General features: G+C 60.0%; 54 protein-coding genes and 2 pseudogenes (2 of these 56 running past the window's edge). 35 read left to right on the forward strand and 21 right to left on the reverse strand.

Going from position 1 to position 57,094, the window contains the following annotated elements; genetic code table 11:
* The 6 genes and pseudogenes from CQ009_RS01125 to CQ009_RS01150 all read left to right on the forward strand — a co-directional run.
* A pseudogene (locus tag CQ009_RS01125) lies at positions 1-18 on the forward strand (ABC transporter ATP-binding protein); its annotated part reaches 624 nt to the left of the window's first position; the annotation flags it as partial.
* Positions 2-1,225: an ABC transporter permease gene (locus CQ009_RS01130; protein WP_105704663.1), complete on the forward strand. Its 1,224-nt coding sequence runs from the start codon at positions 2-4 to the stop codon at positions 1,223-1,225. The pseudogene CQ009_RS01125 and the gene CQ009_RS01130, both read left to right, overlap by 17 nt.
* A complete protein-coding gene (locus CQ009_RS01135) occupies positions 1,215-2,759 on the forward strand; it encodes an SUMF1/EgtB/PvdO family nonheme iron enzyme (RefSeq protein WP_105704664.1) in 1,545 nt (514 codons plus the stop codon). Before CQ009_RS01130 ends, CQ009_RS01135 begins: the two co-directional genes overlap by 11 nt.
* A gap of 36 nt (positions 2,760-2,795) precedes the next feature.
* Complete coding sequence (locus CQ009_RS01140; RefSeq protein WP_064389538.1) at positions 2,796-3,527, forward strand: hypothetical protein; 732 nt, start codon at positions 2,796-2,798, stop codon at positions 3,525-3,527.
* 4 nt (positions 3,528-3,531) lie between these two features.
* Positions 3,532-4,038, forward strand: coding sequence for a hypothetical protein (locus CQ009_RS01145; RefSeq protein WP_064389539.1), 507 nt, complete (start codon positions 3,532-3,534; stop codon positions 4,036-4,038).
* 57 nt (positions 4,039-4,095) lie between these two features.
* Positions 4,096-5,508 (forward strand): VWA domain-containing protein, encoded by a 1,413-nt coding sequence (locus CQ009_RS01150; protein ID WP_105704665.1) that lies wholly within the window; start codon positions 4,096-4,098, stop codon positions 5,506-5,508.
* A gap of 106 nt (positions 5,509-5,614) precedes the next feature.
* Here CQ009_RS01150 and CQ009_RS01155 read toward each other — a convergent pair whose 3' ends face one another.
* Both CQ009_RS01155 and CQ009_RS01160 read right to left on the reverse strand, forming a co-directional pair.
* Positions 5,615-7,591 carry a methyl-accepting chemotaxis protein gene (locus tag CQ009_RS01155; protein WP_064389541.1) on the reverse strand — a complete coding sequence of 659 codons (1,977 nt, stop codon included), beginning with the start codon at positions 7,589-7,591 and terminating at the stop codon, positions 5,615-5,617.
* Between the two features lie 189 nt (positions 7,592-7,780).
* A complete protein-coding gene (locus CQ009_RS01160) occupies positions 7,781-8,701 on the reverse strand; it encodes a LysR substrate-binding domain-containing protein (RefSeq protein ID WP_064389542.1) in 921 nt (306 codons plus the stop codon).
* 158 nt (positions 8,702-8,859) lie between these two features.
* Between CQ009_RS01160 and CQ009_RS01165 the strand changes: the two genes are divergently transcribed.
* Positions 8,860-10,257: a NorM family multidrug efflux MATE transporter gene (locus CQ009_RS01165; RefSeq protein WP_105704666.1), complete on the forward strand. Its 1,398-nt coding sequence runs from the start codon at positions 8,860-8,862 to the stop codon at positions 10,255-10,257.
* Positions 10,258-10,364: 107 nt separating this feature from the next.
* On the opposite strand, the gene CQ009_RS01175 is transcribed toward CQ009_RS01165, so the two are convergent.
* On the reverse strand, positions 10,365-12,038 hold the full coding sequence (locus CQ009_RS01175) for a bifunctional diguanylate cyclase/phosphodiesterase (RefSeq protein WP_064389544.1): 1,674 nt from the start codon (positions 12,036-12,038) through the stop codon (positions 10,365-10,367).
* A 263-nt stretch (positions 12,039-12,301) separates the two neighbouring features.
* On the opposite strand from CQ009_RS01175, the gene rep reads away from it, so the two are divergent.
* Together rep and CQ009_RS01185 are read left to right on the forward strand one after the other, a co-directional pair.
* A complete protein-coding gene (gene rep, locus CQ009_RS01180) occupies positions 12,302-14,311 on the forward strand; it encodes a DNA helicase Rep (RefSeq protein ID WP_064116415.1) in 2,010 nt (669 codons plus the stop codon).
* Positions 14,312-14,369: 58 nt separating this feature from the next.
* Positions 14,370-14,942, forward strand: coding sequence for a xanthine phosphoribosyltransferase (locus tag CQ009_RS01185; protein WP_034152041.1), 573 nt, complete (start codon positions 14,370-14,372; stop codon positions 14,940-14,942).
* 129 nt (positions 14,943-15,071) lie between these two features.
* Here CQ009_RS01185 and CQ009_RS01190 read toward each other — a convergent pair whose 3' ends face one another.
* The 6 genes from CQ009_RS01190 to dadA form a co-directional block, all read right to left on the reverse strand.
* Positions 15,072-16,994 carry an acetyl-CoA hydrolase/transferase C-terminal domain-containing protein gene (locus CQ009_RS01190; protein ID WP_105704667.1) on the reverse strand — a complete coding sequence of 641 codons (1,923 nt, stop codon included), beginning with the start codon at positions 16,992-16,994 and terminating at the stop codon, positions 15,072-15,074.
* Between the two features lie 330 nt (positions 16,995-17,324).
* Positions 17,325-17,738: a cytochrome c5 family protein gene (locus CQ009_RS01195; protein WP_064389547.1), complete on the reverse strand. Its 414-nt coding sequence runs from the start codon at positions 17,736-17,738 to the stop codon at positions 17,325-17,327.
* A gap of 181 nt (positions 17,739-17,919) precedes the next feature.
* The gene (locus CQ009_RS01200) at positions 17,920-18,468 is read right to left on the reverse strand and encodes a cupin domain-containing protein (protein ID WP_007920393.1); all 549 of its coding nucleotides are present in this window, start codon (positions 18,466-18,468) and stop codon (positions 17,920-17,922) included.
* A gap of 88 nt (positions 18,469-18,556) precedes the next feature.
* The gene (alr, locus tag CQ009_RS01205; RefSeq protein WP_105704668.1) at positions 18,557-19,630 is read right to left on the reverse strand and encodes an alanine racemase; all 1,074 of its coding nucleotides are present in this window, start codon (positions 19,628-19,630) and stop codon (positions 18,557-18,559) included.
* A 94-nt stretch (positions 19,631-19,724) separates the two neighbouring features.
* Positions 19,725-20,078, reverse strand: a complete 354-nt coding sequence (locus tag CQ009_RS01210; protein ID WP_008086784.1) for a RidA family protein — start codon at positions 20,076-20,078, stop codon at positions 19,725-19,727.
* A complete protein-coding gene (gene dadA, locus CQ009_RS01215) occupies positions 20,050-21,354 on the reverse strand; it encodes a D-amino acid dehydrogenase (RefSeq protein WP_064389549.1) in 1,305 nt (434 codons plus the stop codon). Before dadA ends, CQ009_RS01210 begins: the two co-directional genes overlap by 29 nt.
* Positions 21,355-21,510: 156 nt before the next feature.
* On the opposite strand from dadA, the gene CQ009_RS01220 reads away from it, so the two are divergent.
* The gene (locus CQ009_RS01220) at positions 21,511-21,999 is read left to right on the forward strand and encodes an Lrp/AsnC ligand binding domain-containing protein (RefSeq protein ID WP_003177284.1); all 489 of its coding nucleotides are present in this window, start codon (positions 21,511-21,513) and stop codon (positions 21,997-21,999) included.
* Positions 22,000-22,119: 120 nt separating this feature from the next.
* Here the strand turns inward: CQ009_RS01220 and CQ009_RS01225 are convergent, their stop codons facing one another.
* On the reverse strand, positions 22,120-22,473 hold the full coding sequence (locus CQ009_RS01225) for a YkgJ family cysteine cluster protein (protein ID WP_064389779.1): 354 nt from the start codon (positions 22,471-22,473) through the stop codon (positions 22,120-22,122).
* Between the two features lie 148 nt (positions 22,474-22,621).
* Here CQ009_RS01225 and CQ009_RS01230 point away from each other — a divergent pair, with 148 nt between their 5' ends.
* Positions 22,622-23,932, forward strand: coding sequence for an FAD-binding oxidoreductase (locus tag CQ009_RS01230; protein ID WP_105704669.1), 1,311 nt, complete (start codon positions 22,622-22,624; stop codon positions 23,930-23,932).
* Between the two features lie 116 nt (positions 23,933-24,048).
* Here the strand turns inward: CQ009_RS01230 and CQ009_RS01235 are convergent, their stop codons facing one another.
* Complete coding sequence (locus CQ009_RS01235; protein WP_064389551.1) at positions 24,049-24,294, reverse strand: DUF1127 domain-containing protein; 246 nt, start codon at positions 24,292-24,294, stop codon at positions 24,049-24,051.
* Between the two features lie 179 nt (positions 24,295-24,473).
* Here CQ009_RS01235 and CQ009_RS01240 point away from each other — a divergent pair, with 179 nt between their 5' ends.
* Positions 24,474-25,895, forward strand: a complete 1,422-nt coding sequence (locus tag CQ009_RS01240) for a PLP-dependent aminotransferase family protein (RefSeq protein WP_064389552.1) — start codon at positions 24,474-24,476, stop codon at positions 25,893-25,895.
* Positions 25,896-25,955: 60 nt separating this feature from the next.
* Positions 25,956-27,524, forward strand: coding sequence for a phospholipase D family protein (locus CQ009_RS01245; protein WP_064389553.1), 1,569 nt, complete (start codon positions 25,956-25,958; stop codon positions 27,522-27,524).
* Between the two features lie 86 nt (positions 27,525-27,610).
* On the opposite strand, the gene CQ009_RS01250 is transcribed toward CQ009_RS01245, so the two are convergent.
* Complete coding sequence (locus tag CQ009_RS01250; RefSeq protein WP_105704670.1) at positions 27,611-28,756, reverse strand: MFS transporter; 1,146 nt, start codon at positions 28,754-28,756, stop codon at positions 27,611-27,613.
* Positions 28,757-28,947: 191 nt separating this feature from the next.
* Positions 28,948-30,441, reverse strand: coding sequence for an aldehyde dehydrogenase (locus CQ009_RS01255; protein WP_016985821.1), 1,494 nt, complete (start codon positions 30,439-30,441; stop codon positions 28,948-28,950).
* A gap of 239 nt (positions 30,442-30,680) precedes the next feature.
* On the opposite strand from CQ009_RS01255, the gene CQ009_RS01260 reads away from it, so the two are divergent.
* The gene (locus tag CQ009_RS01260; protein WP_064389555.1) at positions 30,681-31,043 is read left to right on the forward strand and encodes a cupin domain-containing protein; all 363 of its coding nucleotides are present in this window, start codon (positions 30,681-30,683) and stop codon (positions 31,041-31,043) included.
* A gap of 180 nt (positions 31,044-31,223) precedes the next feature.
* Here the strand turns inward: CQ009_RS01260 and rpmG are convergent, their stop codons facing one another.
* Both rpmG and rpmB read right to left on the reverse strand, forming a co-directional pair.
* Positions 31,224-31,379, reverse strand: a complete 156-nt coding sequence (rpmG, locus tag CQ009_RS01265; RefSeq protein ID WP_003177274.1) for a 50S ribosomal protein L33 — start codon at positions 31,377-31,379, stop codon at positions 31,224-31,226.
* Between the two features lie 11 nt (positions 31,380-31,390).
* A complete protein-coding gene (rpmB, locus tag CQ009_RS01270) occupies positions 31,391-31,624 on the reverse strand; it encodes a 50S ribosomal protein L28 (RefSeq protein ID WP_007920377.1) in 234 nt (77 codons plus the stop codon).
* A gap of 448 nt (positions 31,625-32,072) precedes the next feature.
* Here rpmB and CQ009_RS01275 point away from each other — a divergent pair, with 448 nt between their 5' ends.
* Positions 32,073-33,659, forward strand: a complete 1,587-nt coding sequence (locus CQ009_RS01275) for an ABC transporter substrate-binding protein (RefSeq protein WP_064389556.1) — start codon at positions 32,073-32,075, stop codon at positions 33,657-33,659.
* Between the two features lie 133 nt (positions 33,660-33,792).
* Here CQ009_RS01275 and radC read toward each other — a convergent pair whose 3' ends face one another.
* Entirely contained in the window at positions 33,793-34,467 is a 675-nt protein-coding gene (gene radC, locus CQ009_RS01285) for a DNA repair protein RadC (protein WP_105704671.1), read from the reverse strand.
* Between the two features lie 134 nt (positions 34,468-34,601).
* Here radC and coaBC point away from each other — a divergent pair, with 134 nt between their 5' ends.
* The 7 genes and pseudogenes from coaBC to CQ009_RS01320 all read left to right on the forward strand — a co-directional run bounded on the left by coaBC (position 34,602) and on the right by CQ009_RS01320 (position 40,270).
* Positions 34,602-35,810 carry a bifunctional phosphopantothenoylcysteine decarboxylase/phosphopantothenate--cysteine ligase CoaBC gene (gene coaBC / locus CQ009_RS01290; RefSeq protein ID WP_105704672.1) on the forward strand — a complete coding sequence of 403 codons (1,209 nt, stop codon included), beginning with the start codon at positions 34,602-34,604 and terminating at the stop codon, positions 35,808-35,810.
* 5 nt (positions 35,811-35,815) lie between these two features.
* Positions 35,816-36,271 carry a dUTP diphosphatase gene (gene dut / locus CQ009_RS01295; protein ID WP_016772550.1) on the forward strand — a complete coding sequence of 152 codons (456 nt, stop codon included), beginning with the start codon at positions 35,816-35,818 and terminating at the stop codon, positions 36,269-36,271.
* A gap of 324 nt (positions 36,272-36,595) precedes the next feature.
* Positions 36,596-37,972 (forward strand): annotated as a pseudogene (locus tag CQ009_RS01300) (phosphomannomutase/phosphoglucomutase); the annotation flags it as partial.
* 17 nt (positions 37,973-37,989) lie between these two features.
* Positions 37,990-38,895 carry an acetylglutamate kinase gene (gene argB / locus CQ009_RS01305; RefSeq protein ID WP_053125034.1) on the forward strand — a complete coding sequence of 302 codons (906 nt, stop codon included), beginning with the start codon at positions 37,990-37,992 and terminating at the stop codon, positions 38,893-38,895.
* 202 nt (positions 38,896-39,097) lie between these two features.
* Positions 39,098-39,310: a hypothetical protein gene (locus CQ009_RS01310; protein WP_064389561.1), complete on the forward strand. Its 213-nt coding sequence runs from the start codon at positions 39,098-39,100 to the stop codon at positions 39,308-39,310.
* A 17-nt stretch (positions 39,311-39,327) separates the two neighbouring features.
* Positions 39,328-39,900, forward strand: a complete 573-nt coding sequence (locus tag CQ009_RS01315; protein ID WP_064389562.1) for a hypothetical protein — start codon at positions 39,328-39,330, stop codon at positions 39,898-39,900.
* Positions 39,887-40,270 (forward strand): hypothetical protein, encoded by a 384-nt coding sequence (locus CQ009_RS01320; protein ID WP_064389563.1) that lies wholly within the window; start codon positions 39,887-39,889, stop codon positions 40,268-40,270. Before CQ009_RS01315 ends, CQ009_RS01320 begins: the two co-directional genes overlap by 14 nt.
* 103 nt (positions 40,271-40,373) lie before the next feature.
* Here CQ009_RS01320 and pyrE read toward each other — a convergent pair whose 3' ends face one another.
* Positions 40,374-41,018, reverse strand: a complete 645-nt coding sequence (pyrE, locus tag CQ009_RS01330) for an orotate phosphoribosyltransferase (RefSeq protein ID WP_008078597.1) — start codon at positions 41,016-41,018, stop codon at positions 40,374-40,376.
* Between the two features lie 82 nt (positions 41,019-41,100).
* Between pyrE and CQ009_RS01335 the strand changes: the two genes are divergently transcribed.
* Positions 41,101-41,880, forward strand: coding sequence for an exodeoxyribonuclease III (locus CQ009_RS01335; protein ID WP_016772543.1), 780 nt, complete (start codon positions 41,101-41,103; stop codon positions 41,878-41,880).
* A gap of 80 nt (positions 41,881-41,960) precedes the next feature.
* On the opposite strand, the gene gltS is transcribed toward CQ009_RS01335, so the two are convergent.
* The 3 genes from gltS to rph all read right to left on the reverse strand — a co-directional run bounded on the left by gltS (position 41,961) and on the right by rph (position 44,666).
* Positions 41,961-43,169, reverse strand: coding sequence for a sodium/glutamate symporter (gene gltS / locus CQ009_RS01340; protein ID WP_105704673.1), 1,209 nt, complete (start codon positions 43,167-43,169; stop codon positions 41,961-41,963).
* 377 nt (positions 43,170-43,546) lie between these two features.
* Complete coding sequence (locus tag CQ009_RS01345; RefSeq protein ID WP_064389565.1) at positions 43,547-43,915, reverse strand: DUF4870 domain-containing protein; 369 nt, start codon at positions 43,913-43,915, stop codon at positions 43,547-43,549.
* 28 nt (positions 43,916-43,943) lie between these two features.
* The gene (rph, locus tag CQ009_RS01350) at positions 43,944-44,666 is read right to left on the reverse strand and encodes a ribonuclease PH (protein WP_064389566.1); all 723 of its coding nucleotides are present in this window, start codon (positions 44,664-44,666) and stop codon (positions 43,944-43,946) included.
* Between the two features lie 270 nt (positions 44,667-44,936).
* Here rph and CQ009_RS01355 point away from each other — a divergent pair, with 270 nt between their 5' ends.
* From CQ009_RS01355 to CQ009_RS01380, 6 genes are all read left to right on the forward strand, one after another.
* Entirely contained in the window at positions 44,937-45,800 is an 864-nt protein-coding gene (locus CQ009_RS01355) for a YicC/YloC family endoribonuclease (RefSeq protein WP_105704674.1), read from the forward strand.
* Positions 45,801-45,812: 12 nt separating this feature from the next.
* Positions 45,813-46,433: a guanylate kinase gene (gene gmk / locus CQ009_RS01360; RefSeq protein WP_053125052.1), complete on the forward strand. Its 621-nt coding sequence runs from the start codon at positions 45,813-45,815 to the stop codon at positions 46,431-46,433.
* Between the two features lie 167 nt (positions 46,434-46,600).
* A complete protein-coding gene (gene rpoZ / locus CQ009_RS01365; RefSeq protein ID WP_016985812.1) occupies positions 46,601-46,864 on the forward strand; it encodes a DNA-directed RNA polymerase subunit omega in 264 nt (87 codons plus the stop codon).
* A gap of 57 nt (positions 46,865-46,921) precedes the next feature.
* Positions 46,922-49,027: a bifunctional GTP diphosphokinase/guanosine-3',5'-bis pyrophosphate 3'-pyrophosphohydrolase gene (gene spoT / locus CQ009_RS01370; protein ID WP_007920338.1), complete on the forward strand. Its 2,106-nt coding sequence runs from the start codon at positions 46,922-46,924 to the stop codon at positions 49,025-49,027.
* Positions 49,028-49,051: 24 nt separating this feature from the next.
* On the forward strand, positions 49,052-49,432 hold the full coding sequence (locus tag CQ009_RS01375; protein ID WP_003229509.1) for a RidA family protein: 381 nt from the start codon (positions 49,052-49,054) through the stop codon (positions 49,430-49,432).
* Between the two features lie 66 nt (positions 49,433-49,498).
* Complete coding sequence (locus CQ009_RS01380; RefSeq protein WP_105704675.1) at positions 49,499-50,239, forward strand: hypothetical protein; 741 nt, start codon at positions 49,499-49,501, stop codon at positions 50,237-50,239.
* Between the two features lie 139 nt (positions 50,240-50,378).
* On the opposite strand, the gene CQ009_RS01385 is transcribed toward CQ009_RS01380, so the two are convergent.
* The gene (locus CQ009_RS01385; RefSeq protein WP_064389570.1) at positions 50,379-51,236 is read right to left on the reverse strand and encodes an SDR family oxidoreductase; all 858 of its coding nucleotides are present in this window, start codon (positions 51,234-51,236) and stop codon (positions 50,379-50,381) included.
* Between the two features lie 189 nt (positions 51,237-51,425).
* Here CQ009_RS01385 and exbB point away from each other — a divergent pair, with 189 nt between their 5' ends.
* The 6 genes from exbB to CQ009_RS01415 all read left to right on the forward strand — a co-directional run.
* On the forward strand, positions 51,426-52,412 hold the full coding sequence (exbB, locus tag CQ009_RS01390) for a tonB-system energizer ExbB (RefSeq protein ID WP_064389571.1): 987 nt from the start codon (positions 51,426-51,428) through the stop codon (positions 52,410-52,412).
* Between the two features lie 6 nt (positions 52,413-52,418).
* Positions 52,419-52,847 carry a TonB system transport protein ExbD gene (gene exbD / locus CQ009_RS01395; RefSeq protein ID WP_064389572.1) on the forward strand — a complete coding sequence of 143 codons (429 nt, stop codon included), beginning with the start codon at positions 52,419-52,421 and terminating at the stop codon, positions 52,845-52,847.
* On the forward strand, positions 52,844-53,590 hold the full coding sequence (locus tag CQ009_RS01400) for an energy transducer TonB (RefSeq protein WP_064389573.1): 747 nt from the start codon (positions 52,844-52,846) through the stop codon (positions 53,588-53,590). The genes exbD and CQ009_RS01400 overlap by 4 nt, the downstream gene beginning before the upstream one ends.
* 183 nt (positions 53,591-53,773) lie before the next feature.
* On the forward strand, positions 53,774-54,703 hold the full coding sequence (locus CQ009_RS01405) for a hydrogen peroxide-inducible genes activator (RefSeq protein WP_007920331.1): 930 nt from the start codon (positions 53,774-53,776) through the stop codon (positions 54,701-54,703).
* A 9-nt stretch (positions 54,704-54,712) separates the two neighbouring features.
* Positions 54,713-56,788, forward strand: coding sequence for an ATP-dependent DNA helicase RecG (gene recG, locus CQ009_RS01410; RefSeq protein ID WP_016985805.1), 2,076 nt, complete (start codon positions 54,713-54,715; stop codon positions 56,786-56,788).
* Between the two features lie 79 nt (positions 56,789-56,867).
* Positions 56,868-57,094, forward strand: partial view of an aminoacyl-tRNA deacylase and HDOD domain-containing protein gene (locus CQ009_RS01415; protein WP_016985804.1) — the 5' end (the start) only. 1,174 nt of this gene lie beyond the right edge of the window; only the first 227 of its 1,401 coding nucleotides appear in the window; the start codon lies at positions 56,868-56,870; its stop codon lies off the right edge, out of view.

Here is a 57,094-nt window from a genome sequence, read left to right on the forward strand (position 1 = left end):
TTTGAACCGATGGACTGAGCGCCTGCGCCTGCTGACCACGCTGGCCCTGCAAGACCTCTGGCACGACCGCAAGGTGTCGCTGTGCATCGCCGCCTCGCTGGTGGCGGTGATCGCGCCGCTGCTGCTGTTGTTCGGGCTCAAGCACGGCGTGGTCAGCCAGTTGCAGGATGAATTACTGCGTGACCCGCGCAATCTTGAAGTGAAGATGCTCAGCAACGGCAACTACGACAGCGCCTGGATCGAACGCCTGCGCCAGCGCCCGGAAACCGGATTTGCCCTCGGCCAGACGCGCTCGCTGAATACTCAGGCGGACTTGTTTGTCGGCCTGCAAAAGTTTGTCGAAGGCGCGGAAATCATCGCCACCGAACCCGGCGACCCGCAACTGAACCTGCCGCAATTCAACCCGCTCGGCAATCAAGTGATTCTCAGCGCCCGCGCCGCACAACGCTTGCAGGCCAAGGCTGGTGACCGTGTGCAACTGCGGGTGCTGCGTCGGCTGGAAGGCGTCAACGAGCGCGGCGAAATCAGCTTGAGCGTCCTCGCCGTGCTGGATGGCGCACGCTTCGGTCGCGCCGCCGGTTTTGTCGCGCCGCCGCTGCTGCTGGATCTCGAACGCTTTCGCGACGGCTATCAGGTCGCGGCGTTCGGCATCGCCACCGGCAAGCCGCAAGGCAATCTGCAACCGCTGTATGCCCGGGCCCGCGTGTATGCGCGTGACATCGATCAGGTCGCACCGCTGGAGCGCTGGCTCAACGAACAGCACATCGAAACCTCGAGCCGACTGGCCGATATCGACAACGTCAAAGCGATCAACCATGTACTGGGTTTGATCTTCGGCGTGATTGCTTTGGCGGCGCTGATCGGCTGCGTCGCGTCGATGGTCGGGGCCTTTCTCGCCAACATCGACCGCAAGCGCAAAAGCCTCGCGGTACTGCGCCTGCTGGGTTTCAACCGGGCGGCAGTCGGCGGCTTCGTGATCACCCAGGCGCTGCTGCTGAGCCTCGCCGGTTATCTCGGCGGGTTGGGGTTTTACGTCATCGGCAGCCATTTGTTCGACTACTTGCTCGGCAGCAGTCAGGCCACCGGCACGTTCGTTTGCCACATCACTTTCTGGCATGGCCTCGCTGCCCTGCTTCTGACCTTTCTGGTCGCTGCACTGGTGGCCGTGATCGGCGCCGTGCGAGCCATCAGCATCCAACCTGCGGAGAGTCTGCGTGAGCTATAAACGTTTTGGCTTGCTGTTGCCCCTGAGCCTGGGCTACCTGCTCGACGCCTCGGCGGCGGGCTGGGAAGAGAAGTATTACAACCCGATGCCCGAGGCCAGCGACGTCGTCCTGCCGATGCCGTGCGAGGGCTCGATGGTGTTTCGCAAGGTGTTCATTCCGGTCGCCGGGCCGCTCGATGACTACCCGATCAACATCGGTCAGGACGGCGCCGAGTACGGCTATGTCGAACAGACTCGGCCGACCTTCATCGCCGGCAGTTTTACCGGCGGCAAGAGCGATAAATCCCGTTACTACCTGATGGCCAAGTACGAGATGAGTCAGCTGCAATACGCCGCACTGACCGAAGAAACCTGCCCCACCGCCGCGACCAAATTGCGCCTGCCGCAAGTCGCCGTGAGCTGGGTGCAAGCCATCGATGCCGCCGACAAGTACAACCTGTGGCTGCGCAAGAACGCCGCCGACAAGTTGCCGAAAGAAGACGGCGCCCTGGGCTTTCTGCGCTTGCCGACCGAGGTCGAGTGGGAGTTCGCCGCCCGTGGCGGACTGGAAGTCGGCGCCGCGGAATTCCGCGACACGCACTATCCGATGCCCGAAGGCATCAACGCCTATGAGTGGTTCGCCGGCGCGCAGTCGTCCAACGGCAAACTGCAACTGACCGGCCTGCAAAAACCCAACCCTCTGGGCTTGCACGACATGCTCGGCAACGTCGACGAGATGATGTTCGAGCCGTTTCGTCTGAACAAACTCGACCGCCAGCACGGCCAGGCTGGCGGTTATGTGGTGCGCGGCGGTAACTACCTGACCGCGCAGGCCGACCTGCGCACTGCGCTGCGCAAGGAACAGCCGTACTACAACGCCGAGGGCCAGGTGAAGAACAAAACCTCCGGTCTGCGTCTGGTGATGGTCTCACCGACCCTCACATCGCGTGAACGCGTCGCCAGTATCGAAAGCAGCTGGAAGAAGCTCGGCACCGGCAGCAAGGAAACCGAATCGGCCGATAAAGGCACGGTGCAATCTCTGAATAATCTGGCCTCGGGCGTCGAAGACAAGGCGCTCAAGGAAAAACTCCAGGCCCTGGAAAACCAGTTGCGTGCGAGCAATCAGCAGCAGGAAGAAACCCGCGATCAGGCAATTCGCGCCAGCCTCAACCTCGGCGCGTTCCTCTGCACCAAGATGCTCGATGACGGCCAGTACGTGGATTTCCTGCAGAAAAACTACAAGCTCAACTGCGAGTCCGCCGACAAGGACGCCAGTTGCGACATGCGCAAGGGCAAGCTCGACGAGCAGAAGGATCGCCTGCACAAACTCAGCCGTTACTACGCCAGCAGCCTGGTGGAATCGGCGACGTTGTATGGCCAGCCGCTGCTTGAAGCACAGGTGCCGGTGATGGAAGAAATCATCACCCGCAATAAACAGCTGCAAGACCTTAAACCTTATTTGCGCACGCATTGGGCCAATCAGAAGACCTTCCTGCAAAAGCAGAAGATCGACACCGACGCCTGGCTCAGCAGCTGCAAAACCGTATCCCAATAACAACGCACCACAACACTGTCATCAAGGAGCTTCACCATGTCGCGCAGCCTCTGGACTCGCTTCAAGCTACAAATCGCTTTCGTTGTCACCGGCAGCCTGCTGCTGACCGGTTGCGCCAATACTGGCAGCTCGATGCTCGGCGGCAGCGACGGTGCTGACCCACGTCTGACCCAAGGCAGTGACGCGCAGTTCTTCAGCAAGTCCGGTTACCAGGCCTGTGCCGTGGGTGCTGGCGTCGGTATCCTCGGTTGCGCGCTGTCCAACAGCAGCAACAAGGCTGTTTGCGCCATCGCCGCCGGTATCACCGCGTGTGGCGTGGCCATGGGCGCCAACTACTATCTGGATCAGCGTCGCAGCGAATACTCCGACACCACGACTCGTCTGGCGAAGATGAACAGCGATGTCGAGCAGGACACGCAAAATGTGGTTGCCCGTACCGCGACCGCGCAACAGGTGATCAACGACGATCAGGCACGCATCGCCCAGATCAAGAAAGACATCGCCAGCAAGAAGGTCGACAAGACCAAGGCCCAGGCGCAAATCGCCGAGATCGATCAGAACATCGCGCGTCTGCGCAAAGACCTCGGCAACATGCGCACCAAGGTCACCGAGTACACCAAAGTGGCTGACGCCGAACGTGCTCAGGGTGCCAGCGCCGAGATGAAGCAGGTGGACGTGAACATCCTGAAAATGAACGAGAAAGTCGCGGCCCTGCAGAAGGAAGTCGACGGTCTCTACAGCCAGCGCTCCGCGATCACTCTGGGCTAAGCACATGACGCTAAAACAGCTGGCGGTCCTGACCGCCATCCTGGCGTTGGGCGGTTGCGCCACCAAGCCGGGCGAATGCGATGCGACCAATCGCGATAGCAGCATGCTGACCAAGATGAACTGTGACTACTCCGGTGGTTACAGCGATCAGGTCAAGCAGAAGGAGCAGGCGCTGACCGAGTCGCGTCAGCAGAACGCGATGTTCCGACAGGTCTACCAGAACATCCAGGCCCAGCAACTGAACACCAAACTCGATCTGGCCAGCCAGCAGAAATCCCAGGCTGAGCTCAACCAGTCACTGGGCAAGTTGCTGACTTCGCTCAAGGGCCGACGCGGTAATGAAGGCTCGGTGCAGAAGCAGATTGCCGATCTCGAGCAGCAGCTAAAGGCTTCGCAGGCAGCGCCAACCGCCAAGGCTTCACCGGCGGCGCTGGCAGCCAAGCAGGAACAGCTGAAAACGCTGCAGAAAAAGGTCAATCAGTTGCAGTTCAGTCTCGGTTACGAAGAGTAACTGTTCACCCCGCAGGCCTGCCGTCGCAGGCCTGCAGCTTTTTCAGGAATCGTCGTCATGCAGCGGGTCATCAGGGATGCGCACGCCACACCGGAGGGGATGAGTGCGCTGCAGGCCAAAGTCGCCCTCATTCAGAAACACTTTCCACCCACCACCGCGAGCCTGTTCGCCATCCCCCGGATGGGCAGTGGCGAGGTGCTGGAATGGTGGACCGAACTGGGTGGCCAGCCCACGCCCTATGCCGAGCTCAATGAGGACGCGCAGCGACGCTTGCTGCAAACCTATGAGGTGCGCCAGACCGCCCTCGAACAACTGGCCGACGAATTGCAAAAACGCGGGCAGCCCGGGGTCGCGGATGATCTGCGCAGCCTGCTCGGCAGCCCGGAGCTGGACAAGCTCTACAGCCTCAACGGTGAGCCGCTGGTGGTGCGCTGGAACCAGCGACCGCCGCGTCCGATCGTGCCGCCGGTGGTGCCGCCCGTGCCGTTGGCGCCGGTAGTGCCACCTTCGCGCCGTGGCTGGTGGATCGCCGCTGCCTTACTGGCGCTGTTGTTGCTGCTACTGGCGTTGTGGCTGTGGTGGTTCCTGCACCGTGAACCGGTCGTCGTCGCGGTGCCACCGGCAGCACCGATCGTGGCGCCCGTGGAACAACCGGTAGAGCCGGTGCCCGAGCCTGTCGTGGAACCGGAACCTGTTCCAGAACCAGAACCCGAGCCGGAACCTGTTCCGGTACCTGAACCCGCACCCGTTGCGCCGCCAAAACCGGTGGTAGTCGCCCCGCCGCCACCGACACTGGACAACTTCGCCTGCCGTAAAAAAGCACCGAATGCGGTGGTCCCGCAATTCGTCGTGGTTCTCGATACATCAGGGTCGATGGAGCTCAACATCAAAGCGGTGAAGGCTGACGAAGACTGGTTTTTTGGCAACAATCTCAACAAGTACATGGACCCCAACCGGACCCTGCAAATCTTCGAGAAGCCGAGCCGCATGAATGTGGCTCAGGATTCGCTGGCAGGGATGATCAACGCGCTGGATCCGAAGATCGATACGCGCCTGATCACCTTCGCCGGTTGCGAAAGCACGCCGGACCAAGGGGTGTTCAAATTCGGCGATCGTCAGCGCCTGATCAACGGGATCCGTGGCCTGGTGCCCAACGAAGGCACACCGTTGGCCGATAGCCTGGCCAAAGCGGCGAGCACCGTGGACGGGCGTAACAATGACGCGGTGATCGTAATGTTTGTCGACGGTGAGGACGGTTGCCAGAAAGACGTCTGCGCAGTGTCCCGACGCATTGCCCAAGAGCAGCCGCGGTTGCGAGTCAACGTGGTGAACATCGGCGCTGGCGGACCTTCGCAGTGCATTGCGAAAAACACCGGAGGCCGGGTTTACTCAAGCACCAACGCGGCCGAACTGGCCAAACAGTTGAAACTGGCGAGCAAGGAAGTTTCGAGCAACGCCAAATGTAACTGACAGCGTGTAGGAGCTGCGGCACGCTGCGATCTTTTGATCTTGCTTTTCAGAATCAAAAGATCGCAGCCTCGTTGCACTCGTCAGCTCCTACAAGGGCATCGGCGCATCAACGGAAACGATCAACCTCGGAACGCAGATCCGCCGCCAACTTCTCCAGCTCTTTGGCGGTGACTGCAAGGTTCGACACCACCTCACGCTGCTCACTGTTCGCCAAGGCAATGCTCTGCAAGTTGCTGCTGAGCAACGTCGCGGTGCTGCTCTGTTCCTGGGTCGCCGTAGTGATCGCGGCAAACTGCTGACCCGCCGAGCGGCTCTGCTCATCGATGCGTGCCAGCGCCGAGGCAACATTGGCGTTACGCGACAGACCTTCCTGCATCAGCACATTGCCCTGCTCCATGGTGCTGATCGCGTTGCCGGTTTCCTGCTGGATGCTGTGAATCATGCTGGAAATTTCATCGGTCGCCTGACGGGTACGCGAAGCCAGGCTGCGCACTTCATCGGCCACCACAGCGAAGCCGCGACCTTGTTCACCGGCACGTGCCGCTTCAATCGCAGCGTTGAGCGCCAGCAGGTTGGTCTGCTCGGCAATCGAGGTGATAACCCCGACGATACCGCCGATTTCCTGCGACCGCTGGCCGAGGGTGTTGATCACCGTGGCGGTGCTGTTCAGCGCGCCAGCGATTTGCTCCAGCGAGGACGATGCCTCTTCCATCGAGCTGCGGCCAATCTGCGTCTGCTGGGCGTTTTCCTGCGCCAGACGCTGGGTCGCGCCCATGTTGTCGGCAATGTTCAGCGAGGTCGCGCTGAACTCTTCCACCGCACCGGCCATGCTGGTGATTTCGCCAGACTGCTGCTCCATGCCTTCGTAGGCACCGCCGGACAAACCGGACAAGGCTTGAGCACGGCTGTTGACCTCTTCCGACGAGCGACGGATGTGCTCGACCATCGTCGACAAGGCTTGGCTCATCTGGTTGAACGCGCGGGACAGCTGACCGATCTCGTCATTGCTCGACACGTTCAGGCGCACGCTCAGATCACCGGCACCCAAGGCTTCGGCCTGACGTACCAGATCGCTCAGTGGCGCCAGCTTGCTGCGCAGCAACCAGACCACCGAACCGACCGCCAGCAACATCGCCAGCAAGCTGCCAATGGCCAGTTGCGTACCGACGCTCCAGGTCACCGCGCGGATCTCGGCTTTCGGCATGCTTGCCACCACCGACCACGGCCCGCCATCGAACGGCACCGCGACGCTGTAGAAATCTTCTGACTTGTCGCCCCAGAACTGACCTTTGCCCGGCGATTTCGCCAGATCCTTGATCACTGGAATCGCTTGATCAAGCGCCTGTACACCTGCCGGTGCAACCAGCCATTTGCTCTGCTCATCGAGCAGCGCCAGCGAACCGGTCTGCCCGATGCGGAAACGCTTGAGGTTGTCGAACTGGGCGTTCTGCGCGTCGGTGTAATCGAAACCAACGAACAGCACCGCAATCACCTTGCCGCTGCCGTCGCGCACCGGGGTGTATTGGGTCATGTAGGAACGATCGAACAGCAACGCACGGCCAACATAGCTCTGCCCCGCCATCAACTTCGCGTACGCCGGGTGAGCGTGGTCAAGCAAGGTGCCGATGGCGCGGGTGCCATCCTGTTTGGTCAGCGAGGTGCTGACCCGCACAAAGTCTTCACCACTGCGTACGAACAGCGTGGCGACACCGGCCGTCATCTGCTTGAACTCGTCGACTTCCTTGAAGTTGTTGTTCAGCACTTCGCTGCCCAGATGCAGGCCCGGGGTCTGCGTGCCGGCGACTGTCACCGGCTCACTTGGGTGAATGCTCAAGCCCGCGCTGAAGCGCTTCTCGAACAACCCGCTCAAGCGCTGGGTGCTTTCACGCAGCGTGCCGTGGAAGGTGCTCAGTTGGTCGGCCAGCAGCCGCGCCTCACTGGCCAGATGTTCTTCACGGGTGGCGAGGTTGGCCGAGTCCAGCGAACGCAGGGCGAACACCGTACTGCCACTGATGACTATCGCCAGTATCACAGCGAGCGCGAGGCCCAGCTGCGAGGCGATCCGAGCGCGAGGTTGAGACATGGACAGCTCCTGGCCGAGCTACCGGATCCTCCCTGATCGCAGCCAATGCTCGGAAATTTTTTAATAATGGGGGTGACCTCATGAAACCGGCACGACGGTTCCATCTGCTCGTAGTCGGCGGCAAAGCCGAATACTTGAGCGCATTGCGAGGGTATGGCGTAAGGCCGGCATTGTGGCGGCTCGAACGTTTCAGCTCAAGCGCGTAACCGCCGGCAGCTCCATGGCGCGGACTTCGCCTTGCAGGAAGTCGCTTAGACGGCGCAAACGTTCACCTCCCGGACGGGTCTTTGGCCACACCAGGTAATAATTCAGTCCGCTGGCGACCGCCGTCGGCCACGGCAGACTCAGGCGTCCTTGCGCGACATCCTCGGCAACCATCAAAAGATCGCCCATCGACACACCGTAGCCGCGCGCCGCTGCGATCATGCCCAGCTCGAGGGTATCGAACACCTGGCCGCCCTTGAGTGAAACCTGATCGGACAGCCCCATGTGCTCCAGCCAACTGCGCCAGTCACGACGATCCGGGGTCGGATGGAGCAATTCGGTGGACGCCAGCCGGGCCAGATCCCACGGCTGATCATTGAGCAGGTTCGGCGCACCCACCGGGATCAGCTCTTCAGGAAATAACAGGCTGGCCTCCCAGTCGGGTGGAAAATGCCCGTCACTCAGCAGCACCGCGCAATCGAACGGCTCATCGTTGAAGTCCACCGAATCGACATCCATCCAGGCGCTGGTCAGTTGCACTTCGTTGCCTGGTTGCAGGTGGCGGAAACGACTGAGTCGCGCCAGCAACCAACGCATGGTCAGGGTCGACGGCGCTTTCATGCGTAGGATGTCATCTTCAGCGCGCAAGGTATTACAGGCCCGCTCCAGGGCTGCGAAGCCTTCACGGATGCCCGGCAACAGCAACCGGGCCGACTCGGTGAGCTGCAAATGGCGACCGCTGCGGTGAAACAGCTTGCATGCAAAGTGATCTTCGAGCGTGCGAATGTGCCGACTCACCGCACTCTGGGTGATCGACAACTCCTCGGCCGCACGCGTGAACGAGCTGTGCCGCGCGGCGGCTTCGAATGCACGCAGGGCATACAACGGAGGAAGTCGACGGGACATGCACAAGGCTCCTGCAGCGGGATACAGCGAAATGGACAGTTTCTACTCAGGATGAGTATTACTCATGCGACTCATCCTTTTTATCCCTTTGTGCAATAAATGCCAAACGCCGAGAATCGACGCTCTCCTGCTCCCTCTGAAATCGACTGGTGATGACCATGCAGCATCCTGTGCGTACCGAACTCTGGGCCATTCTGCGGCTGGCAGGGCCGTTGATCGCTTCACAGTTGGCGCACATGCTGATGGTGCTGACTGACACCCTGATGATGGCGCGCCTCAGCCCGGAAGCGTTGGCCGGTGGCGGTCTCGGTGCGGCGAGCTATTCATTTGTGTCGATTTTCTGCATTGGCGTGATTGCGGCTGTCGGCACGCTGGTGGCGATTCGCAAGGGCGCCGGCGACATCATTGGTGCAGCGCGGCTGACCCAAGCCGGTTTGTGGCTGGCGTGGCTGATGGCGTTGGGCGCCGGGTTACTGCTGTGGAACCTGAAACCGGTGTTGCTGCTGTTCGGCCAGACTGAAACCAACGTCAACGCCGCCGGGCAATTCCTCATCGCCCTGCCCTTTGCCCTGCCTGGCTATCTGAGTTTCATGGCTTTGCGCGGCTTCACCAGTGCGATTGGCCGGGCGACGCCGGTGATGGTTATCAGCCTGGCCGGCACGGTGGCCAACTTCCTTCTCAATTACGCGCTGATCACCGGCATGTTCGGTCTGCCGAAAATGGGTCTGACGGGCATCGGACTGGTCACGGCGATCGTCGCCAATTGCATGGCACTCGCGTTGGCGTGGCACATCCGCCGGCACCCGGCGTATGACGCTTATCCGCTGCGCGCGGGCCTGTCACGGCCGAACCGGCAGTACCTGAAAGAGCTGTGGCGCCTCGGCCTGCCAATCGGCGGCACCTACGCGGTGGAAGTCGGTTTGTTCGCATTTGCGGCGTTGTGCATGGGCACCATGGGCAGCACGCAATTGGGCGCGCACCAGATTGCTCTGCAAATCGTTTCGGTGGCTTTCATGGTGCCGGCGGGCATGTCGTATGCGATCACCATGCGTGTCGGCCAGCATTACGGCGCGGGGCAATTGAGCGATGCGCGGATGTCCGGACGAGTCGGGATCGTCTTCGGCGCCGTGGTGATGCTGGGGTTTGCGATGGTGTTCTGGCTGTTGCCGAATCAGTTGGTCGGGTTGTTCCTCGATCACAATGATCCGGCGTTTGCCGAGGTGATCCGGCTGGCGGTGAGTCTGCTGGCGGTGGCGGCGTGGTTCGAGTTGTTCGACGGCACGCAGACGATCGCGATGGGCTGCATTCGTGGACTCAAGGATGCTAAGACCACGTTTCTGGTCGGGCTCGCTTGCTATTGGCTGATTGGTGCGCCAGCGGCGTGGTGGATGGCGTTCCATTTGAACTGGGGGCCGACGGGTGTCTGGTGGGGGTTGGCGCTGGGTCTGGCGTGCGCGGCGGTGAGTTTGACGCTGGCGTTCGAGTGGAAGATGAAGCGGATGATTCGGCTGGAGCCTGCGCCCTCGAACCCTTACACAGTCGCCCAGACTGACTGAGATCCCCTGTAGGAGTGAGCCTGCTCGCAATAGCGCTGTATCAGTCAGTGCATGATTATCTGACATACCGCTATCGCGAGCAGGCTCACTCCTACAGGGTTATGCGTTCAGCTCACGATTTCCAGGGCTGACTGCTGGCTTGAGCCGAAGGTCAGATACTCAACCAGTTCCGCCAACGGCAACGGCCGGCTGATCAGATAACCCTGCACCTGATCACAACCAAACCCGCGCAGCAATTCCAGTTGTTCCGGCGTCTCAACCCCTTCCGCCACCACTTCCAGATGCAGGTTGTGCGCAAGGTTGATCATCGCGTGCACAAGTTTGCGGTTCTCCTCGCGCTGCTCCATGCCGCCGACGAAGCTCTTGTCGATCTTCAGCAAGGTGATCGGCAAGCTGTTGAGGTGCACGAACGAGGAAAACCCGGTGCCAAAGTCATCCAGCGAAAAACGCACACCGAGGCGGCCCAAAGCATCCATGGTCTGCTTGACCAGATCGCTGCGGCGCATCACCGCGGTTTCGGTCAGTTCGAATTCCAGCCACTGCGCTTCAACACCGCGTTCAGCGATCAAGCGGCTGAGGGTCGGCAACAACTGGCTGTCCTGAAACTGCCGGAACGACAGGTTGATCGCCATGTGCAGCGCCGGCAATCCGCGTTCGCGCAGCGCCTGCATATCACGCAGGGCCCGGGAAATCACCCAGTAACCCAACGGCACAATCAGCCCGCTCTGTTCGGCCAACGGCACGAATTCGCTGGGCGGCAGCAAGCCACGCTCGCCATGACGCCAGCGCACCAAGGCTTCGAGGCCGACAATCTGGCCGTCCTCAAGATTCAACCGTGGCTGGTAATGCAGCTCCAGTTCATCGCGACGCAACGCCCGGCGCAGCTCGCTTTCGAGGTCGGCCATGCTCCGTGCATTGCGGTTGATGCGTTCGTTGAAGATATGAAAGGTGCAGCCCTGCGTGCTCTTGGCCTGCTGCATGGCGATGTGCGCATGCCACATCAGCGGGTCGGCCCCGGCCTGTGCGCGAGCATGGGCGATGCCGAGGCTGGAGCCGATCAGCAGGCTTTCGCCATCGACCCAATACGGTTCGGCGAGCGCTTCGGTAATGCGTTCGGCCATCCATTCGGCGCGTTGCGGCGCGCGGCGGGTATCAATCAACAGGGCGAATTCGTCACTGCCCAGCCGCGCCAGTTGATCGCCAGCCTCCAGCTGACTTTTCAACCGTGCGACCACCTGCAGGATCAAGCGATCGCCGGCCTGATGGCCAAGGGCGTCATTGGCATGGCGGAAGTTGTCGAGATCGAGATGGCCGAGGGCCAGGCCACGGCCGTCGTTTTCCGCGAGGCGCGCCGCAAGCAAGGTCTGAAAACCCTGTCGGTTGGCGATGCCCGTCAGCGGATCCTGTTCGGCGAGGCGCTGCAGGGTGTTTTCGAGAACGCCGCGTTCGCGCACATGGCGCAGGCAACGGCGCAGCATGCCGGCGTCAAGGGCGTCGAACACCAGCCAGTCACTGACGCCAACCGGCGCGGTGTCCGGTTCGTGTTCCAGCAGCAATACCGTCGGCAGGCTGCAACGACCGGGTGCCGGTTGCAACGCCGGAATCGTCAACAACACCGCGTGGCGGTTGTCTTCGAACAAACTGCTGACCGACTCCCAGCTCGGGGCGCTGATCAGCACCGCCGCGCTGCCCATTGGAGCCAGACACTCACGCAATAACGCTGTCCACGCTGGCTCTTCGGCCAGTAGCAGCAAACGCAAGGGTTCGACAGGCGTAGACAAGCTAGCTCCCTAGACTCTGCAATGATGTGGGCGGGGGCATTATGCCGTTGCTATGACCAATGACCAAATGACAACGGTTATCGAAACGTTATTTTGTGTCACGAATGAGTACATTAGCCGCAAAATCACCGCGCATCCTCCGCGAAAGTAACAAAACCGGCAAATTTGAATCGCGTGGTACGTCACAAGTCGGACAGAGCAGCACAAATCTCTGAGCCTGTTAAAATGCCGGCCCATTTCGTCAACGACTCCCGAATTTTCGTATGTCCCGACTCAATCCCCGGCAGCAAGAAGCCGTGAACTACGTCGGCGGCCCTCTATTGGTGCTCGCCGGTGCTGGCTCCGGCAAGACCAGCGTGATCACGCGCAAAATCGCGCACCTGATCCAGAACTGCGGCATCCGCGCCCAGTACATCGTCGCCATGACCTTTACCAACAAGGCCGCGCGCGAGATGAAAGAGCGGGTCGGCACCTTGCTGCGGGCCGGCGAAGGGCGTGGGCTGACGGTCTGCACCTTCCACAACCTCGGTCTGAACATCATCCGCAAGGAACACGCGCGGCTGGGCTACAAACCCGGTTTCTCGATCTTTGACGAGACCGATGTAAAAGCGCTGATGACCGACATCATGCAGAAGGAATACGCGGGCGAAGACGGCGTCGACGAGATCAAGAACATGATCGGCGCCTGGAAAAACGACCTGATCCTGCCGCCTCAGGCGCTGGAGAACGCGCGTAATCCCAAGGAACAGACTGCCGCCATCGTCTACACCCACTATCAGCGCACGCTGAAAGCGTTCAACGCGGTGGACTTCGACGACCTGATCCTGCTGCCGGTAAAACTCTTCGAAGAACACGCCGACATTCTCGAAAAGTGGCAGAACAAGGTGCGTTACCTGCTGGTCGACGAATACCAGGACACCAACGCCAGCCAGTATCTGCTGGTAAAAATGCTCATCGGCAAGCGCAACCAGTTCACCGTGGTAGGCGACGACGACCAGTCGATCTACGCCTGGCGTGGCGCGCGGCCGGAAAACCTGATGTTGCTCAAGGACGACTATCCGTCCTTGAAAGTGGTGATGCTCGAACAGAACTATCGCTCGACCAGTCGCATCCTGCGCTGCGCCAACGTGCTGATCTCGAACAACCCGCACGAATTCGAAAAGCAGCTGTGGAGCGAGATGGGCCACGGCGACGAGATCCGCGTGATCCGCTGCCGCAACGAGGACGCCGAAGCCGAGCGCGTGGCCATGGAAATCCTCAGCCTGCACTTGCGCACCGACCGCCCGTACAGCGATTTTGCGATTCTCTATCGCGGTAACTATCAGGCCAAGCTGATCGAGCTGAAGTTGCAGCATCACCAGGTGCCGTACCGCTTGAGCGGCGGTAACAGCTTCTTCGGCCGCCAGGAAGTGAAAGACCTGATGGCCTACTTCCGCCTGATCGTCAACCCGGATGACGACAATGCCTTCCTGCGCGTGATCAACGTGCCGCGCCGGGAAATCGGCTCGACCACTTTGGAAAAACTCGGCAACTACGCCACCGAACGCAAGATCTCGATGTACGCCGCCACCGACGAAATCGGTCTGGGCGAGCATCTGGACAGCCGCTTCACCGATCGTCTGTCGCGCTTCAAGCGCTTCATGGACAAGGTCCGCGAGCAATGCGCCGGCGAAGACCCGATCTCGGCGCTGCGCAGCATGGTCATGGACATCGACTATGAGAACTGGCTGCGTACCAACAGCTCCAGCGACAAGGCTGCCGACTATCGGATGAGCAACGTCTGGTTCCTGATCGAGGCGTTGAAAAACACCCTCGAGAAGGACGAAGAAGGCGAAATGACCGTCGAGGACGCCATCGGCAAACTGGTCCTGCGCGACATGCTCGAACGTCAGCAGGAAGAGGAAGACGGTGCCGAAGGCGTGCAGATGATGACGCTGCATGCGTCCAAGGGTCTGGAATTTCCTTACGTGTTCATCATGGGCATGGAAGAGGAAATTCTCCCCCACCGCTCCAGCATCGAAGCCGACACCATCGAAGAAGAACGCCGCCTGGCCTATGTGGGCATCACCCGCGCGCGCCAGACCCTGGCCTTCACCTTCGCCGCCAAGCGCAAGCAGTACGGCGAGATCATCGACTGCGCGCCGAGCCGCTTCCTCGATGAGCTGCCGCCGGACGATCTGGCCTGGGAAGGCAACGACGACACACCGACCGAAGTCAAAGTCGTGCGCGGCAACAGCGCATTGGCTGATATACGCGCGATGTTAAAGCGCTAGAATTGACCACTTTTTTACTAGACCTTCGGCGCACAAAGCGCCAAAAGAGGACAGCTTCATGGAAGCATTGCAGCAGAAAATCCGCGAACAAGGCATCGTGCTTTCCGACCAGGTCCTGAAGGTCGACGCCTTCCTGAACCACCAGATCGACCCGGCCCTGATGAAGCTGATCGGCGACGAATTCGCCTCGCTGTTCAAGGATTCGGGCATCACCAAGATCGTCACCATCGAAGCCTCGGGCATCGCTCCGGCGATCATGACCGGTCTGAACCTCGGCGTGCCGGTGATCTTCGCCCGCAAGCAACAGTCCCTGACCCTGACTGAAAACCTGCTGTCGGCGACCGTTTACTCGTTCACCAAAAAGACCGAAAGCACCGTGGCCATCTCCCCGCGCCACCTGACCAGCAGCGACCGCGTGCTGATCATCGACGACTTTTTGGCCAACGGTAAGGCATCGCAGGCGCTGATCTCGATCATCAAGCAAGCCGGCGCGACCGTTGCCGGCCTGGGTATCGTCATCGAGAAATCGTTCCAGGGCGGCCGCGCCGAACTGGATTCGCAGGGCTATCGCGTTGAATCGCTGGCCCGGGTGAAATCGCTGACGGGTGGCGTGGTCACCTTCATCGAATAACCAGCAACACCGCAGCTCCCCTGTAGGAGTGAGCCTGCTCGCGATAGCGTAGTGTCAGTCGATATATTCGTCGGCTGAAACACGCCATCGCGAGCAGGCTCACTCCTACAGTTGTTTTGGGTCCGGCAGTTATTGCGCGGTGGCTTTCAGCCCGGTGAGCAGCAGGCGCTGGAAGAGGTCCTCTTTCAGGCCTTCCGGGTTTGTCAGTTGCATGCGCTCAAGATGCTCGGGATACAGCGATGCCTCTGGTGCATCGAGGGCAGCCTTGCCCAGTTCGAGGATCTCGGTGAGTTTGAATTTGCTCTTCAGCCAGTTCAGCGCCCGCAGCAAATCCCGTTCAATCGCGGTGAAATCACAGCCCAGCGGGTACTCCGGAAACAGGTTCGGATGCCGTGCGGCGATCGCCTGCAAACGCTGCGGCGTGTTGTCGGCGAAGCGTGGATCGAGGCGGAAATCCTTCGGCAGCTTGCCGACTTTTTGCGCTTGTTCGATAAGTCCCTGCTGGAAGCGTGAGTCGCTGATGTTCAGCAGCGACTCGATCACCACGGCGTCGGATTTGCCGCGCAGATCGGCAATGCCGTATTCGGTCACGACGATATCGCGCAGATGCCGTGGGATCGTGCAGTGGCCGTACTCCCAAACGATGTTGGAACTGACATCGCCACCCGACTCGCGCCAGCTGCGCAGAATCAGAATCGAACGGGCATCGTGCAGCGCATGCCCCTGCGCCACGAAGTTGTACTGCCCGCCGACACCGCTGAGTACCCGCCCGTCTTCGAGCTGATCCGCCACACCGGCGCCGAGCAGAGTCATGGTGAACACGGTGTTGATGAATCGCGCGTCGAGACGTTGCAGGCGCTTTAGTTCTTCCTGCCCGTACAGCTCGTTGATGTAGCTGATGCGGGTCATGTTGAATTCGAGGCGCTTGCTCTGCGGCAGCTCGCGCAGGCGCTCGTAGAAACTGCGCGGGCCGAGAAAGAACCCGCCGTGCACCGAGATGCCGTCAGTCTGCGCGGCCTCGTCGAGGGTGCCGGCGTTGGCCTGTTCCTGGGTCGGCACATCGGGATAAACCTTGCGCCGAATGATCCCGGCATCCGCCAGCACCAGCAGGCCATTGACGAACATTTCGCTGCAACCGTACAGGCCTTTGGCGAACGGGCCGGTGCCGCCCTCACGGTGGATCAGTTGCGCCCATTGGCTAAGGTTGATGTCATCGAGCAACGCCTGATAACCGACGTTATCCGCCTGACGTGCGAGCAGCGCGGCGGTCAGCGCATCGCCCATCGAACCGATGCCAATCTGCAACGTGCCGCCGTCGCGCACCAGCGTACTGGCGTGCACACCAATGAAATGATCCTGAAAGCCCACCGGCATGTTCGGCGTAGAAAACAGCGTGCTGCTGTCCTTTGCATCGATCAGCAGGTCGAAGGTGTCGATGTCGACCTCGGCATCGCCGGGCATGTAGGGCAGATCGGTGTGCACCTGGCCAACCAGCAGAATGGTCTCGCCCGCGTCGCGGCGCTTGGCGATCATCGGGAACAGGTCGAGGGTGATGTCCGGGTTGCAGCTCAGGCTCAGTCGATCCGGATGTTCGCTGCTGCTGGCGAGCAACTGCGCCACCAGGTTCAGCCCGGCAGCGTTGATGTCACGGGCGGCATGACTGTAATTGCTGCTGACGTAATCCTGCTGAGCCGGCGCGCTGTTGAGCAGGCTGCCGGGTTGCATGAAGAATTGTTCGATGCGGATGTTCGCGGGCAGGCTGTCGCGGTGCAGGTCGGCGAGGAAATCGAATTCCGGGTAGTCACCGAAGACACGTTCGACGAAGGGTTCGATGAAGCGCTTTTGCAAACCGTCGCCCAGTGCAGGGCGGCCAAGACACAGCGCGGTGTAGATCGTCAGCTGCCGCTCGGGCAGGCCTTTGATCCGCCGGTACAGCGCGTTGACGAAGTGATTGGGTTTGCCCAGGCCAAGCGGCATGCCCATGTGGATATGCGCCGGCAAGCGCGCCAGCACGTCGTCCACTGCTTGTTCGATCGAACACAACTGCACCATCTGAAGCCTCCTGCCCGTTCCGTGAATAGGGGTAGACCGAGCTTGCCTTGAGTTTGCTGCAAAGAACAGCTTCAGATTGCCCTCACCCTAACCCTCTCCCAGAGGTAGAGGGGACTGATTGGGGGTTGCTGTGAGATACGCCGACATGAAAGTGATGTGCTGAATCCATAATCGCTAAGGTCTTTCAGGTCGATGTATAACGCCAGACACCGCGGTCGGCCCCCTCTCCCTCCGGGAGAGGGCTGGGCGGGCGGCGTTCCGATGAGGGGCTCTTGAATCGCAGGCACAAAAAAACCGTCCGAAGACGGTTTTTTTCGTCAGAAGCGCGGCTTATTTCAGACCGGACATCTTCTCGATCGCGCCCTTCAGGTCAGCGTCGGTGCAATCGGCACAGGTGCCTTTTGGCGGCATGGCGTTGATGCCGGTGATGGCCTTGGCCAGGATGCCGTCGAGGCCGCCCTGGTGATCGGCGCGCTCCTTCCAGGCGGCGGTGTCACCGATTTTCGGCGCGCCCAACAGGCCGGAACCATGGCAAGCGTTGCAATGTTTGGCAATGATTGAGTCTGGAGTCTTGGCATCACCGCCGCCGGCAGTCGCAGCCACTTCCATCCCTTTGCATTCCTGCCCTTGGACACACACCTGGCCGACCGGCTCGAGGCGTTTGGCAATGTCGTCATTCGTCGCAGCTTGAGCGCTGACAGCCCAGAGGGCCAGTACGGTTGCTGGTGCAGCCAGCATTTTCATAATTAGATTCACGCGTTCACCCTCAATGGTGGCTATTCACGCCTGCGGCCACGGTTCGCAGGCGGGCGCAAGTATAGCGGGTAGCCCGCCACACTGAAACAACCCCATAGTCGAAGGGGTTATACCGCACGGTAGAAAAACTGTTCGGATGCCTTTGCCATCATGGCTTGGCACCTCTTTGTTAAAAATTCGCCGGCGTGGCTGCGCTGATTAGTCGCGCAGGCGCGTCGAACGGATTACGAAAACGATGCGGCTTGGTACTTTCAAAGTAGTAGCTGTCGCCGGCTTCGAGAATAAAAGTTTCCAGACCCACCACCAGTTCCAGACGACCTTCCACCAGAATCCCGGTTTCCTCGCCTTCATGGGTGAGCATTTCCTCGCCGGTATCTGCGCCCGGCGGATAGATTTCATTGAGGAAGGCGATGGCGCGACTGGGGTGCGCGCGGCCGACCAGTTTCATGGTCACGGCGCCGTCGGAAATGTCGATCAGCTCGTTGGCCTTGTAGACGATCTGGGTCGGGACTTCTTGCAGAATTTCTTCGGAAAAGAACTCGACCATGGACATGGGAATGCCGCCCAGTACCTTTCTCAGCGAACTGATCGAAGGACTGACGCTGTTCTTTTCGATCATCGAAATGGTGCTGTTGGTGACGCCCGCGCGTTTGGCGAGTTCACGCTGGGAAAGCCCTTTGAGCTTGCGGATCGATTGCAGTCGTTCACCGACGTCCAAGGCGCGAGCCTCCTGATGTTGTAAGAATATTGAGCGTTATCATGGCGACAGCGTTCAGTATTTACAACACTTGGCCCCCGCAGCAGCCTTAACCCTCGGAATAGAGCCTTGGCACCCGACGCAGGTTGCAGAAGATCTGGTACGGAATCGTGTCGGCCCACTGCGCCACTTCACTGGCGAGAATGTTTTTGCCCCACAGCTCGACGGTGGAGCCGAGGTCGGCTTCCGGCACATCCGTCAGGTCGATGCAGAGCATGTCCATCGACACGCGACCGAGAATGCGACTGCGTTTGCCCGCCACTAATACCGGCGTGCCGGTCGGCGCCTGACGCGGGTAGCCGTCGGCGTAACCCATGGCGACCACGCCGATGCGCATTGGTTTGTCGGTGATGAATTTGGCGCCGTAACCCACCGGTTCGCCGGCCGGCAGCTCACGCACGCAGATGACTTTCGACTCCAGGGTCATCACCGGTTGCAGACGATCGGCAACGGCGTTGGCTTCTTCGAACGGGGTCGCGCCGTAGAGCATGATGCCCGGGCGCACCCAGTCGCTGTGAATCTGCGGCCAACCGAGTACGGCGGGCGAGTTGCGCAAGCTGACTTCCGCCGCCAGACCCTGACGCGCCGCCTCAAACACCGCGACCTGTTCGGCGCTGCTCTGTGCGTGCAGTTCATCGGCGCGGGCGAAGTGGCTCATCAGGACGATTTTCGCCACTTTGCCACTGGCCAGCAGACGCTGATAAGCCGCCGGATAATCCTTCGGATGCAGGCCAACACGGTGCATGCCCGAATCGAGCTTCAACCACACGGTGATCGGCTTGCTCAGCGTCGCCTGCTCAATTGCTTCGAGCTGCCACAGCGAATGCACCACGGTCCACAAATCATGCTCGACGATCAACGCCAGCTCATCGGCTTCGAAGATGCCTTCAAGCAACAACACCGGGGCCTTGATGCCGGCCGCGCGCAGCTCCAGCGCTTCCTCGATGCAGGCCACCGCGAAACCATCGGCCTCGGCTTCCAGTGCCTGAGCGCAACGCACCGCGCCATGCCCGTAGGCATCGGCCTTGATCACCGCGAGCGCCTTGGCGCCAGTGACTTCGCGGGCAATTCGGTAGTTGTGGCGCAGGGCTTCTAGGTCGATCAGGGCACGGGCAGGACGCATGGCGGCAGACTTCTAGGCGGTCATGGGAAGAAAAACCGGCGCCGACTGACGACGTGAACCGCCAACAGCGCCGGGAGAGGGATCTTTACAACGGTTACGGCAGTGCGGCGACGATAGAAATTTCTACCAGAATACTCGGCTTGGCCATTTTCGCTTCGACGGTGGCACGGGCCGGGGCAGCGCCTTTTGGCAGCCACTGATCCCACACCGAGTTCATCCCGGCGAAGTGCTCATCGATGCCGTTCAGGTAGATCGTCGCCGACAACAGGTGTTGCTTGTCGGTGCCGGCCAGATCAAGCAAACGCTCGATGTTGGCCAGTACGTCGCGGGTCTGCTGTTCAATCCCGGCGTCGAAGTCGTCGCCGACCTGCCCCGCCAGATACACGGTGCCGTTGTGGCTGACGATCTGACTCATGCGCTCATTGGTGAGCTGGCGCTGGATTGACATGTTTTGCGGACTCCTGAATTTTGTTGCCGTAACGGGAAATATCGAGGCCTTCGGCGCTGATCTGTGGCTTTTTCTTCGCCATCAGGTCGGCCAGCAAACGACCGGAACCGCACGCCATGGTCCAACCGAGGGTGCCGTGACCGGTGTTGAGGAACAGGTTCTTGAACGGCGTGGCGCCGACGATCGGCGTGCCGTCCGGGGTGGTCGGACGCAGACCGGTCCAGAAACTCGCCTCGGCCAGATTACCGCCCTGAGGATAAAGGTCGTTGACGATCATCTCCAGGGTTTCACGTCGACGCGGGTTCAGCGACAGGTCAAAACCGGCGATCTCGGCCATGCCGCCAACTCGGATGCGGTTGTCGAAACGGGTGATCGCGACCTTGTAGGTCTCGTCGAGAATAGTCGAGGTCGGGGCCATCGCCGGGTTGGTGATCGGCACGGTCAGCGAGTAACCCTTGAGCGGATACACCGGGGCCTTGATGCCCAGCGGCTTGAGCAGTTGCGGCGAGTAGCTGCCGAGCGCCAGCACGTAGCGGTCGGCGGTTTCCAGCTTGCCGTCGATCCACACACCGTTGATGCGATCACCGGCGTAGTCGAGTTTCTGGATGTCCTGACCGAAGCGGAATTCCACACCGAGTTTCACCGCCATTTCGGCGAGACGCGTGGTGAACATCTGGCAGTCGCCAGTCTGGTCGTTCGGCAGGCGCAGGGCACCGGCGAGGATGTCAGTCACGCCCGCCAGCGCCGGTTCAACCCGGGCAATGCCGGCGCGGTCGAGGACTTCAAACGGCACACCGGACTCTTTCAGCACGGCGATGTCTTTGGCGGCGCCATCAAGCTGCGCCTGAGTGCGGAACAGCTGAGTTGTGCCGAGGCTGCGACCTTCATAGGCGATGCCGGTTTCAGCGCGCAGTTCGTCGAGGCAGTCGCGGCTGTATTCGGACAGTCGCACCATGCGTTCCTTGTTCACCGCGTAACGATTGGCGGTGCAGTTGCGCAGCATCTGCGCCATCCACAGGTACTGGTCGATGTCGGCAGTGGCCTTGATCGCGAGAGGGGCGTGACGTTGCAGCAGCCACTTGATCGCCTTCAGCGGCACGCCCGGCGCAGCCCAAGGCGAGGCATAGCCCGGCGAGACCTGGCCGGCGTTGGCGAAACTGGTCTCCATGGCCGCAGCGGGCTGCCGGTCGACCACCACCACTTCAAACCCGGCACGGGCCAGATAGTAAGCACTGGCGGTACCGATGACGCCGCTACCCAAGACCATTACGCGCATTTTTGTTTCCCTCATCGCGGCGGGGCCGCGCACGTCTGTTGTTAGAGCAATGATGCGCGCAGTGTAAAAAAGAAATGCCAGTGCTTTTCACTATATAAGCGCCTATATTTGGCGACAATTCTCGGCAAAAACCCTTTTCACGGAGGCGCATCCCCTATGCGTACCAACACTCAGACCAAACGTGAGCTGGACAAGATCGACCGCAACATCTTGCGGATCCTGCAGGCGGACGGGCGGATTTCCTTTACCGAACTGGGCGAAAAGGTCGGGCTCTCGACCACGCCGTGCACTGAGCGCGTGCGGCGTCTGGAGCGCGAAGGGATCATCATGGGCTACAACGCCCGGCTGAATCCGCAGCACTTGAAGGGTAGCTTGCTGGTGTTCGTCGAGATCAGCCTCGACTACAAATCCGGCGACACCTTCGAGGAGTTCCGCCGCGCGGTGCTGAAGTTGCCGCACGTGCTGGAATGTCATTTGGTGTCAGGGGATTTCGACTATCTGGTGAAGGCGCGGATTTCCGAGATGGCCTCGTACCGCAAGCTGCTGGGCGACATTCTGTTGAAGCTGCCGCATGTGCGGGAGTCGAAGAGTTATATCGTGATGGAAGAGGTCAAGGAGAGCCTGAGCCTGCCGATTCCGGATTAAGCACCGAGATGATCGTTCCCATGCTCTGCGTGGGAACGCCTCTTCGGACGCTCCGCGTTCGGCCTTTGGGACGCAGAGCGTCCCGGGCTGCATTCCCACGCAGAGCGTGGGAACGATCTTTTAGACCAACACCTGCCGATTCGCCGCCATGTACTCGAAAATCTGCTTCTCCACCCGTGGATGAATCAGCTCCACCGGCCGCCGCTCATTCGGGCAAGGCAAGGTTTTGGTCGTGCCGAACAATCGGCAAATCAACGGCCGCTCTTCATACACCGTGCAGCCATTCGGGCCCAGGTGCACACAGTTCAACTCTTCCATCGCCGCATCCTGCTCGGCGCGGGTCTTACGCGGCAGGCGGGCCATTTCTTCCGGCGAGGTGGTCACCGGGCCGCAGCAGTCGTGGCAGCCGGGCACGCACTCGAATGAGGGGATCTGCTGGCGCAAGGTGCGGATTTTCTGGCTGTTGCAGCTCATCGAAGCGGTGACCGAGTTGAAATAGACGGCAATTGTGCCGCAAAAGCCCTGATCCAGACACCGCAGGCCGACCAGTGTTGCCCACGTTCGGGCGTGCGGCTTATGCTCCGTCAAATTTTCTCGACACCTTAGCCGTTGGATGACGCCCATGACTGCCCGCGCCTTCACCTCCGCGAGCCAACCCCACGTTGCCTCCTACTACGCCGCCAGCAGCCTGCCGCAGCCCGATCATCCGCTGCTGCAAGGCGAGGTAGTCGCGGACGTCTGCGTGGTCGGCGGCGGTTTTTCCGGGTTGAATACGGCACTGGAACTGGCCGAGCGCGGCCTCAGCGTGGTGCTGCTGGAAGCGCACAAGATCGGCTGGGGCGCCAGCGGACGTAATGGCGGACAGTTGATTCGCGGGGTCGGCCATGGTCTCGATCAGTTCTCCAATGTCATCGGCAGCGACGGCGTGCGCGAGATGAAACTGATGGGCCTGGAAGCGGTGGAAATCGTTCGTCAGCGTGTCGAGCGTTTTCAGATTGCCTGCGACCTGACCTGGGGCTACTGCGACCTTGCCAACAAACCCGCTGACCTTGAGGGTTTTGCCGAAGACGCCGAAGAGTTGCGCAGCCTCGGTTATCGCTACGAAACCCGTTTGCTGCAAGCCCACGAAATGCACACGGTGGTCGGCTCAAAGCGCTATGTCGGTGGTTTGATAGATATGGGTTCAGGACATCTGCATCCGCTGAATCTCGCGCTGGGCGAAGCAGCGGCGGCGCAGCAATTGGGCGTCAAACTGTTTGAACATTCGGCAGTGACGCGTATCGATTACGGCCCCGAAGTCAAAGTCCATACAGCCCAGGGTTCGGTGCGCGCCAAGACCCTCGTGCTTGGCTGCAACGCGTATCTCAATGGTCTGAACCCGCAACTCAGCGGCAAGGTCCTGCCGGCCGGCAGCTACATCATCGCCACCGAACCGTTGAGCGAAGAAAAGGCGCACAACCTGCTGCCGCAGAACATGGCGGTCTGCGACCAGCGTGTCGCGCTGGATTACTACCGGCTCTCGGCGGATCGTCGTTTGCTTTTTGGTGGCGCCTGCCATTACTCGGGACGTGATCCGAAAGATATCGCCGCATACATGCAGCCGAAGATGCTCGAAGTGTTCCCGCAACTCGCTGGCGTGAAGATCGATTATCAGTGGGGCGGGATGATCGGCATCGGCGCCAACCGTTTGCCGCAGATCGGCCGGCTCACGGACCAGCCGAACGTGTATTACGCCCAGGCCTATTCAGGCCACGGGGTGAATGCCACGCACCTGGCGGGCAAGTTGCTCGCCGAGGCGATCAGCGGGCAGCACAGCGGCGGGTTTGACCTGTTTGCCAAGGTGCCGCACATCACCTTCCCGGGCGGCAAGCATTTGCGTTCGCCATTGTTGGCGTTGGGGATGTTGTGGCATCGCCTCAAAGAGTTGGTCTGATGTCTTTGCAGTGGATTGAAGGCCCTATCGCGAGCAGGCTCACTCCTACAGTTGAAATGCGTTCCCCTGTAGGAGTGAGCCTGCTCGCGATGAGGCCCGAAAAGACCCTACAGATCTCAGATCCGCCAGAACGGCTTCAACCCCTCCTCCAGCGCCTGCTCACGCGTCAGCCCGATGTCCTTGAGCTGATCCGTCGTCAGCGCCAGCAATGCCTTGCGCGTGTGCAGACGATGCCACAACAGACCCCAGCGACTCAGGCCGGAGGGAGCGTTGCGCATGATCTCATTGCGCGCACGATCCTTCTGCCCTGCCGCCAGTTCCTGGCTGTGTAACGTCAGCCGCACATCGCTCAAGCCGTTCATTTTTGTCGCTCCTGTTTACTTGGGTAGCCAGAGATTCCATGATGCGCGGGTCGTCAAAAGCATTACAGATTCAACACACCTGTATTAACTCCATACAGATTTGCTGCTTCCGAGTCTGAATTGTCGATTTGTGACGCATCTGTACTGGTTTAACGAATCAACTGCATCGAGGCAGTGCCATGACCCTGTATGTGAACCTCGCCGAACTGCTCGGCACGCGCATCGAACAAGGCTTCTATCGTCCAGGTGACCGGTTGCCATCGGTGCGCGCCTTGAGCGTAGAACATGGTGTCAGCCTGAGCACGGTGCAGCAGGCTTATCGCATGCTCGAAGACAGCGGCCTGGCCACGCCGAAACCCAAGTCCGGCTATTTCGTCCCGGTCGGGCGCGAGTTGCCGGAACTGCCCGCCGTCGGCCGTCCGGCGCAGCGTCCGGTGGAAATCTCGCAGTGGGATCAGGTGCTGGAGCTGATTCGCGCGGTGCCGCGCAAGGACGTCGTGCAACTGGGGCGCGGCATGCCCGACATCAGCTCGCCGACGATGAAACCGCTGTTGCGTGGGCTGGCGCGGATCAGCCGCCGCCAGGACATGCCCGGCCTGTATTACGACAACATCCACGGCACCCTCGAACTGCGTGAACAGATCGCCCGATTGATGCTCGATTCCGGCTGCCAGTTGAGCCCCAGCGATCTGGTGGTCACCACCGGGTGCCACGAAGCGCTGTCCACCAGCATCCACGCGATCTGCGAGCCGGGCGACATTGTCGCGGTCGATTCGCCGAGCTTCCACGGTGCCATGCAAACGCTCAAAGGTCTGGGCATGAAAGCCCTGGAAATTCCCACCGACCCGCTCACCGGCATCAGCCTCGAAGCGCTGGAACTGGCGCTGGAGCAATGGCCGATCAAGGTCATCCAGCTCACCCCGAACTGCAATAACCCGCTCGGCTACATCATGCCGGAGTCGCGTAAACGCGCCCTGCTCAACCTCGCTCAACGCTTCGACGTGGCGATCATCGAAGACGATGTGTATGGCGAACTGGCCTACACCTACCCGCGTCCGCGCACGATCAAATCCTTCGACGAAGATGGCCGCGTGCTGCTGTGCAGTTCGTTTTCCAAGACCCTGGCGCCAGGGCTGCGGATTGGCTGGGTTGCACCGGGCCGTTATCTGGAGCGTGTGCTGCACATGAAATACATCAGCACCGGATCCACCGCCCCGCAACCGCAGATCGCCATTGCCGAATTCCTCAAGTCCGGGCATTTCGAACCGCATTTGCGGCGGATGCGCACGCAATACCAACGTAATCGCGACATGATGATCGACTGGGTAACCCGTTATTTCCCTGCCGGCACCCGCGCCAGCCGCCCACAGGGCAGCTTCATGCTGTGGGTTGAATTGCCGGAAGGCTTCGACACGTTGAAACTGAATCGTGCCTTGCACGATCAGGGCGTACAGATTGCCGTCGGCAGTATCTTTTCCGCTTCGGGCAAGTACCGCAATTGCTTGCGGATGAACTACGCTGCGAAACCGACAGCGCAGATCGAAGAAGCCGTGCGCAAGGTCGGTGCGATGGCCATTCAACTGCTCGCCGAAGCCGACTGACCTTTTTCCAGAGACCAGCGTCCATATGCCGACCTCAGCCGCCAACCGGAACGATCCTACGTGAGCTTCAGACAGCCCCTACTCGCTTTGCTGTTATTCACCTCGTTCCTCAGCGGCTGCGCCAGCCTCGATGTGCCGCGCGAGCCGAGCGAGGCCTTGCCGGCGTCCGGCTCCAGTTTTGGCCGCTCGATCCAGGCCCAGGCGGCGCCCTATCAGGGCCGCTCCGGTTTCCGCCTGCTATCCAACAGCACCGAATCCTTCACCGCCCGCGCCGAGTTGATCCGCCATGCGCAGGTCAGCCTCGATTTGCAGTACTACATCGTTCACGACGGCATCAGCACGCGGATGCTGGTGGACGAATTGCTCAAGGCCGCCGACCGCGGCGTGCGTGTGCGCATCTTGCTCGACGACACCACCAGCGATGGCCTGGACCAGATCATCGCCACGCTGGCGGCGCATCCGCAGATTCAGATCAGACTGTTCAACCCGCTGCATCTGGGGCGCAGCACCGGCGTCACGCGCGCGGCTGGACGTTTGTTCAACCTGTCGCTGCAACACCGTCGCATGCACAACAAACTGTGGCTGGCGGACAACAGCGCAGCCATCGTCGGCGGGCGCAATCTGGGTGATGAGTATTTCGATGCCGAGCCGAATCTGAATTTCACCGACATCGACATGCTCAGCGTCGGCCCGGTTGCCGAGCAGCTCGGACACAGCTTCGATCAATACTGGAACAGCGCCCTGAGCAAACCGATCGACGAATTCCTCTCCAGCAAACCAACCGCCAAAGATCTGCAGAACACCCGCACGCGTTTGGAAGAATCCCTGGAAGAAACGCGCAAACAGAATCACGCGCTGTATCAGCAGTTGATGACCTTCACCACCGAGCCGCGCATGGACATCTGGCGCAAGGAGCTGATCTGGGCGTGGAACCAGGCGCTGTGGGATGCGCCAAGCAAGGTGCTGGCCAAGGGCGAGCCGGATCCGCAGTTGCTGCTGACCACGCAACTGGCGCCGGAGCTTAGGGGTGTCAGCAAAGAACTGATCATGATCTCGGCGTACTTCGTACCAGGCCAGCCAGGGTTGGTGTACCTGACGGGACGCGCCGATGCCGGCGTTACCGTGAGTCTGCTGACCAATTCGCTGGAAGCCACTGACGTGCCAGCGGTGCACGGCGGCTATGCGCCGTATCGCAAAGCGTTGCTGGAGCACGGTGTGAAACTGTATGAACTGCGACGCCAGCCTGGGGATAACTATGGCAGCGGGCCGCATGTGTTTTACAGCAAGTCGTTTCGCGGCTCGGATTCCAGTTTGCATAGCAAGGCGATGATCTTCGATCGGCAGAAATCGTTCATTGGCTCGTTCAACTTTGATCCCCGCTCGGTGTTGTGGAACACCGAAGTCGGCGTGTTGGTCGACAGCCCTGAGCTGGCCGAACATGTTCGCGAACTGGCCTTGCAGGGTATGGCGCCAGCGCTGAGTTATGAGGCGAAATTGCAGGATGGTCAGATTGTCTGGGTTACCGAAGACAACGGCCAGATGCATACGCTAACCAAGGAGCCGGGGAGTTGGTGGCGACGGTTTAATGCGTGGTTCAGCACCACGGTCGGCCTGGAGCGCATGCTTTAAAAAGCAAAAGATCGCAGCCTTCGGCAGCTCCTACAGTTTGAAATGCATTCCCCTGTAGGAGCTGCCGAAGGCTGCGATCTTTTGATCTACACAGGTTCTGTCACCGGGCCGAATGCCCCCTGACGCAACAGCAAAATCACCAACCCAAACGCCCCGATCGCCATCAACAACGGCAACGCATGCCCATTGATCCACTGGCTCCCCGCCCCCGCCGCCAACGGCCCAACCAGACAGCCCACGCCCCAGAGCTGCGCAATATGCGCATTCGCCCGCACCAGCGCATCGTCGCGATAACGCTCGCCAATCAAAATCAGCGACAGGGTAAACAGCCCGCCGGCACTGGCGCCGAACAACACCCACAGCGGCCAGATCAGCAATGTATCGATTAACAGCGGAATTGCCAGACTCGACAGCATCAACACCACCGCACAGCCAGCGAACAACGTGCGCCGCGACAGGTAATCGGCCAACGCGCCAATCGGCAATTGCAGCAGCGCATCACCGACCACCACGGTGCTGACCATGGCCAGGGCGATTTCAGCGGTGAAACCCTGTTGCAGGCAATACACCGGCAGCAACGTCAGGATCATCGCTTCGAACGCGGCAAACAACGACACCGCCCAGGCAATCGCTGGCAGCTCGCGGGCGAAGCCCCACAGGTCGCGGAACGTCACGCTGCTCGCTTCACTGCTCGGCGCACCGCTGCGACCGAGCAACAGCAAGGGCGAGACCAGCAAAAGGCCCACGCCGACCCAGAAACCGTAATCATGCCCGGTGCCCAGCGCGCCCAGCAGTAACGGACCCGACAGTTGGCTCAGCGCATAACTGCTGCCATACAGCGCCACCAATCGCCCGCGCCAATGTTCAACCACCAGTTGATTGATCCAGCTCTCGCCAAGGATGAACACGATGGTCAGGATCACCCCGATCATCAGGCGCAATACCAGCCAGATCGGGTAACTTGGCAACAGCGCCAGCAGGCCGATCGATAGCGCCCCGGCCCACAGGCACAGGCGCATCAGGTTGGCCGTGCCAAAGCGTGCCGCCAGATGGCTGGAAATCTTCGCGCCCAACAACACGCCAATCGCCGGCATCGCTGCCATTACACCGATGGCGAAGGAACCGTAACCCCAGCCTTCCAGGCGCAACGACACCAACGGCATGCTGACCCCCAGGGCCAGACCGACACTCAAGACAGACGCCAACACGGCGAAATACGTCGCCCACCGCATGCTCCACGCTCCTGTGGATAATTATTTTTAGAGGCCACATCAAACAAATGTGGGAGCGAGCCTGCTCGCGAATGCGGCTGCACATTCAGCACATGGGCTGACTGATACACCGCTTTCGCGAGCAGGCTCGCTCCCACAGGGATCTGCCTCGTTTGGAGGATCTGCTCTTGCGAACAGACCCTCCTAACGGCTTACAGCTTGATCCACGTCGCCTTCAGCTCGGTGTACTTGTCGAACGCGTGCAGCGACTTGTCGCGACCATTGCCCGACTGCTTGAAACCACCAAACGGTGCGGTCATGTCACCGCCGTCGTACTGGTTGACCCATACGCTACCGGCACGCAGGGCCTTGGCGGTCAGGTGCGCCTTGGAGATGTCTTGGGTCCAGACTGCTGCGGCCAGGCCGTACGGCGTGTCGTTGGCGATCTGGATGGCTTCCTCGGCGGTATCGAAAGCGATCACCGACAGTACCGGACCGAAGATCTCTTCCTGAGCGATCTTCATCGCGTTGCTCACACCGTCGAAAATCGTCGGCTCAACATACGTACCACCAGTTTCCTGAAGGATGCGCTTGCCGCCGGCCACCAGTTTGGCGCCATCGGTGTGACCGGATTCGATGTACGACAGCACGGTGTTCATCTGCTGGGTATCGACCAGCGCGCCCACATTGGTCGCCGGATCCAGCGGATTGCCCGGTTTCCAGGTTTTCAGCGCCTCGATCACCATCGGCAGGAATGTGTCCTTGATCGAACGCTCGACCAGCAGACGCGAACCGGCGGTGCAGACTTCGCCCTGGTTGAAGGCGATGGCGCTAGCGGCGGATTCAGCGGCAGCTTGCAGATCCGGCGCATCGGCAAAGACGATGTTCGGGCTCTTGCCACCGGCTTCGAGCCAGACGCGCTTCATGTTCGATTCGCCGGAGTAGATCATCAGTTGCTTGGCGATCTTGGTCGAACCGGTGAACACCAGCGTGTCGACATCGTTATGCAGAGCCAGCGCCTTGCCAACGGTGTGGCCGTAGCCCGGCAGCACATTGAGCACGCCCTTCGGAATGCCAGCTTCAACCGCCAGTGCAGCGATGCGGATGGCGGTCAGCGGGGATTTTTCCGATGGCTTGAGAATCACCGAGTTACCGGTCGACAGCGCCGGGCCGAGTTTCCAGCAGGCCATCATCAGCGGAAAGTTCCACGGCACGATGGCGCCGACCACGCCTACCGGCTCGCGGGTTACCAGACCCAGTTGGTCGTGCGGCGTAGCGGCGACTTCGTCATAGATCTTGTCGATCGCTTCACCGCTCCAGCTCAGCGCCTGCGCCGCGCCCGGAACGTCGATGTACAGTGAGTCGCTGATCGGCTTGCCCATGTCGAGGGTTTCGAGCAGGGCCAGTTCTTCGGCGTGCTGCTTCAGCAGGCCGGCAAAACGGATCATGGTGGCTTTGCGTTTGGTCGGCGCCAGGCGCGACCACACGCCGGAATTAAAAGTGGCGCGGGCGTTTTCCACGGCGCGCTGGGCGTCGGCGGCGTCACAGCTGGCAATTTTGCCGAGCAGACGGCCATCGACCGGGCTGATGCACTCGAAGGTCTCGCCGGAGACGGCGTCGGTGTATTCGCCATTGAGGTAGGCGCGGCCTTCGATTTTCAGGTCGCGGGCGCGTTGTTCCCAGTCGGCACGAGTCAGGGTGGTCATTTCGAGTGTCCTCCGCTTGTTGAATACGAGCGCCGCGCGATCTTCGCCAGCGTCCTCAGGAATTCTGCCCGTCCAGCCGGTTTTTCGGCCAGAGGCACCCGCCACCCTAAACCAGCGGCCGGGGTTGTTTCAATATATTTGACATAAGGTGGCCATACGGCCTTGCGGTGTTGATTTTAATCAACATAGACTTTGGCCCTTTCCAGCCAATCGCGCCGTATTCACAGGGGATAACAACAATGAACATCCAGAACGTCGTCGACATCAGCCTGACCAGCAGCGAAGCCGAACGCTATCGCCCGGACCCGGCCAAAGTGCTCAAGGGTGACCCTGAACAGGCCGTGTTCCATCAATACGACAGCCCTTGTGGGCAGATGGGCGTTGGCGTGTGGGAAGGCGCGGTTGGGCAGTGGACGGTGAATTACACCGAGCACGAATACTGCGAGATTTTGCAGGGGGTTTCGGTGCTGCGTGATGGTGAGGGCAATGCCAAGACGTTGCGCGTTGGCGACCGGTTTGTGATTCCGGCGGGGTTTCGTGGCACTTGGGAAGTGCTGGAGGCTTGCCGCAAGGTCTATGTGATCTTTGAACAGAAGGCTTGAGGATTTTCGCTGGCTGATTCGGCCCTATCGCGAGCAGGCTCACTCCTACAGGTGACCGCATTCCAATGTAGGAGTGAGCCTGCTCGCGAAGGGGCCAGAACAGGAAACCCCAAATCCGAGGCAACAAAAAAGGCCCGTATCGTGAGATACGGGCCTTTTTCGTAAGTCAGGAAAAATCAATTACTTGATTTTGCCTTCCTTGTAGATCACGTGCTTGCGAACAACCGGATCATATTTCTTGATCTCGATTTTGTCCGGGGTAGTACGCTTGTTCTTGTCGGTAGTGTAGAAGTGACCAGTACCGGCGCTCGAGATCAAACGAATCAATTCACGCATGATTAGCTCCCTTAAATCTTGCCATCGCGGCGAAGTTCGGCGAGCACGACAGTGATGCCACGCTTGTCGATGATACGCATGCCTTTGGCAGATACGCGCAGACGCACAAAACGTTTCTCTTCTTCAACCCAGAAGCGGTGATGCTGCAGGTTCGGCAGGAAACGACGACGGGTTTTGTTGTTTGCGTGGGAAATGTTATTCCCAGTCACCGGACCCTTACCGGTAACTTGACATACTCTCGACATGCCTCAGCCCTCTAAAACCACATGCCCAACCCGGCATGGGTTGGCCGCTTAATCTCTCAGTCATTTGGCGCCAGGCGCCGCGTTTCTTTAGAGGTCTTACCGGCTACACCTACAGTGAAGGAACCGGGCCCCTAGAAAAGAGCGCTGCTTTATACCAGAAAGACCGGGGTGCAACAACATTCGGTGTGAAATCAATCGGTAAAAAGGCGCTTTTTCGGTCTGCGAACGCTTTGGATAAAGGCCGGCATCGATTTTTACCACTCGTCGCAGAAAGTCGCCCAAGCAGGCGTTTCAGACTTTTTGCGAAGCACCGCGGTCTGAAAAACGGCCATCACTGTGCCCTTAAAATGCAAAAAGGGGATAGTCATTTGTAATCCAGCCCTCTAGGGTAGGCCTTTTCCAGACTGCACTTGCAGATGGGCCTTCGATCTGTAAAAGGAAACCGACCATGCGCCTCGCTGCCCTACCCCTGTTGCTCGCCCCGCTCCTGCTGAGCCCCCTGGCCCAAGCCGCCGCGCTGAGCGTCTGCACCGAGGCCAGCCCGGAAGGGTTCGACGTGGTGCAATACAACTCGCTGACCACCACCAACGCCTCGGCCGACGTGCTGATGAACCGTCTGGTGGACTTCGACACCGCCAGCGGCAAAGTCGTACCAAGCCTGGCCGATAGCTGGGAAGTCAGCACCGATGGCCTGACTTACCTGTTCAAGCTGCACCCGCAGGTGAAATTTCACACGACCGATTACTTCAAGCCGAGCCGCGAGCTGACCGCCGAAGACGTCAAATTCAGCTTCGACCGCATGCTCGACCCGGCCAACCCGTGGCACAAAGTCGCCCAGAGCGGTTTCCCGCACGCACAGTCGATGCAGTTGCCGGCGCTGATCAAGAAGATCGACGCACTCGATCCGCTGACCGTGCGCTTCACCCTTGATCATCCGGATTCGACGTTCCTCGCCACACTGAGCATGGGCTTCGCCTCGATCTATTCCGCCGAATACGCCGACAAACTGATGAAGGCCGGCGCGACCGACAAGCTCAACAGCCAGCCTATCGGCACTGGTCCGTTCGTGTTCACCCGTTTCCAGAAAGACGCAGCGATTCGTTACAAGGCCAATCCGGACTACTTCGGCGGCAAACCTTCGGTGGATCCGTTGATCTTCGCCATCACCCCGGACGCCAACGTGCGCCTGCAAAAGCTGCGGCGCAATGAATGCCAGATCGCCCTGTCACCGAAGCCACTCGACGTACAGGCCGCGCTGAAAGAACCGACGCTGAAAGTCGAAAAGACTGACGCGTTCATGACCGCATTCGTCGGCATCAACAGCCAGCATCCGCCGCTGGACAAACCCGAAGTGCGTCAGGCGATCAACCTCGCCTTCGACAAGGCCAACTACATCAAAGCCGTGTTTGAAGACACCGCCGAAGCCGCCAACGGCCCTTACCCGCCGAACACCTGGAGTTACGCGAAGAACCTGCCGGGTTACCCGCACGATGTCGCCAAAGCCAAGGCATTGCTGGCCAAGGCCGGGTTGAAGGACGGTTTCCAGACCACCATCTGGACGCGCCCGTCGGGCAGCCTGCTCAACCCAAACCCGAGCCTGGGCGCGCAGATGCTGCAGTCGGATCTGGCGGAAATCGGCATTCAGGCGGAAATCCGCGTGATCGAGTGGGGCGAGCTGATTCGTCGCGCCAAGGCCGGCGAGCATGATTTGCTGTTCATGGGCTGGGCCGGCGACAACGGCGACCCGGACAACTTCCTCACGCCGCAGTTTTCCTGCGCAGCGGTCAAGTCGGGCACCAACTTTGCGCGCTACTGCAATGCCGATCTGGACAAGCTGATCAGCGCTGGCAAGACCACCAGCGAGCAAGGCGTACGGACCAAACTGTATGAACAGGCGCAGACGCAGATTCAGCAGCAGGCGTTGTGGTTGCCGCTGGCGCATCCGACGGCTTACGCACTGACGCGTAAAGACGTACAGGGTTACTCGGTGAGCCCGTTTGGAAGGCAGGACTACTCCAAGGTCAACCTGAAATAACCTGCCTTACACATAACCTGTAGGAGTGAGCCTGCTCGCGATGGCGTCATTTCAGTCAACCCATTCGGTGACTGGAAAATTGCTATCGCGAGCAGGCTCACTCCCACAGTGGTTTAGCGTTTGTTCCTGAGAGTTACATCCAGCCACACTCCGCCATCGACAGCGGCTCACCATCGCCGATGATGAAGTGATCGAGCACGCGCACATCAATCATCTCCAGCGTTTTTTGCAAGCGCTTGGTCAGCAGCCGATCCGCCTGACTGGGGTCAGTGTTGCCCGACGGATGGTTGTGACAGAGGATCAATGCCGCCGCGTTATTGGCCAAACATCGCTTCACTACCTCACGGGGATGCACGCTGGTGTTGTCGATGGAGCCGCGAAACAGTGTCTCGAACGTGAGCACTTGATGTTTGGAATCGAGAAACAGGCAACCAAACACCTCATGCGGTTCGTGACGCAGCATCGCTTTCAGATAATCGCGAACGACCTGAGGGTTTTCCAGGGCTGGTTTTTGCCGTGATTTCTCAGCCAGATGCCGCCTGTTCATCTCTTGAGCCGCTTGCAGCTGTGCAAACTTCGCAGGCCCAAGCCCCAATTGCTTGCTGAATTCGTCCTGATCGGCCTCAAGCAGTAAACGCAGGCTGCCGAATTGAGTCAGCAGATTGCGCGCCAGATCCACAGCACTTAATCCGGGCAGTCCGGTGCGCAGAAAAATGGCCAATAACTCAGCGTCCGAGAGGCTCGCTGCCCCATGCTCCAATAACCTTTCCCGCGGCCGTTCCGCCGCAGGCCAATCGCGAATACTCATACACATTCCCTGTCTGTGGGCGCCGCTGTTCCGTAGCGGTCGCTGTGATATCGTAGCCCATCTTTTTTGTGGTCGATTCAACCCTGGGGAGGGGGCATCGCACCGCAGTCATCAACGAAATGAAAGGCAGACCTATGCAGCGGCTGTATCGGAAACGCATCGTTCTGGGCGTCGGCGGCGGCATCGCGGCCTACAAGAGCGCCGATCTGGTTCGTCGCCTGATCGACCAGGGCGCCGAAGTGCGTGTGGTCATGACCCACGGCGGCGCCGAATTCATCACCCCGCTGACCATGCAGGCGCTGTCCGGCCACCCGGTTCACCTCGACTTGCTCGACCCGGCCGCCGAAGCCGCGATGGGCCACATCGAGCTGGCCAAGTGGGCCGATCTGGTGCTGATCGCCCCGGCCACCGCCGACCTGCTCGCGCGTCTGGCGCAAGGCATCGCCAACGACTTGCTGACCACCCTGGTGCTGGCCACCGACGCTGTGGTCGCTGTCGCGCCGGCAATGAATCAGGCGATGTGGCGCGATCCGGCGACCCAGGCCAACCTGCAACTCCTGCAAAGCCGTGGCCTGAAGACCTTCGGTCCGGCCTCGGGCAGTCAGGCCTGTGGCGACGTCGGCATGGGCCGCATGATGGAAGCCACCGATCTGGCGCAATGCGCGGCAGACTGCTTCCAGCGTCAGGCACTGACCGGCAAACACGTGGTGATCACCGCGGGCCCGACCCAGGAAAACATCGACCCGGTGCGCTACATCACCAACCACAGCTCCGGGAAAATGGGCTTTGCCCTCGCCGAAGCAGCGGTTGAAGCCGGCGCCCGTGTGACCTTGATCAGCGGCCCGGTGCACCTGCCGACCCCGAACCGCGTCACGCGCATCGACGTGGTCAGCGCCCGCGACATGCTCGCGGCGTGTGAATCGGCGATCCCGTGCGACGTGTTTATCGCCTCGGCAGCCGTTGCGGACTACCGCCCGGAAGTCGTCGCCCCGCAAAAACTCAAGAAAGATCCTACGAGCGGTGACGGCTTCGTCCTGCAAATGGTGCGTAACCCAGACATCCTGGCCACCATCGCGACCCGTCCCGACCGTCCGTTCAGTGTCGGCTTTGCCGCCGAGACCGAACACCTGCTCGACTACGCTGCACGCAAGCTGAAGGACAAGAATCTCGATTTGATCGTCGCCAACGACGTCGCCAACCCGAGCATCGGTTTCAACAGCGAAGAAAACGCCTGCAGCGTGATTGACCGTGAGCTGCATGCCACGGTTTTCGCCCAGACCAGCAAGAGCAAGATCGCTCGCCAACTGGTCACTTTTATCGCCGAACGTCTGAACCAGGTTTAATTTACATGCACGCTTTGCAAGCCAAGATCCTCGACCCACGCATCGGCACCGAATTCCCGCTGCCGCAATACGCCACTCCGGGCTCCGCCGGCCTCGACCTGCGCGCCATGCTGGAACAGGACATCGTGATCAAACCGGGTGAAACCGTGCTGATCCCCACCGGGCTGTCGGTTTACATCGGCGATCCGAACCTCGCCGCGCTGATCCTGCCGCGCTCGGGCATGGGCCATAAGCACGGCATCGTGCTGGGCAACCTCGTCGGCCTGATCGACTCCGACTACCAGGGCCCGCTGATGGTGTCCTGCTGGAACCGTGGCCAGAGTGATTTCACCATGACCGTCGGCGAACGTCTGGCGCAACTGGTGCTGGTACCGGTGGTGCAGGCGCACTTCGAAATGGTCGAAGAGTTCGTCGAAACCGAACGCGGCACGGGTGGTTTCGGCCACACCGGCACCAAATAACCGGCGTCATCGTCTGTAGGAGCTGCCGAAGGCTGCGATCTTTTGATTTGGTTTTCTACGATCAAGACCAAAGATCGCAGCCTGCGGCAGCTCCTACAGGGGGAAATTTCAGGCAGATCGGCTGAAAGGTTTACCGCCGTAAATCAAGGTTTTGCCGGCCGAAAGCCACGCCAGCCGAGGCGTCATGGCCCTTTCATACCACGAACTCTCTGTGGAAAACGCCGTCATACCCTTCAGTTTGAGCCTGCCGTCGAACGATTCGTCGGTCTGTCCCGCCACTTTCGAGATGGAGCATTTCCGTAGATGAGCACCCCAGCCAAGATTGCCCCGAAGCTGCCCGACAGCATTTTCCGCGCTTATGACATTCGCGGCACCGTGCCGGAATTCCTCAATGCCGAAACCGCTTACTGGATCGGCCGCGCCATCGGTTCGCAGAGCCTCGCCCAAGGCGAGCCAAATGTGTCCGTCGGTCGCGACGGCCGCCTGTCCGGCCCCGAGCTGGTGGCAGAGCTGATCCGCGGTATCGCCGAGAGTGGCTGCCACGTCAGCGACGTCGGCCTGGTGCCGACACCGGCGCTGTACTACGCCGCCAACGTGTTGGCCGGCAAGTCCGGGGTGATGCTCACCGGCAGCCACAACCCGTCGAACTACAACGGCTTCAAGATCGTCATCGCCGGCGATACCCTCGCCAACGAACAGATTCAGGCCCTGCACGAGCGCCTCAAGACCAACAACCTGAGCAGCGGCGCGGGCAGCGTCACCCAGGTCGAAATCCTCGACCGCTACAACACCGAAATCGTCCAGGACATCAAACTGGCCCGGCGCATGAAAGTCGTGGTCGACTGCGGCAACGGCGCGGCCGGCGTGATCGCCCCGCAACTGATCGAAGCGCTGAACTGCGAAGTCATCCCGCTGTTCTGCGAAGTCGATGGCAACTTCCCGAATCACCACCCGGATCCGGGCAAGCCTGAGAACCTCGTCGACCTGATCGCCAAGGTCAAGGAAACCAACGCCGACATCGGCCTGGCCTTCGACGGCGACGGCGACCGTGTCGGCGTGGTGACCAACACCGGCAGCATCGTCTACCCCGATCGCCTGCTGATGCTGTTCGCCCGTGACGTGGTGGCGCGCAACCCGGACGCGGAAATCATCTTCGACGTCAAATGCACCCGTCGTCTGGTGCCGCTGATCAAGGAATACGGTGGTCGGCCGCTAATGTGGAAGACCGGTCATTCGTTGATCAAAAAGAAAATGAAACAATCCGGTGCGCTCTTGGCCGGCGAAATGAGCGGCCACATCTTCTTCAAGGAGCGCTGGTTCGGTTTCGACGACGGTATCTACAGCGCTGCACGGCTGCTGGAGATCCTCAGCAAGGAAAAATCCACCGCGGAAGAGCTGTTTGCGACCTTCCCGAACGATATTTCTACGCCGGAAATCAATATCCATGTGACCGAAGAGAGCAAATTCAGCATCATTGATGCACTGCACGACGCACAGTGGGGTCCAGGCGCTGACCTGACCACCATTGACGGTGTGCGAGTCGATTACGCCAAAGGCTGGGGCCTGGTGCGCGCCTCCAACACCACACCGGTGCTGGTGCTGCGCTTCGAGGCCGATGACGAGGCTGAATTGCAACGTATCAAGGATGTGTTCCACGCCCAACTGAAACGCGTTGCACCTGATCTCCAACTACCGTTCTGATCCACCCGGAGCCCTGAATGACCCTCGAACGCGATGCCGCCGCCAACACTGCCAAGGTCCTGTCCGAAGCGCTGCCTTACATCCGACGTTATGTCGGCAAGACCCTGGTGATCAAATACGGCGGCAACGCGATGGAAAGCGAGGAGCTGAAAACCGGCTTCGCCCGCGACATCGTGCTGATGAAAGCCGTGGGCATCAACCCGGTGGTCGTGCACGGTGGCGGCCCGCAGATCGGTGATCTGCTCAAGCGCCTGTCGATCGAGAGCCACTTCGTCGATGGCATGCGCGTCACCGACGCGGCGACCATGGACGTGGTGGAAATGGTCTTGGGCGGCCAGGTCAACAAAAGCATCGTCAACCTGATCAACCGCCACGGCGGCAGCGCCATCGGCCTGACCGGTAAAGACGCCGAGCTGATTCGTGCGAAGAAGCTCACCGTCACCCGCCAGACCCCGGAGATGACCCAGCCGGAAATCATCGACATCGGCCACGTTGGCGAAGTCATCGGGATCAACACCGACTTGCTCAACCTGTTGGTCAAAGGTGATTTCATCCCGGTGATCGCGCCGATCGGCGTCGGCGCCAACGGCGAGTCGTACAACATCAACGCCGACCTGGTGGCAGGCAAAGTTGCCGAAGCGCTGAAAGCCGAAAAGCTGATGCTGTTGACCAACATCGCCGGCCTGATGGACAAGTCGGGCACTGTGTTGACCGGCCTGAGCACCCAGCAAGTCGACGACCTGATCGCCGACGGCACGATCTACGGCGGCATGCTGCCGAAAATCCGTTGCGCGCTGGAAGCAGTTCAGGGCGGCGTGGGCAGCTCGCTGATCATCGACGGTCGCGTGCCAAACGCGATCCTGCTGGAAATCTTCACTGACACTGGTGTGGGTACGTTGATTAGTAATCGCAAGCGTCACTGATTGCTGAAAGGCTAAAGATCGCAGCCTGCGGCAGCTCCTACAAAAGCGAATTTCATTAGTATGAATTCACTGTAGGAACTGACGAAGTCTGCGATCTTTTTTGTGCGCGCAAGACACGTCCGACACAACTCAGCGAAACGTCCGACATCCCCTCCTAACAAATCTCCCTAGGATCTTCCCTTCATCCACCGGAGATTTACCCATGCAAAAAGATAGCGTTCCTTACGGCAGTGACATTTCGGCTGGCACCTATGCCTGCGTGGACTGCGGCCGAGAGTATTCAGGCCCTTCGCAAAAATCGATGCCGCCCTGCCCCGACTTCACGGAAGCCTCGCACCCGCTCAAGGGCTGGAAAGTCCTCAGCGGCCAAGGCGATGCGCCACAGGATCCATACCCGCAAACCAGCGAAAAATAACTCGGAGCGCCTGAGCCATGCAGATCTCGTTCACGATTGATGCCGCTGCTTTCGAGCTGGAACAAAAGGAACCGGTCAAGAAAACCTTGCGCATTGGCGACGCTGAAATCACCCACGCCTTGCAGCGCATTGCCAAGGCCAGCCTGACCGAATACCTGAAAATGCTGGTCGAAGGCGGCATGCCCAGCCGGGCTGACGAGGCCAAGCAGGATCGTCTGCTCTACCTGATTCAGAGCTACTTCGGGCAAACATTGCCGACCGAATCGCAGATCTCGACGATCTTTCAGCTAACCCAAAGTCAAAGCAAAACCTTGTTGAAAAACACCGTGTCACGCTTTCGTAACCAGCTCGACGACATCCTGCAACACAGCATGCGTGCGGTGATCGAGACGGCCGAACGCGCGCAAACCGTGTTTTTGGTGGTCATCAGTTCGGATGTGATTCGCGATGAGCTGAACATGCTTATCACTCAGAACGAGCCCACTTTCAAACCCATCACCAAACGTAAGGGCAGCGCCGGGCAGTTCGAGATCAGCGAGGATAGCCACGCCTTACTCTGCACGACGCTGGGGCTCAATGCCGTTCAATGACATCGTCGCGGTCAGTGGTTTGCTGCTGACCCTGACCACCTTCCTGTTCAATCTGGCGTGGCCAGCGCTCAGCGAAGCTTTGGCGCTGGATGAATACCAGTCGGGGCCGCTGAACCGAAAACGCAGTCGAGGGAAAGTACGGACGGCGTTTTATTCGCGGGCGCTGCCGCTGACGTGCGCGTTTGTGGCGTTGTTTTACGTCAATCTACCGGCCGCTGTAGGCATTGTCCGCAGCAGCAAACTGGATCTGTGGGATTTTGATGTGGATCGGACGTTGTACGTGATGGTGGTACTGGCGCTGCTGGCATTTGCGCTGATCAATGCGGGATTAACCGTGAAACTGATCAGAAAATGGCGAAACCTGCGTTAAGTCGAATCCCCTGTAGGAGCTGCCGAAGGCTGCGATCTTTTGATTTTGTTTTTTAAGATCAAAAGATCGCAGCCTTCGGCAGCTCCTACAGAATGATGTCGTATCAGACGCCGAACTGGGCGCGGTACGCTTCCACCGCCGGCAAGTGCTGCTTGAGCTGCGGATCATCGGCGAGGAATTCCAGCACCTGATTCAGCGAAACAATGCTGATCACCGGGATACCGAAGTCACGCTCGACTTCCTGGATCGCCGACAACTCACCGTTGCCACGCTCCTGACGGTTCAGGGCAATCAGCACTCCAGCGGCCTTGGCGCCGTCCTGGGAAGCGATGATCTGCATCACTTCACGGATCGCGGTGCCTGCGGTGATCACGTCGTCGATGATCAACACATCGCCGGTCAGCGGCGCGCCGACCAGGCTGCCACCTTCGCCGTGAGCCTTGGCTTCCTTACGGTTGAAGCACCATGGCAGGTCACGGTCGTGATGCTCGGCCAGCGCCACAGCTGTGGTCGCTGCCAACGGGATGCCTTTGTAGGCCGGGCCAAACAGAACGTCGAAAGGAATGCCGCTCTCGGCAATGGCTGCAGCGTAGAAACGCCCCAGCTGCGCCAGGGCCGAACCCGAGTTGAACAGGCCGGCGTTGAAGAAGTAAGGACTGGTGCGCCCGGACTTCAGGGTGAACTCACCGAAGCGCAAAACGCCGCGATCGATGGCAAAACGAATGAAATCGCGCTGATACGCTTGCATGAAAAAAACCCCAAATACCACGGATTTAGCTAATTAGCTTGACGCCGTGTATCATACACGCACGCGATTTTTGGGGCCATTTATGCGGATCATCAGTGTGAACGTCAATGGTATTCAGGCGGCAGTCGAGCGCGGTTTGCTCAGTTGGCTGCAAGCTCAGAATGCCGACGTCATCTGCCTGCAGGACACCCGTGCCTCCGCCTTTGAACTGGATGACCCAGCCTTCCAACTGGATGGCTACTTCCTTTATGCCTGCGATGCTGAAGTCCCTGCCCAAGGTGGCGTGGCTTTGTATTCGCGGTTGCAACCGAAGGCTGTCATCAGCGGTCTCGGTTTCGAGACGGCCGACCGCTACGGGCGCTACCTGCAAGCAGATTTCGACAAAGTCAGTATTGCCACCTTGCTGTTTCCTTCGGGGATGAACGGCGATGAGGACTTGAACCAGAAGTTCAAGCTCATGGACGACTTCGGCAAATACCTGGACAAACAGCGACGCAAACGTCGCGAGTACATTTATTGTGGCTCGCTGTATGTTGCGCAGCAGAAGCTCGACATCAAAAACTGGCGTGACAGCCAGCAATCCCCGGGATTCCTGGCGCCAGAGCGCGCCTGGATGGACGAGATTGTCGGCAACATGGGCTACGTCGATGCCTTGCGCGAAGTCAGCCGTGAAGGCGACCAGTACAGCTGGTGGCCGGACAACGAGCAGGCCGAGATGCTCAATCTGGGCTGGCGCTTCGACTACCAGATCCTGACCCCGGGCTTGCGGCGCTCCGTGCGCAGTGCACGCCTGCCGCGTCAGCCACGGTTTTCGCAACATGCGCCGCTGATCGTCGACTACGACTGGACGCTGACCATCTAGGTGTCGATTCGCAGATAAAAAATGCCCGTATCGCAAGATACGGGCATTTTTTTGTACGGCTGCTCGAAACGAATCCGAACTCAGACCGCCGCGAAGAATGGCAGGGCCAGATACAGCTTGATCACAATGACATTGATGATGTCGATGAAGAACGCGCCCACCATCGGCACCACCAAAAAGGCAATCTGCGAGGGGCCGTAGCGCTGCGTCACTGCCTGCATGTTGGCAATCGCGGTTGGTGTGGCCCCGAGGCCGAAACCGCAATGTCCAGCGGCCAGAACGGCGGCATCGTAGTTGCTGCCCATCACCCGGAACGTCACGAGGATCGCGAAGAGCGCCATGACCAGTGCCTGCACCGCCAGAATGATGAAAATCGGCAAGGCCAGGGCCGCCAGATCCCACAATTTCAGTGACATCAGGGCAATCGCCAAAAACAACGAAAGACTAACGTTACCGAGCACCGAGACTTCACGCTCGAACACCTGATACAGGCCAAGTGCTGAAAGGCCGTTGCGCAGCACCACACCGACGAACAGCACACAGACGAACGTCGGCAGCTCGAATGCGGTTCCGTGCAGCAGGCCATTCAACAGATTGCCAGCCAACAGGCTGATGGCAATCAACGCCAACGTTTCGATGAACGAAAAGGGTGTGATCGAGCGTTCTTTATTCGGCTGCTCAAAACCTTTTGGCAGGCGCGGCGCTTCCTGTTGATTGCAGCCGGGCACTGTCACGCGCTTGATCAGCAAACGAGCAACTGGTCCTCCGATCAACCCACCCAGCACCAGACCGAACGTCGCGGAGGCCATTGCCAGCTCGGAGGCGGAAGCCAGACCGTACTTCTCGCTGAACACCGTCCCCCATGCCGCACCGGTACCGTGACCGCCCGCCAGGGTAATCGAGCCTGTCAACAGCCCCATCAAAGGGTCGAGCCCAAGCAGGGTGGCCAAGCCGATACCCATCGCATTCTGCACCACCAACAGCCCGGTGACTGCCAGCAGGAATATCCCCACGATGCGCCCGCCTTTCTTCAGGCTGGCAAAGTCCGCACTCAAACCGATGGTGGCGAAAAAAGCCAGCATCAAAGGCGTTTGAAGGGAAGTATCGAAGCGCACTTCAATATCGAATGTTCGTAGCAGCAATAAAATCAAGGCAACCAACAGGCCACCCGCTACCGGCTCAGGAATATTGTAACTACGCATGAAACCAACACGTGTAACAAGTCCGCGCCCCAGCAGAAGTACCAAGGAGGCGGCCACTAGCGTTCCGTAAAAATCAAGCTGAATCATTGGGATCATTTTGGCTAATTATTCAGAGGCGAACTTTTTACCTGGACACGCCTCATGAACCGGCTGATTGTCTCAACACTGATTACTATGAAATTCAAGAACCTTCGATGGCTTGAACATGTCGAAATATTTCAGGAGAAATATAACGCCTGGCAACTTTAACAACCGTCAAAAGCCGTTGCCAAGGGCCTTGGCAAGCACTGGGGCTTGCAGTTGTGACTAAATATGTAACTTTGGAGTTTATAGATAACCCAAACTACCAATCATCGCCACCAGAAAAATCCTACATACAAAAGTCGGAAATCTTAGTTGTAGAAATAAAAATGCCCTGACATTTCAGGGCATTTTTTAATCATTGCGAACGGCGATCAAGTTATCTATTTGACCAACCGCCAGGTAAACGGATAACGATACGGAAACCCTTCGTTAGCCTTCACACCGGCAATGATCGTCAAGATCAGCGCGCCAATGGCCAACAGGCCAAACAGGAAGAAGCCAATAATCAGCACCATCAGCAGGAAACAAATCGCCGAAGCAATCGCCACAGTGATCTGAAAATTCAGCGCTTCCTTGCCCTGCGCATCGATGAACGGGTCCGTCTCGCGCTTCATCTGCCACAGGATCAGCGGCCCGATCAACGTGCCGAACGGAATCCAGATCCCCAGCAAGGCGGACAAGTGACAAAACATCGCCCATTGGCGAACCTCGTGGCTCGGCTTGGGCAGCAGCTCTTGTTCATCACTCATCGCGAACTCCTTGCGGTTATGAATCGGTTCAGTCAGCCAGTGCGGATTTTTGCAGTTCGAAGATTTCGTTCATGCCTTGCTTGGCCAGTTCCAGCATGGCGTTGAGGTCTTCAGGCTGGAACGGTGCGCCTTCGGCGGTGCCCTGCACTTCGATGAAACCACCGGTGCTGGTCATCACGACGTTGAGGTCGGTCTCGGCAGCGGAGTCTTCAAGATAGTCCAGATCCAGTACCGCTTCGCCCTGATACATGCCGACGGACACTGCGCCGATCATTTGTTTGAGTGGATCACCGCCTTTCAGGCCGCCACGCTTCTTGATCACTTTCAGCGCATCGACCAGCGCAACCATCGCGCCGGTGATCGACGCGGTGCGAGTACCGCCGTCAGCCTGGATCACGTCGCAGTCGACGTACAGCGTGACGTCGCCCAGCTTGGACATGTCCAGCGCCGCGCGCAACGAGCGGCCGATCAGACGCTGGATTTCCAGGGTCCGACCGCCCTGCTTGCCACGGCTGGCTTCGCGCTGGTTACGCTCGCCGGTGGCGCGCGGCAGCATGCCGTACTCGGCAGTCAACCAACCCTGACCCTGACCTTTGAGGAAACGCGGCACGCCGTTTTCCACGCTGACGGTGCAGATGACTTTGGTATCACCGAATTCGACCAGTACAGATCCCTCGGCGTGTTTGGTGTAGTTGCGGGTAATGCGGATCGAGCGGAGCTGATCGGCAGCGCGACCACTTGGACGTTTCATAGGGAATACCTGTACGGGGGACGGAAAACTGCCGAGCATTATAGAGCGGCGCACCGCAACTGGGCACTTGTTAAAAATGCCGACCGCCGACCGAGCCACCTGAAACACGCATTACCGACGGGCTGCAGCCCTTTGTCACACCGTGTGTTTGGGCGCATTCGCCGCACTGCGCTACAATCCTGCGCCTTTGCTGCCAGTCGGCATGAATTCATTGATATCGCGCTTGCGGAACCCTGGTTTCGCGCCGATCTGCATTGCGAGGTTACCGCCATGGTGCACAGCATGACCGCCTTCGCCCGCGTCGAGAAAGCCGGCGCCCAGGGCACCCTGAGCTGGGAACTGCGCTCGGTCAACAGCCGCTATCTGGAACCGCACCTGCGTCTGCCGGAATCGTTTCGCGACCTCGAAGGCGCAGTGCGCGAAGCACTGCGTCAGGGCCTGTCGCGGGGAAAACTGGAGTGCACGTTGCGCTTCACTGAAGAAAGCACCGGCAAGGCGCTGCAAGTTGATCGCGAGCGCGCCGCGCAACTGGTCGCCGCCGCCGAAACCATCGCCGGCCTGATCAAGAACCCGGGAGCACTGAACCCGCTGGAAGTGCTGGCCTGGCCCGGCGTGCTGGTCGGTGATGCGACGGATCCACAGGCGTTGAACGCCGAGGCGCTGGCGCTGTTCAATCAAGGTCTGAAAGAGCTGAAGGCTGGCCGCGAGCGCGAAGGCGCGGAGTTGGCACGTTTGATCAACGAGCGTCTGACCTCTATCGAAGAAGACGTCGTGACCCTGCGTGAGCTGGTGCCGCAAATGCTTGCAACCCAGCGCCAGAAAGTCCTCGACCGTTTCACCGACATGAAAGCCGAGCTGGATCCGCAGCGTCTGGAGCAGGAAATGGTCATGCTCGCGCAAAAGAGCGACGTGGCTGAAGAACTGGATCGCCTGAGCACCCACATCATCGAAGTCCGCCGCGTGCTCAAGTCCGGCGGAGCCGCCGGGCGTCGCCTCGACTTCCTGATGCAGGAGCTCAACCGCGAAGCCAACACACTGGGCTCCAAGGCCTTCGATCCGCGCAGCACCCAAGCCGCCGTCAACCTCAAGGTGTTGATCGAGCAGATGCGCGAACAAGTGCAGAATATTGAGTAAGGCAACCCCGACATGACCCACAGCACCGGCACCCTGTACATCATTTCCGCCCCCTCGGGCGCGGGCAAGAGCAGTCTGGTCAAGGCTTTGACCGACGCCAACGCGGAGATCCGCGTTTCGGTTTCGCACACCACGCGCGCCATGCGCCCGGGCGAAGTCGACGGCGTGAACTACCACTTCGTGACGCGCGAAGCGTTTGTGAAGATGGGCGAACACGGCGATTTTCTTGAGCGCGCCGAAGTTTTCGGCAACCTCTACGGCACCTCGCAAAGCCACCTGCAGCAAACCCTCGATGCCGGCCACGACCTGATTCTGGAAATCGACTGGCAAGGCGCCGAGCAAGTGCGCAAGCTGATGCCGCAGGCGCGTTCGATCTTCATTCTGCCGCCCTCGCTGCAAGCGCTGCATTCGCGCCTGACCAACCGTGGCCAGGACAGCGACGAGATCATCGACGGCCGCATGCGTGAAGCGGTCAGCGAAATGAGCCACTACGTCGACTATGACTACCTGATCATCAACGACGATTTCGCTCACGCGCTGGATGATCTGAAGGCAATTTTCCGCGCCAATCAGCTCATTCAGAAGCGCCAGCAGCAGCTTCACGGCAAATTGCTGGCCGAATTGCTTGGTTAATCAGCACTTCCCAAAACGCCTGCAAGCGCTTTACATTGGCACTTGCAGCGCGTTGAAGAGCCTGGTTAAAAAATCAGCGCTTCCCTAATCGCTGGTGATTTTTTAAACTGTTGAGTCCGCTCGCCCAACCGGGCAGCGCGCATATTGCATTCGCTCCGAGGAATACCATGGCCCGCGTAACCGTTGAAGACTGCCTGAACCACGTGGAAAACCGTTTTGAGCTGGTCATGCTCTCTACCAAACGTGCCCGTCAACTGGCCACCGGCGGCAAAGAGCCACTGGTTCAGTGGGAAAACGACAAGCCTACCGTTGTAGCGCTGCGTGAAATCGCTGAAGGCCTGATGAGCTACGAGTTCATCGCCGAGCAGGAAATCGTCCAGGACGAGCCGCTGTTCGCAGCGTTCGAGGACGAGTCCAACGAGGCCGTCTAAGCCTATGCCTGGTCGACGTAGCACGGCGCGGGATCACAGCTTGCGGCAGGAATTATCATGCCGAGCATAGACGCCCTCGCCGATCGCTTATCGACCTACCTCGGCAATGACCAGGTCAACCTGGTCCGCCGAGCGTATTTCTACGCCGAACAAGCCCATGACGGTCAACGCCGTCGCAGCGGCGAGGCGTATGTCACGCATCCTCTTGCCGTGGCCAATATTCTTGCCGACATGCACATGGATCATCAGAGCCTGATGGCCGCGATGCTGCATGACGTGATCGAAGACACCGGTATCGCCAAGGAAGCGCTGCAAGCGCAGTTCGGTGAAACCGTGGCTGAACTGGTCGACGGGGTCAGCAAACTGACCCAGATGAATTTCGAGACCAAGGCCGAAGCCCAAGCCGAAAACTTCCAGAAAATGGCCATGGCCATGGCGCGCGACATTCGCGTGATCCTGGTCAAGCTCGCCGACCGCCTGCACAACATGCGCACGCTGGAAGTGCTGTCCGGCGAAAAACGCCGCCGGATCGCCAAGGAAACCCTCGAAATCTACGCGCCCATCGCCAACCGGCTGGGCATGCATGCGATCCGCATCGAATTCGAAGACCTCGGCTTCAAGGCCATGCACCCGATGCGTTCCGCGCGGATCTACCAGGCGGTCAAGCGCGCCCGGGGCAACCGCAAGGAAATCGTCAACAAGATCGAAGAGTCCCTTGGCCACTGCCTCGCCATCGACGGCATCCAGGGCGAAGTCAGCGGTCGGCAGAAACACCTCTACGGCATCTACAAGAAAATGCGCGGCAAGCGTCGGGCCTTCAACGAGATCATGGACGTCTACGCGTTCCGGATCATCGTCGACAAGGTCGATACCTGCTACCGCGTGCTGGGCGCTGTACATAATTTGTACAAACCGTTACCGGGGCGCTTCAAGGATTACATCGCGATCCCCAAGGCCAACGGCTATCAGTCGCTGCACACCACGCTGTTCGGCATGCACGGCGTACCGATCGAGATCCAGATCCGTACCCGCGAAATGGAAGAGATGGCCAACAACGGCATCGCTGCCCATTGGCTGTACAAGTCCAGCGGTGACGAGCAGCCGAAAGGCACCCACGCCCGCGCCCGCCAATGGGTCAAAGGCGTGCTGGAAATGCAGCAACGTGCCGGCAACTCGCTGGAATTCATCGAAAGTGTGAAGATCGACCTGTTCCCGGACGAGGTCTACGTGTTCACGCCCAAAGGCCGGATCATGGAGCTGCCGAAAGGCTCCACGGCAGTCGACTTTGCTTACGCGGTACACACCGACGTCGGCAACAGCTGCATTGCCTGCCGGATCAACCGTCGTCTCGCACCGCTGTCCGAACCGCTGCAAAGCGGCTCCACGGTCGAGATCGTCAGCGCTCCCGGCGCCCGACCGAATCCGGCGTGGCTCAACTTTGTAGTCACCGGCAAGGCACGTACACACATTCGCCATGCGCTGAAACTGCAGCGTCGCTCCGAATCCATCAGCCTCGGCGAACGCCTGCTGAACAAGGTGCTCAACGGTTTCGACAGTTCGCTGGAGAAGATCCCGGCCGAACGCGTCAAGGCGATGCTCACCGAATACCGCCTCGAATTGATCGAAGACCTGCTCGAAGACATTGGCCTGGGCAACCGCATGGCCTATGTCGTCGCCCGCCGCCTGCTCGGCGAAGGCGAGCAGTTGCCAAGCCCGGAAGGCCCGCTGGCGATTCGCGGCACCGAAGGCCTGGTGCTCAGCTACGCCAAGTGCTGCACGCCGATCCCGGGCGACCCGATTGTCGGGCACCTGTCCGCGGGCAAAGGCATGGTCGTGCACCTGGACAACTGCCGCAACATCAGCGAAATCAGGCACAACCCGGAAAAATGCATCCAGCTCTCGTGGGCCAAGGATGTCACCGGCGAATTCAACGTCGAACTGCGTGTCGAGCTGGAACACCAGCGCGGCCTGATCGCCCTGCTCGCCAGCAGCGTCAACGCAGCCGACGGCAATATCGAGAAAATCAGCATGGATGAACGCGATGGTCGCATCAGCGTTGTCCAGTTGGTGGTCAGCGTCCACGACCGTGTGCACCTGGCCCGCGTGATCAAGAAGCTGCGCGCCTTGACCGGGGTGATCCGTATCACCCGCATGCGTGCATAACTCAACCATTACAAGGAGTCATACATGACCAAGACTGTTATCACCAGCGACAAGGCCCCGGCCGCCATCGGCACTTACTCCCAGGCGATCAAGGCAGGCAACACCGTGTACATGTCGGGTCAGATTCCTCTGGACCCAAAAACCATGGAACTGGTTGAAGGCTTCGAAGCCCAGACCGTCCAGGTGTTCGAGAACCTCAAAGCCGTGGCTGAAGCTGCTGGCGGTTCGTTCAAGGACATCGTCAAACTGAACATCTTCCTCACCGACCTGAGCCACTTCGCCAAGGTCAACGAGATCATGGGCAAGTACTTCGACCAGCCATACCCGGCCCGCGCCGCCATCGGCGTGGCTGCCCTGCCAAAGGGTTCGCAGGTTGAAATGGATGCCATTCTGGTCATCGAGTGATGCGCACGGCGCGGCCTCCAAAGCCGCGCCGACTGCTGCAAGAAAAGGTTTTGAAAGGATTCCACCATGCGCAAAGCGCTAGCTTTCCCGCTGCTCGCCATTTTCCTCGGCGGCTGCGCCAGCAACCCTGCCGACCGTGACATCAGCGGCACCTGGATCAACCAGGTGGCGATCGATGCCGCAGCCAAGGGCGGCCCCCTGCGCGAAGCGCTTCAGGCTTACGGCCCGAACCTTGAGTGGGACGTCAACACCAAGGCCAGTCAGGCCCGCTACACCAACGGTTTTGAGAACGTCGAAGGACGGCTGCTGGGTGAGAAATCCGGCGCCTGGAAAGTCGACTTCTATGGCAGCTCCGCCAGTGAGCTGAAACGCGACGGCGGGCAACTGCAGCAAGCCGCCGGCGAGAACGAACCCGAGCAAGTTTTCGACCGTGCACAGATTGCGGTGCCGGAAGGCGCACCGATCGGTGCCAGTTTCGAACGTGCGCTGTATTCGGCGTATCTGGGCGGTGACTGGAAAATCACCAACGGTCAGGGTGAAGGCAGCACCGTGCAATTCCAGGCGGACGGCCAAGTCTCCGGTTTGCCGGGAGCCGACCGTTATGCTTTGTGCCTGGCGGGCGACTGCGCGTCGATGAGCAATGGCAACGACAGCATGTGGCTGCAACAGAACGGTCAGGGCAATAACTGGATCTTTGTGCGCAAGGGCAAAGAGCTGGAAATTCTCCAGGCAGTGAATGCCGCGTTGGCGGATGAACAACCGCAGTTCACAGCCGGTGAGCGCAAGTGGTTGCTCGAGAAGCAGTAATCCACCTCTGAAACCGCAGACACCCCCTGTAGGAGTGAGCCTGCTCGCGATAGCGGTGTAACAGTCAGCACAAGTGTTGAATGTTATGGCCCCATCGCGAGCAGGCTCACTCCTACAGTTGTTTTGTGGTGTCTGGGACTCAGCATTTACCTTCAAGGATCGCGGCATAACCTTCGCGATAGCTTGGGTAAGTTGGCCTCCAGCCCAACGCCTTCACCCGCGCATTGCTGCAGCGCTTGCTGCCCGTGCGCCGAACGCTGGCGTCATCCGCCCACTCGGTCACACCCAGATACTCACGCAGCCAACCGACCACCTCCGCCAACGGTGCCGGCGCGTCGTCGACACCGATATAGAAATCATCCAGCTTCAGGCCCTGACGATCCTTCTCCAGCAGAAACGCCAGCAACCCGGCCGCGTCATCGGCATGAATCCGGTTGCCATAGAGCGGCGGTTCAACCTCCACGCGATAACCACGACGCACTTGAGTCAGCAGCCATTCGCGGCCCGGGCCGTAAATGCCGGTCAGACGCAGGATGCTCGCCGGGATACCGCTATTGAGGGCAACTTGCTCCGCTTCCAGCATCAGTCGTCCTGAATAACCGGCGGCGATTGTTGCCGATGTCTCGTCAACCCACTCGCCGCCCTGCTGCCCGTACACGCTGCTGCTGGAAACGAAGACCAGGCGCTCGGGGACTTGCCCGTAGTCATCCAGCCAGCTCAGCACATTCTGCAAACCCTGCACGTAAGCGGCGCGATAACCGGCCTCATCGTGATCAGTTGCCGCTGCGCAATACACCAGATAATCCACCGCCCCTACTGGCCAGGTCGCAGGGCAGTCTTCGTTGAACAGGTCACCGGCAACGCCGATGACACCGTCAGGCAGTTTCGAAACGTCCCGGCGCAAGCCATGAACTTCCCAGCCAGCCGCCAGCAATTGCTTGGCCAGACGACTGCCGACATCACCACAACCGGCAATCAAAACAGAAGGCGCGGACATCAAAAAACTCCCATCGCAAAGGCATAGACTAGCGCCGGCAAAGGACGAGCGGCTAGCAATGCAGGAAAAAAAGATACTCTATTACTTTTGTTAACAAGAATTACTTGCAATAATGCAGGCCACTTTTGTTCTCGGCCTTACGAGGCCTGGAAGAGCACTAAACGTTTTTCTATCTCAGGTCCGGCCAGCATGACACGTAATCAAATCCCCGCTTCGCCAACCAAACGACCTCGCGCCTGGAGCGCGGTGGCGGCTCTGCTGCTCAGTCTGATGCTGGCACCGACTGCCGCGTTCGCCGATGCAACTGCACCGTCCCAGCCAGCTGCAAATACCACACAGGATGTGCCAAGAAACCCTGATGGTAGCGTCGACACCTCCTCACTGCCGCCAGAAGTTCAAGAATCTCTGGCCAAGTTCGGCGAGGCGGCCAAGCAGTTTGATCCGCAGGAGATGGAAGACAACAACAGCCTGGGCATGGCCCACGACCTGTCGCCGTGGGGCATGTACCAGAACGCCGACATCATCGTGAAAATCGTGATGATCGGTCTGGCCATCGCTTCCATCATCACCTGGACCATCTGGATTGCCAAAGGCTTCGAGCTGATGGGCGCCAAGCGTCGTCTGCGTGGTGAAATCGCCGCCCTGAAAAAAGCCACCACCCTTAAAGAAGCCAGCGCCACGGCCGGCAAGGAAGGCACCCTCGCCAACCTGCTGGTGCACGACGCGCTCGAAGAGATGCGTCTGTCGGTCAACAGCCGCGAGAAAGAAGGAATCAAGGAACGCGTCAGCTTCCGTCTCGAGCGCCTCGTAGCAGCCTGCGGTCGCAACATGAGCAGCGGCACCGGCGTGCTCGCCACCATCGGTTCTACCGCGCCGTTCGTCGGTCTGTTCGGCACCGTATGGGGCATCATGAACTCCTTCATCGGCATCGCCAAAACCCAGACCACCAACCTCGCCGTTGTGGCACCGGGCATTGCAGAAGCACTGTTGGCCACCGCGCTGGGCCTGGTTGCCGCGATTCCAGCCGTGGTGATCTACAACGTGTTCGCCCGCTCCATCGCCGGTTACAAGGCGCAGGTTTCCGACGCATCGGCAGAAGTGCTGCTGCTGGTCAGCCGCGACCTCGACCACCAGCCTGAGCGCAGCTCGCAGCCGCACATGGTCAAAGTGGGGTAATCGGCCATGGGCCTGCATTTGAAAGAAGGCGCAGACGACGATCTGGCCGAGAACCACGAAATCAACGTCACGCCTTTCATCGACGTGATGCTGGTGCTGTTGATCATCTTCATGGTGGCTGCTCCGTTGGCCACCGTGGACATCAAAGTCGACCTGCCTGCCTCGACCGCCAAACCGGCGCCGCGGCCAGAGAAACCGGTGTTCCTCAGCGTCAAAGCTGACCAACGCCTGTACATCGGCGAAGACGAAGTGACGCCGGAAACCCTCGGCGCCTTCCTCGACGCCAAGACTCAGGGCAAGAAAGACACCACCATCTTCTTCCAGGCCGATAAAGGCGTGGATTACGGCGACCTCATGAGCGTGATGGACAAGCTGCGCAGCGCCGGTTACCTGAAGGTCGGCCTGGTCGGACTTGAGACGGCAGCCAAGAAATGATCACGACGCGCCATAAGCTGACGCGTTACAGCGGTAGCCTGGCCGTGGTGCTGGGCGTTCACGCGCTGGCCATCGCGCTGGCGCTGAACTGGACCGCCCGTCCGCCCATCGAATTGCCGCCGCAGGCAATGATGGTCGAACTGGCACCGGTTCCGGCCCCACCACCGCCTGCACCGCCGAAAGTCGTCACACCGCCGCAACCACCGGCTCCGGTTGAAGAGCTGCCGATTCCGAAACTGGCTGAAGCACCGAAGGCAGAAATCGCGGTGCCGAAACCCAAACCGAAGCCAAAGCCTAAACCGCCGAAGCCGATCGAGAAGAAGCTGCCCGATCCACCGAAGGAAAAACCTTCCGAGGAGAAACCGGCCGACACGCAACCGACTCAGGCGCCGACGGAGAAATCCGCCCAGCCTGCGCCGGGTCCGTCGCCTGCTCAGATGGCTGCCAAGGCCAGTTGGCAAGGCACCCTGCTTGCGCATTTGGCGAAGTACAAAAAGTACCCGCAAAGTGCACAGATGCGTGGCAAGGAAGGCTTGAACCGCTTGCGCTTCGTGGTGGATGCCGAAGGTAACGTGTTGTCGTTCGAACTGGTGGGCCGCTCCGGCAACGCCGATCTGGACCGGGCCACCCTGGAAATGATCCGCCGCGCCCAACCGCTGCCCAAGCCGCCGGCCGACATGTTGAACAATGGCTCGATCGAAATTGTGGCGCCGTTTGTTTACTCGCTGGAACGCCGCCGCTAAGTAGCAAGATCAAAAGATCGCAGCCTTCGGCAGCTCCTACATTGGAATGCATTTCCCTGTAGGAGCTGCCGAAGGCTGCGATCTTTTGCTTTTTGCAGTAGTCGCATTGAGCGCTCAGTCTGATAACGTGCGTCTATCGATTGCAGCCGGTATGCTTGGCCCGCATCTTCATGGACGCTTGCTATGACTCTCACAGAATTACGCTACATCGTTACCCTCGCCCAAGAGCAGCATTTCGGCCACGCCGCCGAACGTTGCCACGTCAGCCAGCCGACCCTTTCGGTGGGCGTGAAAAAGCTTGAAGACGAACTCGGTGTGCTGATTTTCGAGCGCAGCAAAAGCGCCGTGCGCCTGACCCCGGTCGGCGAAGGCATCGTCGCCCAGGCGCAGAAAGTCCTCGAGCAAGCGCAAGGCATCCGCGAACTGGCCCAAGCCGGCAAGAACCAGCTGACCGCACCGCTGAAAGTCGGCGCGATCTACACCGTCGGCCCGTACCTGTTCCCGCACCTGATTCCACAACTGCACCGGGTCGCCCCGCAGATGCCGTTGTACATCGAAGAAAACTTCACCCACGTGCTGCGCGACAAACTGCGCAACGGCGAACTCGACGCGATCATCATCGCCCTGCCGTTCAACGAAGCCGACGTGCTGACCCTGCCGCTGTACGACGAGCCGTTCTACGTGCTCATGCCGGCCCAGCACCCGTGGACGCAAAAAGAAACCATCGACGCCGGCCTGCTCAACGACAAGAGCCTGCTGCTGCTCGGTGAAGGCCACTGCTTCCGCGATCAAGTGCTGGAAGCCTGCCCGACCCTGACCAAGGGCAACGACGGCGCCAAGCACACCACGGTCGAATCCAGCTCGCTGGAAACCATTCGCCACATGGTTGCGTCCGGTCTGGGCATTTCGATCCTGCCGTTGTCGGCGGTCGACAGCCATCACTACGCCCCCGGCGTGATCGAAGTGCGGCCGCTGTCGCCACCGGTGCCGTTCCGCACCGTGGCCATCGCCTGGCGCGCGAGCTTCCCACGGCCGAAAGCCATCGAGATCCTCGCCGACTCCATTCGCCTGTGTTCGGTGGCCAAGCCAGCGGCACCGGTTACGGCCGGTTAAGCGAGCGTCATGACGGAGCTGTCGCAAGTGTCGGTGACGGCACTCAAGGGTGTCGGCGAAGCCATGGCCGAGAAACTGGCCAAGGTCGGTCTGGAGAATCTTCAGGACGTGCTGTTCCACCTGCCGCTGCGTTATCAGGATCGCACCCGCGTGGTGCCGATCGGCGCCTTGCGACCGGGGCAGGACGCCGTGGTCGAAGGCACCGTCAGCGGCGCCGACGTGGTCATGGGCCGCCGCCGCAGCCTCGTCGTGCGTTTGCAGGACGGCACCGGCGGTCTCAGTCTGCGCTTCTATCATTTCAGCAACGCGCAGAAAGAAGGCCTCAAGCGCGGCACGCGGGTGCGCTGCTACGGCGAAGCCCGGCCCGGCGCGTCAGGGCTGGAGATCTACCACCCGGAATACCGCGCCATCACTGGCGACGAACCGCCGCCGGTCGATGAAACCCTGACCCCGGTCTACCCGCTGACCGAAGGCCTGACCCAAGCGCGTCTGCGCCAGTTGTGCCTGCAGACGCTGACCATGCTCAAGCCAGACACCCTGCCTGACTGGCTACCGACCGAACTGGCGCGCGACTACCAACTGGCGCCGCTGGCCGATGCGATCCGCTATCTGCACAACCCACCCGCCGATGCCGACGTCGACGAACTCGCCCTCGGTCATCACTGGGCCCAGCATCGCCTCGCTTTTGAAGAACTGCTGACCCATCAACTGTCGCAACAGCGTCTGCGCGAAAGCATGCGTTCACTGCGCGCGCCGGCGATGCCGAAAGCGAAAAAGCTGCCGCCGAAGTATCTGGCCAACCTCGGCTTCAACCCGACCGGCGCGCAACAGCGCGTCGGTAACGAAATCGCCTACGACCTCAGTCAGCACGAACCGATGCTGCGGCTGATTCAGGGCGACGTGGGCGCCGGTAAAACCGTGGTCGCCGCCCTCGCTGCATTGCAAGCGCTGGAGGCTGGCTATCAAGTCGCATTGATGGCGCCGACCGAGATCCTCGCCGAACAGCACTTCATCACCTTCAAGCGCTGGCTCGAACCGTTGGGCATTGAAGTCGCGTGGCTGGCCGGCAAGCTCAAGGGCAAGAACCGCGTCGCCGCGCTGGAACAGATCGCCAGCGGCACGCCGATGGTGGTCGGCACCCACGCGCTGTTCCAGGACGAAGTGCAGTTCAAGAACCTCGCGCTGGTGATCATCGACGAACAGCACCGCTTCGGCGTGCAACAGCGTCTGGCGCTGCGGCAGAAAGGCGTCGGCGGGCGCATGTGCCCGCACCAACTGATCATGACCGCCACGCCGATCCCACGGACGCTGGCGATGAGCGCCTACGCCGACCTCGACACCTCGATCCTCGACGAACTGCCGCCCGGTCGAACCCCGGTCAACACCGTGCTGGTCACCGACACCCGCCGCGTCGAAGTCATCGAACGCGTGCGCGGTGCCTGCGCCGAAGGTCGTCAGGCCTATTGGGTGTGCACACTGATTGAAGAGTCGGAGGAGCTGACCTGTCAGGCCGCCGAGACCACGTTTGAAGACCTCACTCTTGCCCTCGGCGAGCTGAAAGTCGGCCTGATCCACGGGCGCATGAAGCCCGTCGAGAAGGCCGCCGTCATGGCCGAATTCAAGGCTGGCAACCTGCAACTGCTGGTCGCCACCACAGTGATCGAAGTCGGCGTCGACGTGCCCAACGCCAGCCTGATGATCATCGAAAACCCCGAACGCCTCGGCCTTGCGCAACTGCACCAATTGCGTGGACGTGTGGGTCGGGGCAGCGCCGCCAGCCATTGCGTGCTGCTCTACCATCCGCCGCTGTCGCAGATCGGTCGCCAGCGCCTGGGCATCATGCGCGAGACCAACGACGGCTTCGTCATCGCCGAAAAAGACCTCGAACTGCGCGGCCCCGGCGAAATGCTCGGTACCCGCCAGACCGGCCTGCTGCAATTCAAGGTTGCCGACCTGATGCGCGACGCCGACCTGCTGCCCGCCGTCCGCGACGCCGCGCAAGCCCTGCTGGAACGCTGGCCAACCCACGTCAGCCCATTACTCGATCGCTGGTTGCGTCACGGGCAGCAATACGGCCAAGTGTGAGCACCGTCGCAGTTTCTGACAGATCGTTCTGACCAAGCTGGTTATACTCCTGCCATTGTTTCAAAAACGGATACAGATCATGACCGAAGCCGCTCTCGCCCCCGAATCCCCGCACGCGCCGTCTGTCATTCGGCTGCTGCTAGGCAAGCTGGGCATCGCCTACGAAGAAGTGCTCGACCACCACGGCCTCAATGCTTCGCGCAAGGTACAAGCCGTGTTGCTGGACGACGCCGTCGGCGCGCTGATGGTGCTGTTTCCGCAGAGCCAATTGCTCGACCTCAATCGCCTCGCCGAACTGACGGGCCG

Source organism: Pseudomonas sp. MYb2 (assembly GCF_002979955.1).
GTDB lineage: Bacteria > Pseudomonadota > Gammaproteobacteria > Pseudomonadales > Pseudomonadaceae > Aquipseudomonas.

Coding starts and splice junctions, on each gene's coding strand:
- CQ009_RS01140 (WP_064389538.1), top strand. CDS start 2,796: ATGTCGCGCAGCCTCTGGACTCGCTTCAAGCTACAAATCGCTTTCGTT.
- CQ009_RS01145 (WP_064389539.1), top strand. CDS start 3,532: ATGACGCTAAAACAGCTGGCGGTCCTGACCGCCATCCTGGCGTTGGGC.
- CQ009_RS01150 (WP_105704665.1), top strand. CDS start 4,096: ATGCAGCGGGTCATCAGGGATGCGCACGCCACACCGGAGGGGATGAGT.
- CQ009_RS01155 (WP_064389541.1), bottom strand. CDS start 7,591: ATGTCTCAACCTCGCGCTCGGATCGCCTCGCAGCTGGGCCTCGCGCTC.
- CQ009_RS01160 (WP_064389542.1), bottom strand. CDS start 8,701: ATGTCCCGTCGACTTCCTCCGTTGTATGCCCTGCGTGCATTCGAAGCC.
- CQ009_RS01165 (WP_105704666.1), top strand. CDS start 8,860: ATGCAGCATCCTGTGCGTACCGAACTCTGGGCCATTCTGCGGCTGGCA.
- rep (WP_064116415.1), top strand. CDS start 12,302: ATGTCCCGACTCAATCCCCGGCAGCAAGAAGCCGTGAACTACGTCGGC.
- CQ009_RS01185 (WP_034152041.1), top strand. CDS start 14,370: ATGGAAGCATTGCAGCAGAAAATCCGCGAACAAGGCATCGTGCTTTCC.
- CQ009_RS01190 (WP_105704667.1), bottom strand. CDS start 16,994: ATGGTGCAGTTGTGTTCGATCGAACAAGCAGTGGACGACGTGCTGGCG.
- CQ009_RS01195 (WP_064389547.1), bottom strand. CDS start 17,738: ATGAAAATGCTGGCTGCACCAGCAACCGTACTGGCCCTCTGGGCTGTC.
- alr (WP_105704668.1), bottom strand. CDS start 19,630: ATGCGTCCTGCCCGTGCCCTGATCGACCTAGAAGCCCTGCGCCACAAC.
- CQ009_RS01210 (WP_008086784.1), bottom strand. CDS start 20,078: ATGTCAATCCAGCGCCAGCTCACCAATGAGCGCATGAGTCAGATCGTC.
- dadA (WP_064389549.1), bottom strand. CDS start 21,354: ATGCGCGTAATGGTCTTGGGTAGCGGCGTCATCGGTACCGCCAGTGCT.
- CQ009_RS01220 (WP_003177284.1), top strand. CDS start 21,511: ATGCGTACCAACACTCAGACCAAACGTGAGCTGGACAAGATCGACCGC.
- CQ009_RS01225 (WP_064389779.1), bottom strand. CDS start 22,473: ATGAGCTGCAACAGCCAGAAAATCCGCACCTTGCGCCAGCAGATCCCC.
- CQ009_RS01230 (WP_105704669.1), top strand. CDS start 22,622: ATGACTGCCCGCGCCTTCACCTCCGCGAGCCAACCCCACGTTGCCTCC.
- CQ009_RS01235 (WP_064389551.1), bottom strand. CDS start 24,294: ATGAACGGCTTGAGCGATGTGCGGCTGACGTTACACAGCCAGGAACTG.
- CQ009_RS01240 (WP_064389552.1), top strand. CDS start 24,474: ATGACCCTGTATGTGAACCTCGCCGAACTGCTCGGCACGCGCATCGAA.
- CQ009_RS01250 (WP_105704670.1), bottom strand. CDS start 28,756: ATGCGGTGGGCGACGTATTTCGCCGTGTTGGCGTCTGTCTTGAGTGTC.
- CQ009_RS01255 (WP_016985821.1), bottom strand. CDS start 30,441: ATGACCACCCTGACTCGTGCCGACTGGGAACAACGCGCCCGCGACCTG.
- CQ009_RS01260 (WP_064389555.1), top strand. CDS start 30,681: ATGAACATCCAGAACGTCGTCGACATCAGCCTGACCAGCAGCGAAGCC.
- rpmG (WP_003177274.1), bottom strand. CDS start 31,379: ATGCGTGAATTGATTCGTTTGATCTCGAGCGCCGGTACTGGTCACTTC.
- rpmB (WP_007920377.1), bottom strand. CDS start 31,624: ATGTCGAGAGTATGTCAAGTTACCGGTAAGGGTCCGGTGACTGGGAAT.
- CQ009_RS01275 (WP_064389556.1), top strand. CDS start 32,073: ATGCGCCTCGCTGCCCTACCCCTGTTGCTCGCCCCGCTCCTGCTGAGC.
- radC (WP_105704671.1), bottom strand. CDS start 34,467: ATGAGTATTCGCGATTGGCCTGCGGCGGAACGGCCGCGGGAAAGGTTA.
- coaBC (WP_105704672.1), top strand. CDS start 34,602: ATGCAGCGGCTGTATCGGAAACGCATCGTTCTGGGCGTCGGCGGCGGC.
- dut (WP_016772550.1), top strand. CDS start 35,816: ATGCACGCTTTGCAAGCCAAGATCCTCGACCCACGCATCGGCACCGAA.
- argB (WP_053125034.1), top strand. CDS start 37,990: ATGACCCTCGAACGCGATGCCGCCGCCAACACTGCCAAGGTCCTGTCC.
- CQ009_RS01310 (WP_064389561.1), top strand. CDS start 39,098: ATGCAAAAAGATAGCGTTCCTTACGGCAGTGACATTTCGGCTGGCACC.
- CQ009_RS01315 (WP_064389562.1), top strand. CDS start 39,328: ATGCAGATCTCGTTCACGATTGATGCCGCTGCTTTCGAGCTGGAACAA.
- CQ009_RS01320 (WP_064389563.1), top strand. CDS start 39,887: ATGCCGTTCAATGACATCGTCGCGGTCAGTGGTTTGCTGCTGACCCTG.
- pyrE (WP_008078597.1), bottom strand. CDS start 41,018: ATGCAAGCGTATCAGCGCGATTTCATTCGTTTTGCCATCGATCGCGGC.
- CQ009_RS01335 (WP_016772543.1), top strand. CDS start 41,101: ATGCGGATCATCAGTGTGAACGTCAATGGTATTCAGGCGGCAGTCGAG.
- gltS (WP_105704673.1), bottom strand. CDS start 43,169: ATGATTCAGCTTGATTTTTACGGAACGCTAGTGGCCGCCTCCTTGGTA.
- CQ009_RS01345 (WP_064389565.1), bottom strand. CDS start 43,915: ATGAGTGATGAACAAGAGCTGCTGCCCAAGCCGAGCCACGAGGTTCGC.
- rph (WP_064389566.1), bottom strand. CDS start 44,666: ATGAAACGTCCAAGTGGTCGCGCTGCCGATCAGCTCCGCTCGATCCGC.
- CQ009_RS01355 (WP_105704674.1), top strand. CDS start 44,937: ATGGTGCACAGCATGACCGCCTTCGCCCGCGTCGAGAAAGCCGGCGCC.
- gmk (WP_053125052.1), top strand. CDS start 45,813: ATGACCCACAGCACCGGCACCCTGTACATCATTTCCGCCCCCTCGGGC.
- rpoZ (WP_016985812.1), top strand. CDS start 46,601: ATGGCCCGCGTAACCGTTGAAGACTGCCTGAACCACGTGGAAAACCGT.
- spoT (WP_007920338.1), top strand. CDS start 46,922: ATGCCGAGCATAGACGCCCTCGCCGATCGCTTATCGACCTACCTCGGC.
- CQ009_RS01375 (WP_003229509.1), top strand. CDS start 49,052: ATGACCAAGACTGTTATCACCAGCGACAAGGCCCCGGCCGCCATCGGC.
- CQ009_RS01380 (WP_105704675.1), top strand. CDS start 49,499: ATGCGCAAAGCGCTAGCTTTCCCGCTGCTCGCCATTTTCCTCGGCGGC.
- CQ009_RS01385 (WP_064389570.1), bottom strand. CDS start 51,236: ATGTCCGCGCCTTCTGTTTTGATTGCCGGTTGTGGTGATGTCGGCAGT.
- exbB (WP_064389571.1), top strand. CDS start 51,426: ATGACACGTAATCAAATCCCCGCTTCGCCAACCAAACGACCTCGCGCC.
- exbD (WP_064389572.1), top strand. CDS start 52,419: ATGGGCCTGCATTTGAAAGAAGGCGCAGACGACGATCTGGCCGAGAAC.
- CQ009_RS01400 (WP_064389573.1), top strand. CDS start 52,844: ATGATCACGACGCGCCATAAGCTGACGCGTTACAGCGGTAGCCTGGCC.
- CQ009_RS01405 (WP_007920331.1), top strand. CDS start 53,774: ATGACTCTCACAGAATTACGCTACATCGTTACCCTCGCCCAAGAGCAG.
- recG (WP_016985805.1), top strand. CDS start 54,713: ATGACGGAGCTGTCGCAAGTGTCGGTGACGGCACTCAAGGGTGTCGGC.